This is a genomic window from Dryocola clanedunensis subsp. sulfonylureivorans (assembly GCF_016756775.1).
Taxonomy (GTDB): Bacteria; Pseudomonadota; Gammaproteobacteria; order Enterobacterales; family Enterobacteriaceae; genus Dryocola; species Dryocola clanedunensis.
This window is the reverse complement of the sequence record NZ_JAERMU010000004.1, coordinates 1-57,671: the sequence shown is the minus strand read 5'-3', so window position 1 is coordinate 57,671 and position 57,671 is coordinate 1. Positions and strand designations below refer to the sequence as shown.

Genomic DNA, 57,671 nt, shown 5'->3' with positions numbered 1-57,671 from the left:
CATCCACCTTTCTTTTCTTTGACCTTCGCCACCAGCAGGCTTTCTTGAGGTTAAGCCGCCTTTAATGGTAAGGTCTTCGCCTCAGATCTAAGTACACAAAATCCAAACGTATGGGGAATTACGCAATGCGTATCATTCTGCTCGGCGCTCCGGGCGCAGGTAAAGGGACTCAGGCACAGTTCATCATGGAGAAATACGGTATTCCGCAAATCTCCACCGGTGATATGTTACGTGCCGCGGTAAAATCTGGTTCAGAGCTGGGTAAACAAGCGAAAGACATCATGGACGCCGGCAAGCTGGTGACCGATGAGCTGGTTATCGCGCTGGTGAAAGAGCGTATTACCCAGGAAGATTGCCGCAACGGGTTCCTGCTTGACGGCTTCCCGCGCACCATTCCACAGGCTGACGCCATGAAAGAAGCGGGCATCAACGTGGACGTGGTTCTGGAGTTCGCAGTGCCTGATGAGCTGATCGTTGAGCGTATCGTTGGTCGTCGCGTACACGCGCAGTCCGGCCGCGTTTACCACGTCACCTTCAATCCACCTAAAGTGGAAGGCAAAGACGACGTGACCGGCGAAGAGCTGACCACCCGTAAAGACGATCAGGAAGAAACCGTGCGCAAGCGCCTGGTGGAATACCATCAGATGACGGCTCCGCTGATCTCTTACTACAGCAAAGAAGCGGCGGCGGGTAACACCAAATACGCGAAAATCGACGGCACCCGTAAAGTGACCGAAGTCAGCGCAGAGCTGGCTAAAATCCTCGGCTAATCTTAAGCCTGAGCACTCAATACCAGGGCCTGCCCTGGTATTTTTTTACCTCAAATTTGCCCATTCGCTGTTATCGGTTTCTCCTCCTCTCTTTTACGTTACAATTATCGGCACTGTGTTGATAAGGAGCGTTCATGAGTCAGGAAAAAATTGGCGTTTTATTGGCAAACCTCGGTACGCCTGATGCCCCAACCCCGGCGGCGGTGAAACGCTACCTGCGCCAGTTTTTGAGCGATACGCGAGTGGTCGATACCCCGCGTCTGCTGTGGTGGCCGCTGCTGCGCGGCGTGATCCTGCCCATACGCGCCCCGCGAGTAGCCAAACTTTATCAGTCCGTGTGGATGGAAGAAGGCTCCCCGCTGATGGTCTACAGCCGCCGTCAGCAGCAGGCGCTGGCCGCGCAGCTGCCGGATATTCCCGTTGCGCTGGGCATGAGCTACGGTAACCCTTCCCTGAAAAGCGCCGTCGACGAGCTTCTCTCCCATCATGTGGATCATATCGTCGTACTGCCGCTCTATCCGCAGTTCTCCTGCTCAACGGTCGCTGCCGTCTGGGACGAACTGGGCCGGATATTTGCCGGCTATCGTTCCATGCCGTCCATCTCGCTGATTCGCGACTACGCGGAAGATGAGTCCTACATCAACGCGCTGGCCGCCTCGGTAAAACGTTCGTTCGCCGAACACGGCGAGCCGGAGATCCTGCTGCTTTCCTATCACGGCATTCCGCAGCGCTACGCCAACGAAGGTGACGACTATCCCCAGCGCTGCCGGGACACCACCCGCGAGCTGCTCAGCGCGCTGGAGCTGCCGCCGGAAAAAGTGATGATGACCTTCCAGTCGCGCTTTGGCCGCGAACCCTGGCTGATGCCTTACACCGACGAAACGCTGAAAATGCTGGCCGAGAAGGGCGTTAAGCATATCCAGGTGATGTGTCCGGGCTTCTCGGCGGACTGCCTTGAAACGCTCGAAGAGATGGCGGTGCAGAACCGTGAGGTCTTTATCGAGGCGGGCGGCAGCAAGTACGAATACATCCCGGCGCTCAACGACGATCCGGCCCATATCGCCATGATGCTGAGCCTTATCGAACGCTATCGCTAATCGCGCCGCGGGCCGTGAATGTGCTACCATTCACGGCCTGATTAGCAACCCTCCTGTGACAGCCCATGAAATTTCCCGGCAAGCGTAAATCCAAACACTATTTCCCCGTCAGCCATCGCGATCCGCTGCTGCAGCAGGTCCAGCCTGAAAACGAAACCGGGACCTCCTGGATTGTCGGCATCGACCAGACGCTGGTGGATATCGAAGCCAAAGTGGACGATGAGTTTGTTCACCGCTACGGCCTGAGCTTCGGCCATTCTTTGGTGATTGCCGATGACGTCGCGGAAGCGCTGTATCAGGAGCTGGTACAAAAAAATCTGATTACCCACCAGTTTGCCGGTGGCACCATCGGGAATACCATGCACAACTATTCCGTGCTGGCGGATGACCGCTCGGTCCTGCTGGGCGTGATGTGCAGCAATATTGAAATCGGCAGCTATGCCTACCGCTATCTCTGCAATACCTCCAGCCGAACCGACCTTAACTATCTGCAAGGGGTAAACGGCGCGATTGGCCGCTGCTTTACGCTGATTAACGAGCAGGGCGAGCGGACGTTCGCCATCAGCCCCGGCCACATGAACCAGCTGCGCGCAGAGAGCATACCGGAAGAAGTGATTGCCGGAGCGTCCGCGCTGGTGCTGACCTCGTACCTCGTGCGCTGCCAGCCGGGCGAGCCCATGCCGGATGCCACCATGCAGGCGATTAGCTTCGCCAAAAAACACAACGTGCCGGTGGTGCTGACGCTGGGCACCAAATACGTGATTGCCGAAAACCCGGAGTGGTGGCAGGCGTTCCTCAAAGAGCACGTCTCGATTCTGGCCATGAACGAAGAAGAGGGGCAGGCGCTGACGGGGGAAAGCGATCCGCTGCTGGCGGCAGATAAGGCGCTGGACTGGGTGGACTTAGTGCTCTGTACCGCAGGGCCGGTCGGGCTGTATATGGCAGGGTTCACCGAAGAGTCCGCCAAACGCATTACCCAGCATCCGCTGCTGCCGGGCGCGATTGCCGAATTCAACCAGTACGAGTTCAGCCGCGCCATGCGCCATAAAGACTGCGAAAATCCGCTGCGTATTTTCTCGCACATTGCCCCCTATATGGGCGGGCCTGAGAAAATCATGAACACCAACGGCGCGGGCGACGGCGCGCTGGCGGCGCTGCTACATGACATCACCGCCAATAACTACCACCGCTCCAACGTGCCAAACTCCAGCAAGCACCAGTTCACCTGGCTGACCTATTCGTCCCTCGCCCAGGTGTGTAAATACGCCAACCGCGTAAGCTACCAGGTGCTTAACCAGCACTCGCCGCGCCTGACGCGAGGCCTGCCGGAACGTGAGGACAGCCTGGAAGAGTCGTACTGGGATCGCTGATACTCGAATGGTGGATGGCGCTGGCGCTTATCCACCCTACAAAGGCGCAGGCCGTATGAGCGTTCAAAGGTTTATTCGTAGGCCGGATAAGCGTTCAGCGCCATCCGGCAGGACAGCAGGTTATTCGTAGGCCGGATAAGCGTTCAGCGCCATCCGGCAGGACAGCAGATTATTTGTAGGCCGGATAAGTGCCAGCGCCATCCGGCAGGACAGCAGATTATTTGTAGGCCGGATAAGCGCCAGCGCCATCCGGCACCTCAGAAGGTTTATCCAGCAGCCCCATCATCGTATTAGCAATCTCCCGCTCGCCCATCACGACCTCATTTGCGCCGCGCTCGGTGATGTAATCCACCTCGTCGTCGTAATGCGCGCGGGCAATAATCTCGATGTCCGGGCATTTTGCCCTGGCGGCCGCCACAATCTCCCCGGCTTCGTAGCCGTTCGGGATGGTCAGCAGCAGCCAGCGGGCGCAGTCCAGATGCGCCAGATTCATTATCTCTTCGTTAGCGGCGTTGCCCAGCACGGCACGAATGCCGCGTTCGCGAAGTTCATCCACGCGGCTGCGGGAGGTTTCGACCACCACCAGCGGGATGCCCTGTGCTATCAGCTTCTCGCCCAGCAGGCTCCCGACACGTCCAAAACCGACCAGTAAGGCGTGATTGCAAATATCCACGGGGATCTGCTTTTCATCTTCAATGGCTTCTTCCAGCGTCTGCTCATCCAGCGTTTCAGTTTTCTCGAGATAGCGCTCGAGCACGGCAAACAGGATCGGGTTGAGCATAATCGACAGGATCGCCCCGGCCAGCACCAGATTTTGCCCGTTTTGCGGCAGCAGGTTCAGCGCCATGCCCAGGCCCGCCAGGATAAAGGCGAACTCACCGATTTGCGCAAGGCTGGTGGCGATGGTCAGGGCCGTGCGCTGGGAGTGACCAAACAGGCGCACCAGGCCGAAGGCCGCCACAGATTTACCAAAGACGATAATGGCCAGCGTGCCCAGTACGGCCAGCGGCTCCTGAATCAGGATCATCGGGTCGAACAGCATGCCGACGGAGACGAAGAACAGCACGGCGAAGGCATCGCGTAAGGGCAGGGTATCATGTGCGGCACGGTGGCTTAGCTCTGACTCATTCAGCACCATACCGGCGAAGAAAGCGCCGAGGGCAAAGGAAACGTCAAACAGTTCGACCGCGCCAAACGCGATGCCCAGCGCCAGCGCCAGCACGGAAAGCGTGAACAGCTCGCGGGAGCCGGTGGCGGCGCTGCGAGCCAGAATCCACGGTACCAGGCGGCGGCCCACAACCAGCATAATGGCGATAAACGCTACGACCTTACCAATGGTGATCCCCATATCAAGAGAGAGCGTTGCCAGCCCGACGTCGCCTTTCTCCAGCATTCCCGCCACTGCAGGCAGCAGCACCAGGGTTAGCACCATCACTAAATCTTCAACGATCAGCCAGCCGATGGCGATTTGCCCGCGCTGGCTGTCGATAAGCTGCCGCTCCTCAAGCGCCCGCAGCAGCACCACGGTGCTGGCGGTGGAGAGGCACAGCCCAAAGACGATGCCGGTCATCAGCGACCAGCCCATCAGCGACGAAAGCGCCATGCCCAGCAGCGTTGCAACGGCTATCTGTGCTATCGCGCCGGGAATGGCGATATTCTTTACCGCCATTAAATCCTTCAGGGAAAAGTGCAGCCCCACGCCAAACATCAGCAGAATAACGCCTAGCTCCGCCAGTTCAGGAGCAAGTTTGGTATCTGCCACAAAGCCCGGGGTAAACGGACCCGCTAACACCCCAGCTAACAGATAGCCCACCAGGGGGGAGATGCGCAGCTTGTTGGCGAGCATCCCCAGTAAAAAAGCGAGCACAAGGCCGCCGACAATGGTGGTGATAAGCGGTGTCGCGTGATGCATTCCGTCTCCTTTCGTTAGCATAGGGTCCAAAAATCAGGCTGAAGATCCATTGGTCACTGTAACAGTTTATGACAAATTCATTATCGGCGTGGATGAATAATTAATAAAGGTTATCTAAAAGGCGCATTTCGACAAATAAAGCGCGCTGAGCAGTATTTCAGCCACTTATGATGAGGAATGTCTTTAACGGTATGGGAAGGAGGACCGACCAAAGCAAGGCTTTGGCCGGGAAAAGCTAAGCTTTGTGGCGGTTATCAGGCAGGAATACGGTCAAAATGCCCAATAAAGGCAGGAAGGCACAGATTTTATAGACCAACTCGATGCTCGTATGGTCTGCCACCAGGCCTAATACGGCGGCGCCAAGGCCACCCATCCCAAAGGCAAAGCCAAAAAAGAGGCCGGAAACCATACCGATACGGCCCGGCATCAGTTCCTGGGCGTATACCAGGATTGCCGAGAACGCCGAGGCGAGAATAAACCCGATAATCACGGTCAGGATCCCGGTCCAGTAAAGGGATGCGTAAGGCAAAATCATAGTAAACGGCGCGACGCCGAGGATTGAACCCCAAATCACGTATTTTCTGCCGATTTTATCCCCCAGCGGCCCGCCAATCACCGTCCCTGCGGCAACGGCAAACAGAAACGCAAACAGGTGGAACTGGGCGTTCTGGATGGACAGGCCAAACTTATGCATCAGATAGAAGGTGTAGTAGCTGCTGATGCTCGCCATATAGAAATATTTCGAGAAGATCAGCATCAGCAGAATCGAGACGGCCAGAATCACCTTATTACGCGGCAGCGGGTTGACCACCGGGGCTTTTGCTTTACCTTTGGACATCAGATGCTGCGCGGCGTACCAGCGGCTGATCTGCAGCAGTACCACAATCGCCAGCAGTGCGGCCAGCACGAACCAGGCAACGTTACCTTTGCCGTAGGGCGCGATAATCAGCGCGGCCAGCAGTGGCCCCAGAGAGCTGCCGAAGTTACCGCCCACCTGGAACAGCGACTGCGCCAGGCCGTGGCGACCGCCGGAAGCCATACGCGCCACGCGTGAGGACTCGGGGTGGAAGATAGAAGAACCTGTACCCACCAGCGCGGCTGCCAGCAGCACCATCGGGAAGCTGCCCGCCAGCGCCAGCAGGATCAGGCCGCACAGCGTGAAGCACATACCAATCGGCAGCGACCACGGCATCGGGTATTTATCGGTGTAGTAGCCCACCACCGGCTGCAGCAGCGAGGAAGCAAGCTGGAAGGTAAGGGTGATCATGCCGATCTGCACGAAGCTTAGCGAGAATTCAGCCTGCAGCAGCGGATAGAGCGCCAGAATCAGCGACTGAATCATATCGTTAAGCAGATGCGAAAGGCTGATAGCCCCTAAAATACCAAAGGAAGTGCGCGCCTTTTTCGCATCTGGCGGCGTGAGCGTCTGTTCGGAGGTTGCCATAAATACCTGTGAGAATCTGATTATTATTTTTGAACGGATAGCAGGGGTATCCGTAGGTTATTGTTACCCTGCTAACATACCTGCAGGTGAGAGTTGAGGAAAGTCGCAATTAATAAAACTTATTTGTCTATCCTGCTAACATTCTGATAATGGTTCAGGTTTAAGAAAATGGAGAATTTCAATGCGTTTCGCAATTAAAGGGGTAGCCACGGCGTTACTGGTGGCATTAAGTCTGACCAGCGCATCGGCGCTGGCCTGGGAACAAGATAAGACCTACAAAATTACCATTCTGCACACCAATGACCATCACGGCCATTTCTGGCGCAACGAGTACGGCGAATACGGGCTGGCGGCGCAGAAAACGCTGGTCGACAGCGTACGCAAAGAAGTGGCGGAAGAGGGCGGCAGCGTGCTGCTGCTTTCCGGCGGCGACATCAATACCGGCGTGCCGGAATCCGACCTACAGGATGCTGAACCTGATTTTCGCGGCATGAACCTGATTGGCTACGATGCGATGGCCGTCGGCAATCATGAGTTCGATAATCCTTTATCCGTGCTGCGCCAGCAGGAGAAATGGGCGAAGTTCCCGTTCCTCTCCGCAAATATTTATCAGAAAAGCACCGGGGAGCGCCTCTTCAAACCCTGGGCCATCTTCCAGCCGCAGGGGTTAAAAATTGCCGTTATCGGTCTTACCACCGACGACACGGCAAAAATAGGTAACCCTGAATTTTTCACCGATATTGAATTCCGCAAGCCTGCCGATGAAGCGAAGCTGGTGATTCAGGATCTGCAGGCCAACGAAAAGCCGGACGTGATTATCGCGACGACCCACATGGGCCACTACGATAATGGCAACCACGGCTCCAACGCGCCGGGCGATGTGGAAATGGCCCGCAGCCTGCCAGCGGGCGCGCTGACCATGATTGTGGGCGGTCACTCACAAAATCCGGTCTGCATGGCCTCGGAGAATAAAAAAGACGCCGATTACGTGCCGGGGACGCCCTGCGCGCCGGACAAGCAGAACGGCACCTGGATTGTGCAGGCCCATGAGTGGGGTAAGTACGTAGGGCGTGCAGATTTTGAGTTCCGCAACGGCGAGATGAAGCTGGTGCGCTATCAGCTGATCCCTATCAACCTGAAGAAAAAGATCACCTACGACAACGGCGAGAGCGAGCGGGTGCTGTACACGCCGCAAATTTCTGAGAATCAGAGGATGCTTTCGCTGCTGACGCCGTTCCAGCGCAAAGGCCAGTCGCAGCTGAAAGTGAAGGTCGGCAGCGTGAACGGGCATCTGGAAGGGGATCGCAGCAAAGTTCGCTTCGTGCAGACCAACCTGGCGCACGTCATTCTTGCAGCACAAATAGCACGCACCAGCGCAGATTTTGCAGTGATGAGCGGCGGCGGCATTCGCGACTCTATCGAGGCGGGGGATATCACTTACAAAGACGTGCTGAAGGTACAGCCGTTCGGTAACACGGTGGCGTACGTGGATATGTCCGGTAAAGAAGTGACGGATTACCTGACCGAAGTTGCGAAGAAAACGCCTGATTCTGGTGCCTACCCGCAATTTGCCAGCGTCAGCTTTGTGGCTACGGCTAACGGGCTGCAGGATCTAAAAATCAAAGGCGAACCCGTTGACCCGGCCAAAACCTACCGCATGGCAACGCTGAGCTTTAACGCCACCGGCGGCGACGGCTACCCGGCCATCGACAAAAAGCCCGGCTACGTGAACACCGGCTTTGTGGATGCGGAAGTGCTGAAGCAGTACATCGAACAAAGCTCACCGCTGGATGTGAATACTTACGAACCGAAAGGCGAGGTGAGCTGGCAGTAATAAGCATCAGCGCCATCCACCGCCAGGGTTTTAATCCCGACGGGCGATATCCGCAAAGGTGGCGTCCAGCGTCGTGGCCAGATCGCTGGCGGCGATTTCGATATCCAGCCCGCGCCTGCCGCCGGAAATATAGATCGTCGCAAACTCCTTTGCGGGTGCGTCGATCACCGTAGGCAGGCGTTTTTTCTGCCCTAAGGGGCTGATCCCACCGACGAGATAGCCGGTCACTCGCTGGGCAACCATAGGATCGGCCATATCCACCTTCTTAGCGCCAAGCGCCCTGGCGACCTTTTTCAGATCCAATTGCCCGGCGACGGGAGTGACCGCGACCGCCAGCTGTTTCATATCGCCGTTAATGGCCACCAGCAGCGTTTTGTAGACCTGCTCAGCGTTAAGACCCAGCTTGCGAACCACCTCGTCACCAAAGTTCGTCTCATTGGGATCGTGGTCATAGGTGTGTACCTGAAAGGGGATTTTATTTTTCTCGAGGAGTTTTACGGCGGGCGTCATCTCATCCTTCCTGCAAAATTGTTTCAAAAACGCACATTGTAGTCATACAGGTGATATATTTTAGAGATACTATATTGCTGCTTAATAGTGATAGCGTTCAACGCCACATTGAGCGACAATTCAGACTTCGGTCGTTAAATCGGCTGAAATAACAACAATAATAAACTTATTCCTCTTTGACGGGCCAATAGCAATATTGGCCATTTTTTTACTTATTTTTCAACAGCTCAGGTAAGTTTCCTTCCCCGTATAAATGCAGTGCACCCACCGCGACCACGTAGCGGCCGGGAGGCAGCTTCTGCAGAAAATACAGCCACTGGCGGTTACGCCGGTGCATCAGAACATCGTATAGTTCGTCGCCAAAAGTATTCGGCAGGGTAATGTTTTCCTGCTGCGGAGGGGACTCGAGCCACCAGCCGATCATCATCTGCAGCAGACGCGCGTTAGTATGCCAGTGGGTCAGCGTGTCGCTCAGCAGCGGCATACCGCCGTCCGGCAGCTGCATCAGTATATCCATCTGGCTTTGCGCTCCCTCCAGCTCCACCACCGGGACAGACATGGTTTTTGCCGCCTCCAGCAGTTGAAAATCTATGCCAAAGTCCGGGCGTAGCCCCAGACGCTGGGCCTGATGGGCCTGAAGCACCAGCGCAACCTGCCAGGCGGGCTGGGTGTCTATCGCGCGAAGAGAGACTCCCATCTCGTTTGCCAGGCCGACAACCTGCTGCCAGTCAGCGGGCGACAGGCGCTCTTCAAGCGGGATTTCTTCGATATCGTGGGAGAAAGGAGAGTCGCCTTCGGTAATATCGGCTTCGACAATCAAAGCGTCCGCGGCGCGCAGTTTTTCGATCAGGCGCTCCGACAGCGGGGCCATATCGCTTGTGCCCATATGAATACTGCCAACCAGGTGGAGATGGCGCTCGCCTGGAAGCGTGATATCAAGGGCAGGCCAGGGATAGCGGGTGGTCGAAAGGCTTGAAAACAATGCGCTAATACGCGATAGCAGACCCATACATCAGATTCCCTGGCTAAAAAGTCATGCTACCGCTGCGGGGTGAAAGGTGCAAATTTACCCGGCCCGTAGGCCGGATAAGCGAAGCGTCATCCGGCAATTAATCCTTCGGCTTAAACCGCAATAACCGGTTCGCGTTGCTCACCACGGTAATGGACGAGAGCGCCATTGCCGCGCCAGCCACCACCGGGTTCAGCAGCGTGCCGGTTAGCGGGTAGAGCACCCCTGCGGCAATGGGGATGCCCAGCGTGTTATAGACGAAGGCTCCCATCAGGTTCTGCTTCATGTTGCGCAGGGTTGCTTTGGAAATCGCCAGCGCGTCGGCCACCCCAACCAGGCTGTGGCGCATCAGCGTAATGGCTGCGGTTTCGATAGCCACATCGCTGCCGCCGCCCATGGCAATGCCTACTTCTGCCTGGGCCAGGGCCGGCGCATCGTTGATGCCGTCGCCCACCATCGCTACCTGACGACCCTCCAGCTGGAGCTTTTTAATCGCTTCGGCTTTACCATCCGGCAGCACTCCGGCAATGACTTCGTCGATGCCCGCTTCTTTGGCGATGGCGTTAGCCGTGGTCTGGTTATCCCCGGTCAGCATCACCAGGCGGTAGCCGTTGCGGTGCAGGCGCTGAAGGGCGCTCACGCTGTCAGCGCGCAGAGGATCGCGAATGGCAAACAGGGCGGCAAATTTTCCATCGACGGCCAGCAGAACCGGCGTAGCGCCTTTGCTGGCCTGCGCTTCTATTTCTTCCGCCCAGGCTCCGGTATCGATCTTCTGTTCGTCAAGCAGCGCCTTGTTGCCCAGCAGCAGGCTATGGCCTTCCGCTTCGCCGCTGACGCCCAGCCCGCGCAGGGTGCGGAAGCCGTTAACCTGCGGTAACGCTGCCGATTCTGCCTTGTCCAGGATCGCACGGGCCAGCGGGTGGCTCGAACCTTGCTCCAGCGCGGCGGCCAGGCGAACGGCTTCGCTTTCGGGCATTTCGTCACCGGTCAACACCGCCACAACCTTTGGCTTGCCCTCGGTCAGCGTACCCGTCTTATCAAAGACGAGGGTATCCAGGGTGCTGGCCCGCTGAAGCGCATCGGCATCGCGCACCAGCACGCCAAATTCGGCGGCGCGGCCCACGCCGGAAATGATCGACATTGGCGTTGCCAGCCCCAGCGCACAAGGACAGGCGATAATCAGCACGGTAGTGGCGATAACCAGCGTATAAACAATCTGCGGCGCGGGGCCGACGAAGTACCAGACGGCGGCGCTGAACAGGGCAATCAGCACCACTACGGGCACAAATACGGCGGAGATTTTATCCGCCAGCTGGCCAATTTCCGGCTTGCTGCTTTGCGCCTGGCGCACCATGCGGATAATACGGGACAGCGTGGTGTGGCTGCCGGTTGCCGTGGCGCGGAACAGCACGCTGCCGTCCTGCACGACCGTCCCGGCATGAATGCTGTCACCGTCCGCTTTCTGCTGCGGAACCGGCTCGCCGGTCAGCATCGCTTCGTCAAACCAGGCTTCGCCCTGGCTGATTTCGCCGTCCACTGGCACACGGTCGCCGGTGGTCAGGCGCAGCGTCATTCCCGCCGTAACCTCAGCAAGAGGCAGAGATTTCTCGCCTTCTTCCGTCACCACCCGGGCGGTTGGCGGCGTTAAATCCAGCAGACGTTCCAGCGCCTTCGAAGAGCGCTGGCGGGCGCGCTGTTCAAGCATATGGCCGAGGTTAATCAGGCCGATGATCATCGCGCTGGCCTCGTAATAGAGATGGCGCGCCTCCATCGGGAAGTGCTGGGGCCAGATGTTGACGGTTATCGAGTAAAGCCATGCGGCCCCGGTGCCCAGCGCCACGAGGGTATCCATGGTGGCAGTACGGTTCATCAGGCTGCGCCAGGCGCTGCGGTAGAAATGCCCCCCGGCGACAATCATCACCACCAGGGTGATAACACCGATAGTCATCCAGATGGAGCGGTTTTCCTCGGTGAGCATCATGTTGTCGCCGAGCATTCCCCAGATCATCACGGGGATGCCCACCGCCAGCGCAAGAATAGCCTGCCAGCGGAAGCGCTTCGTGGCGGCATTGGCCGTTTCCTGCTGCCGTTCACGGCGCTCGGCGTCGTCTTCAATCGCTTCGGCACCGTAGCCGGCGCTCTCCACGGCCTGAATTAAGGATTCGGCAGAGGCAGTGCCCATAATCAGGGCGCTGCGCTCGGCAAGGTTTACCCGTGCCTGGCTGACGCCCGGAACTTTCTGCAAAGCAGTCTGAACGCGGGAGACGCAGCTGGCGCAGCTCATGCCGTTGATCAACAGCTGCTGGCTGTCATCATCGGCTTCTGCCGGAAGCGTAGGGGAGACCGCTGTCAGTGCTTCCGACGGGGTTGATGACTCTTCTGTCAGCGGCTCAGCCTTTGGGTGGCTTGCAACCTCAGCTTCGTATCCCGCCTGCTTCACGGTTTCAACCAGAGCTTCCGGCGTTGCGCTGCCGGTTACGCGGGCGTGGGTTTGCGTCACTTCCGCCTGCTCCACGTCGGGACGTTGCTCGAGGCTCTCCTTCACGCGTTTGACACAGTGGCCGCAGGTCAGGCCATCCAGGGTTAGATCGATAACTTGAGACATCATCAGACTCCTTATTTTTGCGAGTATGGTAAGCTTAAACCTTCCAGTCAGGGGAAGGTCAAGGGGGAATAATGAATATCAGCGACGTGGCGAAAAAGACCGGGCTGACCAGCAAGGCGATTCGTTTTTATGAGGAGAAGGGGCTGGTGACGCCGCCGTTCCGCGCCGAAAACGGCTACCGGACCTACACGCAGAAGCACATTGATGAACTGACGCTGTTACGCCAGTCCCGCCAGGTGGGATTTAATCTCGAGGAGTGCCGCGAGCTGGTGAATCTGTTTAACGATCCTGCGCGGCACAGTTCCGACGTGAAGGCCAGAACGCTGCAAAAGGTGGCGGAGATTGAAAATCATATCGGTGAACTACAGGCGATGCGCCAGCAGCTGCTGACGCTGGCGGAGGCCTGCCCCGGCGATGACGGCGCCGACTGCCCTATTATCGACAACCTGTCCGGCTGCTGCCATCGCCAGAAGGCGGATTAACGCGGCTCTACCTTAAGGGTAATACCCTCGACGGCGACCACCACCACCTCGCTGCCCGCGGGCAAATCGCTGTCCGCCATCACGGGCCAGGAGCTGTCGGCGACGCGGATATGCCCCCGGCCGTTGACCAGCGCCGTTTCCAGGTGCAGATGACGGCCAACCAGCTGGTGCCCGCGCTGGTTCAGCACTTCACCCGGCTCCTGCTGCCTGCGCATAGCGAGCCAGCGCCACCAGAGGAAGGCGGCGACCAGCGTCAGCACGGCAAAGCACACGCCCTGCCACTCCCAGCCTAGCGGCACGACCCACACCAGCAGGCCTGTCACCACCGCAGCCACGCCGCTCCACAGCAGATAACCGCTGGCACCCAGCATTTCGGCTGCCAGCAGCAGGCCGCCGAGCGTCAGCCAGAAGATATGCGCGTGGGCAAACAGCAGGGCGATCATTTTTTACGCTCGTTACCGCTTTGCGCGATAAGTTCGCTGATCCCGGCAATGGAGCCCATCAGGCTGGTGGCATCCAGCGGCATCAGCACCACTTTGCTGTTGTTCGCCGAGCCGATCTGCTGCAGCGCGTCGGTATATTTCTGCGCAACGAAGTAGTTCACCGCCTGAATATCCCCTTTAGCGATGGCCTCTGACACCATCTGGGTGGCGCGGGCTTCCGCTTCAGCGCTACGCTCACGGGCTTCGGCCTGTAAGAATGCAGACTGGCGCTCACCTTCGGCTTTCAGAATTTTTGACTGCTTCTCGCCTTCCGCCTTCACGATCTCCGCCTGGCGAATCCCTTCCGCCTCCAGAATATAAGCGCGCTTGGTTCGCTCGGCCTTCATCTGCGCGTTCATCGCATCGATAAGCTCAGTCGGCGGACGCACGTCGCGGATCTCAACGCGGGTGATCTTAATCCCCCACGGGTTGGTCGCTTCATCGACGATATGCAGCAGGCGGGTATTGATGTTGTCGCGCTGGGAGAGCATCTCATCTAACTCCATCGAACCCAGCACGGTACGGATGTTGGTCATGGTGAGGTTGATAATCGCCAGTTCGAGGTTGCTGACCTCGTAGGCTGCGCGCGGCGCGTCAACGACCTGAATAAAGCAGACGGCATCGATGGAAACGTTGGCGTTATCTTTGGAGATCACTTCCTGGGATGGGATATCTAACACCTGCTCCATCATATTGATTTTGCGGCCAATGCGGTCCATAAACGGCACCACGAGGCTCAGACCCGGCATCAGGGTCTTGGTGTAACGGCCAAAGCGCTCAACCGTCCACTGGTAGCCCTGAGGCACAATTTTTACCCCGGCGCCAACAATGATAAGCGCGACAAGGATCAGTACGGGAATGAAGATAAACATGAAAAACCTCCTGGTTGTTTTCACTTTAGTCTACCCGCAGACAGCTAAACATTCAGCGACTTCTGCCCCGTTGAGCAGAATACTTTGTGGCGAGAGGCGGGATGAGCAGAATTATGCCATTCAGGCATAGCTATTATGATTTAAGTTCATTTTCTCAATGTGAAAAGCAGGATTAAGCTAGTCTCATTCGGGCCTGCGGCCCATTATTCTTTCTGAGGTAGGAATGAGAAGCGTCACCGTCGATGGGGAACAGGAAAACAAATCCCGCTGGAACAGAATTATTGAAGAATTACTCGACCACGCCGGCGTCAGAATTAATGGTAATAGCGCCTTCGATATTCAGGTAAATAATCCCGAGTTTTATAAAAGAGTGCTACAGGAAGGTTCGCTGGGGCTGGGCGAAAGCTATATGGATGGCTGGTGGGAATGCGAGCGTCTGGATAAGCTGTTTTGTCGCATTCTGCGCAGCGGCCTCGATAAAAAAGTGCCGAAGTCAGCTGCTGATATTCTCCGCGTGGCCAGCGCCCGCTTATTTAATCTGCAATCCCGCAAACGCGCCTGGATTGTCGGTAAAGAGCATTATGACATCGGTAACGATCTGTTTGCGGCGATGCTCGACCCCTATATGCAGTACTCCTGCGGCTACTGGAAGGACGCGACCGATCTGGTCACCGCCCAGCGCAACAAGCTTAAAATGATCTGCGAAAAGCTGCAGCTGAAGCCGGGAATGAAGTTGCTGGATATCGGCTGCGGATGGGGCGGGCTGGCGCAGTATGCGGCTCAGGAATACGGCGTGTCGGTGGTCGGTGTGACTATTTCTGCCGAACAGCAAAAAATGGCGCTGGACCGCTGCAAAGGTCTGGACGTGGATATTCTTCTGCAGGACTACCGTGATTTAAACAGCCAGTTCGACCGTATTGTATCGGTGGGGATGTTTGAACACGTCGGGCCGAAAAACTACGCGACCTATTTTGACGTGGCGGCGCGAAACATTAAGCCGGACGGTTTATTCCTGCTGCATACCATCGGCTCGAACGAAACGGATTTAAACGTCGATCCGTGGATCAATAAATATATCTTCCCGAACGGCTGCCTGCCGTCGGTGCAGCATATTGCCGAAAGCAGCGAGCCGCATTTTATTATGGAAGACTGGCACAACATCGGCGCGGACTACGACAAAACGCTGATGGCCTGGTACGAAAACTTCCAGCAGAGCTGGCCGCAAATTGGGCAGAATTATGACGAGCGCTTTAAACGGATGTTTACCTATTATCTGAACGTCTGCGCCGGAGCGTTCCGGGCGCGAAATATTCAGCTGTGGCAGGTATTGTTAAGCCCGCACGGGGTGGACGGCGGAATACGGGCGTATCGATAAAAATTAAAAAGGCCGACGAAATTAACGTCGGCCTTTTTTTACGTTATCAGTAGAGCAGGGAGTACATCTGGCGGCGGTACTTAGACGCCAGCGCATCGCCGGTGCCGAGCGCGGCCAGAATTTCCATAAGCATTTTGCGCACGTTACCGTCGGCGGCACCCAGATCTTTCTTCAGGTGGGTGTACAGCAGCTCAAGTGCTTCCTCGTTACGACCAACCTGATGCAGCTGCAGCGCCAGCTGGCTTGCGAGCTGGGCGTTTTCAGGATCTTGATCCACCTGCTGCTGGAGCTGTTGGATCTCCGGGGTATCCGCCGCCTGCTTAAGCAGGTCGATCTGCGCGATCAGCCCCTGGTAACGGGTATCCTGATCCTGTAATGGAATGGTTTTCAGCACGGCTTCGGCGTCTTCGCTGCGGTTCAGGGCAATCTGCACTTCCGCCAGCAGCAGGCCAATCTCACTGTTCTGATTAGAGATCTGCCATGCATCTTTGAGTAGCGGCAGCGCTTCGGCGTGCTTGCCTTCCTGCACCAGCAGCATGGCTTCCTGAGCCTTTAGCTCTTCTTCACGCGGCAGCACTTTTTCCAGCAGGGCGCGAATCGCCTCTTCCGGCTGCGGCCCCTGGAAGCCGTCCACCGGCTGGCCGTTCTGGAACAGATAGACCGTTGGAATGCTGCGCAGCCCGAACTGGGAAGCCACCATTTGCTCGGCGTCGCAGTCTACTTTGGCAAGAACAAACTGGCCCTGATACTGGGCGGCCAGCTTGTCCAGTACCGGCGTCAGCTCTTCACAATGCTGGCTGCGGGCGGACCAGAAGTAGAACAGAACTGGCGTGGCGACGGATTGCTCCAGAGTCTGGTGCAGGTTCGCTTCGGTAATGTCGATAATGTATTCGGCTGACATGAATCAATTCCTTATAACGATTTGTTTTTACATGGGGGCGAGGAGCGGCGCTTCAACTCAACCCCGTAAAATTTTGTCCAGCGCGCGGCCCGGCAGCAGGCGACGCAGCCACGAAATAGCGTGGGCAACCAGCGTCACTGGATAACGCAATTTCGGTTTGCTGCTTTCAAAAGCATGGCGCACTTTTTCCACTACCGCTTCCGGGCCAAGGGTAAATCTGGCTGCGATACCCGGGTTTTCCACGGGTTTATCCGCAATCGTCTGGTTAACGTTCTCAGAAAATTGTGTGCGAATTGGGCCGGGTTCGATCAAACTGACTTTAATGCCGCTGTGGTGCAGCTCCATGCGCAGCGTGTCGGACCAGGCCTCCAGCGCGTATTTACTGGCGGCGTAGGCACCGCGCCCCGGCGTGGCAATCAGCCCCATCACCGAGCTGGTCATAACGATACGCCCTTCACGGTGCGGCAGCATGGCCGGCAGCAGCAGCATGGTGAGCTGATGTGCGCCAAAAAAGTTAGTGGAGAACTGCGCTTCAAGCTGCTCGCGGGAGAGCGTCGGCAGCGGCCCGTAAACGCCGTAGCCGCCGTTGTTAAACAGGCCGTACAGGCGATTGCCCGTCAGCGCGATAACCTCTGCCGCCGCGCGCGTCACGCTTTCCGGGTCGTCCAGGTCGAGCTGCACGCCGGTAAATGCTGCCTGGTTCATGCGCTCCACGTCTTCCGGCTTACGGCAGGCGGCCAGGATGCGGAAACCCTCCGCCTGCAACGCTTTAGCGCAGGCGAGGCCAATCCCGCTGGAACAACCTGTAATTAAAATAGATTTTTGCATAACTTTACCCGAGAGGTGCCCCGTACATTCATGAGTCGTGGTTAACTAAAGGAGCCAGACGGGTCGCCATCCAGTCGGCGATAAACGGCTGGGCATCACGGTTAGGGTGAATGCCGTCATCCTGCATCCACTGCGGTTTCAGATAGACCTCCTCCATAAAAAACGGCAGCAGAGGAATATCAAACTCTTTGGCAAGCTGCGGATAAATCGCGCCGAAGGCTTCATTATACCGGCGGCCGTAGTTGGCGGGCAGGCGAATTTGCATCAGCAGCGGCTGAGCGTCAGCGGCCTTCACGTCGGTGATAATCTGCCGCAGGCTTTTCTCGATGGCCTGAGGCTGAAAACCGCGCAGGCCGTCGTTACCACCAAGTTCAATTAAGACCCAGCGCGGCTGATGTTGCTTCAGCAGTGCAGGCAGGCGTGCCAGCCCCTGCGGCGCGGTGTCACCGCTGATGCTGGCGTTGACCACTTTTGTATCCTGCTGGTGCCATTTCGAATCCAGCAGCGCAGGCCATGCGGCGGTTGCCGACATGCGGTACCCGGCGCTCAGGCTGTCACCCAGAATCAACAACGTGTCCGCATAAGCGGCGCGGAAGGTCATCAAAGCCAGAAACAGGAAGGGCAAATGCCAGCGGAAAACATTGTTGAAGTTCATCATCTTAGTAAGTCCGTATGTCAGGGGGATCACCAGCTTTCCATCCTTACCGGAGTTGAGCTGGTTGTCAAACCGGCGCAGACCATCGCGCTGATTGGCGAATCCGGCTCGGGCAAGTCCACATTGCTTGCGATTCTGGCAGGTCTTGACGACGGCAGCGAGGGCGAAGTGCATCTCTGCGGCCAGCCGCTGCATAACATGGACGAAGAGGCGAGGGCGGTGCTGCGGGCCAAAAACGTCGGCTTCGTGTTCCAGTCGTTTATGTTAGTGCCGACGCTGAACGCGCTGGAGAACGTTGAGCTGCCTGCTTTGCTGCGCGGGGAAAACGACTCCGCAAGCCGCAGCCAGGCCAAAGCCCTGCTCGAACAGCTCGGCCTGGGCAAGCGCCTGGATCACCTTCCGGCGCAGCTTTCCGGCGGCGAACAGCAGCGTGTGGCGCTGGCCCGCGCGTTTAACGGCAGGCCCGGCGTGCTGTTTGCCGATGAGCCAACCGGTAACCTGGACCGCCAGACCGGCGACCGCATCGCCGATCTTCTTTTCTCTCTTAACCGTGATTTTGCCACCACGCTTATTCTTGTCACCCACGATGAACAGCTGGCGGCCCGCTGCGACCGCCGCCTGCGCCTGCGTGAAGGTCAGCTGTGGGAGGAAGCATGATAGCCCGCTGGTTCTGGCGCGAATGGCGCTCGCCCTCGCTGCTTATCGTCTGGCTGGCGCTGAGCCTTGCGGTGGCCTGCGTGCTGGCGCTGGGCAACATCAGCGACCGCATGGAACAGGGGCTTAACCAGCAAAGCCGCGACTTTATGGCGGGGGACCGGGCGCTACGCAGCGCGCGTGAGGTGCCGGAAGCGTGGCTGAGCCAGGCGAAGCAGGACGGCCTGAAAGTGGGTAAGCAACTCACTTTCGCCACCATGACCTTCGCGGGGGATACGCCGCAGCTGGCAAGCGTCAAAGCGGTGGACGGCGTTTACCCGATGTACGGCGAGCTGGAAACAAAACCGCCCGGCCTGAAACCCGAGCCGGGCAGCGTGCTGCTGGCCCCGCGCCTGATGGCCCTGCTGAACCTGAAGGTGAGCGACAATATTGACGTGGGGGATGCCACTCTGCGCATTGCCGGGGAAGTGGTGCAGGAGCCGGACTCTGGTTTTAATCCGTTCCAGATGGCCCCGCGCTTAATGATGAACCTGGCGGACGTAGCAAAAACCGGTGCGGTGCAGCCCGGCAGCCGCATCACGTGGCGCTATAAATTTGGCGGCACGCCGCAGCAAATCGAATCCTTTGAAAACTACCTTCTGCCAAAGCTGACGCCGGAGCAGCGCTGGTACGGGCTGGAGCAGGACGAGGGGGCGCTGGGCAAATCCCTTGAGCGTTCTCAACAGTTCCTGCTGCTTTCTGCTCTGCTGACCCTGCTGTTAGCCGTGGCCGCCGTGGCGGTGGCCATGAGCCACTACTGCCGCAGCCGCTACGATCTGGTCGCCATCCTGAAAACGCTGGGGGCAGGGCGCGCGGCGCTGCGCAAGCTAATCATCGGCCAGTGGCTGATGGTGCTCCTGCTTTCGGCAGTGACCGGCGGCGCGGCGGGAATGGTGTTTGAGGCGGTGCTGATCAGGCTGTTAAAGCCTGTTCTGCCAGCGGCGCTTCCGCCAGCCAGCCTGTGGCCGTGGGTCTGGGCCGTGGGGTCGATGGTGGTGATTTCACTGCTGGTCGGCCTGCGGCCTTATCGCCTGCTGCTGGCCACCCAGCCCCTGCGCGTGCTGCGTCGTGACGCGGTGGCCAGCGTCTGGCCGCTAAAGGTGTATCTGCCGATCGTTACTGTCGTCGTGGTGCTGCTGTTAGCGCTACTGATGGGCGGAAGCACCCTGCTATGGGCGGTGCTGGCGGGAACGGTCGTGCTGGCGGCGCTGTGCGGCATCGTCGGCTGGGGCGTGCTGAAAATCCTCAAAAAGCTGACGGTGAAAAACCTCGCGCTGCGCCTGGCGGTGAACCGTCTGCTGCGCCAGCCGTGGGCGACGTTAAGCCAGCTTGCCGCGTTCTCGCTGTCGTTCATGCTGCTGGCCCTGCTGCTGGTCCTGCGCGGCGACCTGCTCGACCGCTGGCAGCAGCAGATGCCGCCGGAAAGCCCGAACTACTTCCTGCTGAACATCGCCACCGATCAGGTGCAGCCGGTGAAAACCTTCCTCGCCGAGCATCAGGTGATCCCGGAAACCTTCTACCCGATTGTGCGGGTGCGCATGTCGGCGATTAACGGCAAATCTACCGAAGGCAACCCGGACGAAGCGCTGAACCGCGAGCTTAACCTGACCTGGCAAAGCCAGAAGCCGGAGCACAATCCGATTCTGGCGGGGCAGTGGCCGCCGAAAGCGGGCGAGGTTTCAATGGACGAGGGCGTGGCGAAACGCCTGAATATCAAACTGGGGGATACGGTCACCTTTATGGGCGACACCCAGGACTTCTCGGCCAGAGTCTCCAGCCTGCGCAAGGTGGACTGGGAAAGCCTGCGGCCTAACTTCTACTTTATCTTCCCGCCGGGCGCGCTGGACAACCAGCCGCAAAGCTGGCTCACCAGCTTCCGCTGGGAGGGGAAGAACACGCTGTTAACGCAGCTCAACCGCGAATTCCCGACGGTCAGCCTGCTGGATATCGGGGCTATTCTGCGCCAGGTCGGGCAGGTGCTGGAGCAGGTGAGCCGCGCGCTGGAGGTGATGGTTGTGCTGGTTACCGCCTGCGGCGTCCTGCTGCTGCTGGCCCAGGTGCAGGTGGGGATGCGCCAGCGTCATCAGGAGCTGGTGGTCTACCGCACGCTGGGCGCCGGCAAGCGCCTGCTGCGAACCACGCTGTGGTGCGAGTTTGCCGTGCTGGGATTTGTTTCCGGGCTGGTGGCGGCCATCGGTGCCGAAACGGCGCTGGGCATGCTGCAAACGAAGGTCTTCGACTTCCCGTGGGAGCCGGACTGGCGACTGTGGGCGATCCTGCCCGTTACCGGCGCGGTGCTGCTTTCCCTGTGCGGCGGCTGGCTGGGCATCCGCCTGCTGAAAGGTAAGGCGCTGTTCCGGCAGTTTGTGGCCTGAGGATTTCAGAAGGGGGGATATCCCCCCTGTTTTCGCTTAAATCATCGCTATATACGCTGGTATATTTTGCATTTCATTGAGCTGGTGCATATTTAAATTATATTTATATATTTTTGTAATAGATATTAAGAACACGGAAGGGTTAAGCGCACAAATCCGTAAAAATTTCAGACCCCGGCGAGACAAATACCCTGTAATATTTTGACGCTTATAAAAAAATTGGTTACCAGGGTTCACTAATGAAAACAAAACTGCACACACTTTCACTGCTGGTGGGGGCCGGACTGCTATTGGGCTCGGCCTCGTTCGCCGCTAACGCTGAAATTACCTTAATAAAGCAGGATCCGCAGGCAGGCGATCCCTTAAGCCGCCTGAACTTTACCGTTGGCGGCAGTATTCGTCCGCAGTTCAACATGATGTCCGGAGACGGCGACAAAGGCTCTTATAAACGCAATGGCTTCGACGGCGGGACGCGCTTCCGCTTTGCGGCAGACTATTATCTGTTTGATGATATTAGCTGGATAAGCTATTACGAACTGGGCGTTAATATTCCGGCAGTCTTTGACTGGGATAACCATTATGCGGAAGGTGCCAACGACACGACCCGACGTATGCTTTACACCGGTCTGAAAAGCAAAACCTGGGGTCAGTTAACCTTTGGTCAGCAAAACAGTATTTATTACGACGTGGTCGGGGCGAAAACGGATATCTGGGACTACGACATGATAGGCCAGGCACCGGGTAACGGCATTAACGGTGACTACGATGGCTCCTATCGTTCCCGAAAAATGCTGAAGTATAAAAATACCTTCGGTGATGCGGATGTTTACGCTTCTTACCTGTTTGACGATAGCGAATACCAGCCGGGCAACGGCCTGAGCTACAAGCGTAAAGGCGGCGGCTCGCTCGGTGTGGATTACCATCTGAGCAAAGACCTGACCTGGGGTACGGCGTGGAACTACACCCGTGCCCAGATGCGCAACCATGGCGACGACGACAGCAAAAGCTATGACCAGAACATCGTGGGTACGGCGCTGAGCTGGAAACCAGATGCATGGACGTTCAGCGTGGGCGGCGGCTGGTACCAGAACTTCATGACCACCAAAAAAGTGGACGTGAACGACTACTTCGCGGGCGACGCGTGGGGCGTGGAATACTTCGCGGGCTACACCATCCCGGTTGGCCAGTACGCGCTGAAAACCGTACAGCCTTACTTCATGGGCGACCGTATCGAATACATCAACGGGCGTAACTACCAGCGTATCGATAACGGCCTGGGCGTCAGCTTCCAGCTGGACTACGGTTTCCGCGTGGATTACGAACACGTGTTCACCTCCAGCACCGACGATCTGGGCGACATGAACCTGGTGCGTCTGCGCTACGACTTCTAATCAAATCACGGCGGGTAAAGCTCATTTACCCGCCGGAAAGCTGCAACTCCCCAATGCGTTTCATTACTCCTGCGAGCCAGCTCTAAATATGGAAAAGCGATACCGGATCTGCTCCAGGGCAAAGCGCTGTTCCGTCAGTTAGTTGTCTGAATATGCAGCAAAAATAATTCTGCTGAAGAAAGCTATTTGGCTTAAGTACATAAAAATAAATTGAAAGAGCCCCGGCGATAAATTCCCTGAGATTTTTTCAATCATCACAGGGGGCACTCGATTCGAATTGGCATGGCATTGGCGAACTTAATCAAAATTAATTTAGCTTTAGTCGTAACGTTCTGGTTAAAAAGGTGGTCTGGTTTTGATTTGTTTATTGTAACATATTGAATGTTAAGTCATTTTCAATATTTATTCATTGTTAGTCGTTGATCATCAAATCATCTATCGTAAAAATTACTAACTCACGAATATAGTATTTATTAAGTATAATTTTCATGCTTTTTATTTTTCTGTTTTCTTTTTGGTTGAATTTAGCCTCTTGTTTATTTTAGCGGCACGAAATGCGTTTTATCTAAAATGAAAATTCACAATTTTTGAATTTCAATGTATTACATATAGTTACCATGTGTTTTGTAAGGTATTGCCGGAGGTGGTTTTTTTTTGCGCTTCCAATCCCTGCTCCATTTGTGGACTATCTCTAATCAATAAGTGTGCCAACTACGCGCGCGATGGTTTTTTTAGGAATAGTACTAAGGGTATAAATGTCTTTCTCAGTTGCCGAACAACCCCTCCCGTTACGAAAAAAATTGATTGCCTGGGGCTGCATTCTTCTTCAGCTGCTGCCGCCTGTTTCAGGCCTTGCAATGGCATTTCCTGCCGCTGCCAGCCAGCATATGCTGCCCTCTGCATCGACGCCTGCCGGGAGTAAGGATCCGTTCCAGCAGCAGCTTGCCTCGGGAGCAATGGTCGTCGGGACAACGCTTTCGGATGAGGACAGGACCTCATCCGAAGCGCTGTCTGATTACGCGCGTAGCCAGGCGGGAAGCGCGGTTAACAGCACGGTGGAAGGCTGGCTCAGCCAGTTCGGCACGGTAAAATCGCAGATCAGCCTGGATAAAGATTTTTCCCTGAGTGACAGCAGTCTGGATATGCTGTTACCGCTCTATGACTCCCCGCGGAATATGCTATTCACCCAGATGGGCGCACGTCGTAAAGACGACCGTACAACGCTCAATCTTGGTATCGGGATGCGTTTTTTCCCTGACGAATCGTGGATGGTTGGCACTAACGCATTCTATGACAACGATATCACTGGCCATAACACCCGTCTTGGGTTGGGCGCAGAACTGTGGGCGGATTATCTTAAGCTATCGATGAATGGCTATCAGCGACTCTCCAGCTGGCACGCCTCACGCGATTTTGAAGATTACGACGAACGCCCGGCGAACGGGTTTGATCTGCAGGTTAATGCTTTCTTACCGGCACATCCGCAGCTGGGCGGTAAGTTAGTCTATGAACAGTACTATGGCGATGAAGTGGCGCTGTTTGGTAAGGACGATCGACAAAAAGATCCCTATGCGGTCACGGTCGGCGTGAACTATACCCCGATCCCGATGCTCTCCGTCGGCGCGGAACAGAAAATGGGCAAGTCGGGTAAAGACGACTTCAACGTTAATATGGCGCTGACTTACCAGCTCGATCAGTCCTGGGCGCGTAATGCCTCGCCTGAAGCCGTTGATGCAATGCGCAAGCTTGCCCGCAGCCGCTACGATCTGGTTGAGCGTAACAACAATATTGTCCTCGAATACCGCAAGCGGCAGGTCATCAAGATGCAGCTGGCTCCTGAGCAGGTTCAGGGGGAAAGCAAAAGCACCCAGACTTTAACCGCAACAGTCAGCAGCAAGCATGGCCTGAAAAATATCGTCTGGAGCGGCGGCAGTTTTCAACAGTCCGGCGGCATAATCAAAGAGCTGGATACGCAGCACTTTGCCCTGACGCTCCCGGCCTGGAAAGTGGCGCAGGTAGCGCAGGCTGCATCGACGAAAAAAAGTAAAACGAAAGCCAGCGACGCCAGCCGAATCCTCAATACCTACGTGTTGACCGCCGTCGCGGAAGACAGCAAAGGCAACAAGTCCAAACCTTCCCATCTCAGCGTTGAAGTCTTGCCGCCGCAGGCGCATTTCGGCAGCGATGTGACCGTCAGCGGTGATAACGCGCAGCCTGACGGTGTGACGCCTGTGAACGTGGTGTTCCACGTGATTGACGGCAGTAAACAACCGCTGGCCGGTGAGCCGGTGACCTTTGCGGTCACCCTTGCTGACAGCAGCAAAACGACGAAGCAGGGCGTTTCCGATGCGAGCGGCAGTGCATCGCTTGATGTGGTTAGTACCGTTCCGGGTGAAGCAACGGTGGTGGCAAAACTCAGCGATGGCGATAGCCGCACGGCGAAAGTTCACTTTGCTGCAGCCGATGTCGATACCGCTCACTCTTCCCTGGCGGCGACGCCTGAAAGCATTGTCGCCGACGGTCAGACAACCACGACGCTGACGCTGACCGTGCATGACAAACAGGATCGTCCGCTCACCGGGCTGACCGGCGTGGTGTTTAAAGCGACCGGTGTGGATGGCACGAATCTGAGCGCGGTAAAAGAAACTTCTGCGGGGAACTATACAGCCACAATGAGTGGCGCTAAGCCCGGTACCGCGACCGTAACAGCACAGGTTGGGGCTAAAAATCTTAACGGTCTGAGCACCACGGTTGTTTTCACCAATGATGAAAACAACGGGCAGATAAAAGCCGGCGATCTCACCGTCATCACAGATAACGTCAAAGCCGACGGCCACTCTGCGGCATACGTTCAGGCCCTGGTCACTGATGCCGACAGCAACCCGCTTGGCGACAGGACGGTGACTTTTACCGCCACCTCCGGAGCCACCATCCAGCAAAGCGCCGTCAGCAACTCATGGGGTAAGGTGAGGGTGCCACTGACCCATACCAAAGCGGGGATTGTCACCGTTACCGCTACGGTAAACGGCAACAGCCAGAGTGCAGCGGTTACTTTTATCGCGGACAATACTTCTGCTAATGGCAGGCTGAATGTGATGGCTAATAATGCCGTCGCCAACGGCACCGAGGCTAACGTTGTCGAACTGGAGACAAAAGATGCCCAGGGCAACGCGGTGACCGGAATAGCGGTGACCTTCAGCACGACCAATGGTGCAAAAGCGACCCCCGCAAGCGGCGTAACGGACAAAAACGGCAAGTTAACCACCACGTTGACCAGCACGGTTGCCGGTGACAGCAGCGTGACGGCTAAAGCGTCCAACGGTGACATGCTCAGCGAAACGATCATCTTTGAAGCTGACACCAGCACCGCGGCGATTGCGGCGGAAGATCTGACAGTGGTTACGAACAATGCCGTCGCCAACGGCAGCGCCCGTAACCAGGTACAGGTCAAAGTCACGGATGCAAAAGGCAATCCTGTCCCGGCGCAGGTGGTTAACTTCAGCGCCGCTAACGGCGCAAAAATCACCGCCAGCGCGACGACCGATGCTCACGGGTTGGCCGTTGTCGGTCTTACCAGCCAGAAAGCGGGTGACAGCCTGGTCACCGCAACGCTGAAAGGCAAAAGTCAGTCGGTGAACACGACATTTGTTGCCGATAAATCCACCGCCCAGGGCGCGCTGAACATCGGTGTTAACCATGCGGTAGCCAATGGCACCGCGACCAATAGCGTAGCGTTACTGATCAAAGATGCCAGCGGCAACCCACTGCCGGGCACCGACATTACTTTCAGCGCCACCAACGATGCGGCTGTCACTCCTGAAAGCGGCGTGACGGACAGCGACGGCAAGCTTAGCGCGACCCTGACCAGCACCGTTGCGGGAAGCAGCAAAGTCACGGCCAAATCCGCCACCGGCGAGACCCTGAGCGCTACGGTCGACTTTGTTGCCGATACCAGTACGGCAACAATTTTGAAAGACGATCTGCTGGTGAAAACAAATAATGCCGTGGCAAATAACCGCGCCCAGAATCAGATTAGCGTGAGGGTGACGGATGCGCAGGGTAACCCTGTTCCGGCACAGGTCGTCACTTTCACCGCTGACAATGAAGCGAAAATTGCCCCGAGCGCCACAACCAATAGCCAGGGGATGGCAACCGTTGGTCAGATCAGCCAGAAAGCGGGTGACAGCAATGTCATCGCTACCGTGCAGGGTCACAGCCAGAAGGTGACAACGACCTTCATTGCGGATAAAACAACCGGGCAGGGTACGCTCACGGTTAGCTCCGATAAAGGCATAGCAAACGGCACTGACGCTATCGGTATCGAACTGGTCGTTCAGGACGCAGGCGGTAACCCGATTTCCGGGACAACCATCACTTTCAGCGCCACTAACGGGGCCACTGTGTTGCCTGCCGCGGGTATAACGGACAGCGAAGGTAAGGCAAGCGCGACGCTCACCAGCCTTACTGCCGGTACGAGCAAGATCACTGCAAAATCGGACAAGGGTGAGACGCTTAGCCAAAATGTCACCTTTACGGCCGACCCGGCCACTGCCACGATCGTCGCTGGCGCACTGGAAGTCAGAAGCGATAAGGCTCTGGCCAACGGCAGCGCCCGAAATCTGGTACGGGTCAAAGTGACGGATGCAAAAGGGAACGCCGTCTCTGGCCAGAAAGTCACCTTTAGCGCCGACAATGACGCAACCATTGAGCCTGCTGCGACTACCGATGCTTCCGGCATGGTCAGCGTTGGGCTAACCAGCAAGAAAGCTGGCACAAGCCAGGTCACTGCGAGCGTCAATAACGACAGCCAGACGGTCAGCACAACGTTTGTTGCTGACAAAACTACGATGCGCGGGGCGCTGACCACGAAGGTCGATGGCTCCGTTGCCAACGGCACCACAACCAACAGCGTTCAGGCTGTGCTCAGCGATGCGAATGGCAACCCGATTGAGAATGAGCCGGTGAGCTTCTCTGCAAATAACGGTGCCAACATCACACCGAGCGCAACGACTAATGCCAGCGGTATCGCGGAAGTGACGCTGACCAATACTCGCGCCGGTATCACCACTGTTACCGGTTCGTCGAACGGTACCCTTAGAACGGTTTCGTCGAATTTCATAGCCGATACATCCACAGCACAGATTGCCGATGGCGCAATGACCATCGTGGCTAACCATGCCGCAACCGACGGCATTGCGGCAAACCGTGTACGCGTTGCGGTGACGGATGAATTTAATAATATTCTAAGTCATCAGCTTGTTGGCTTCACAGCCAGCAACGGTGCGGTGATAGCGTCAACGGCTACTACCGATACTAACGGCATCATTACTCTGCCGGTGACCAGCACCACAGCAGGCGACAGCGTGGTGCAGGCAACCCTCAATGGCAGCAGCCAGCATGTGACCGTCAGCTTCGAAGCCGACGGCAACACGGCGCATATCGCCGATGGTGCATTGGTCATGGCCAGTGACGGTGCGGTAGCCAACGGCACGGCAACCAACCGCGTACAGGCAACGGTCACCGATGCGGGCGGAAACCCTGTGGCAGACGCAACCGTCAGCTTCAGCGCCAGCAACACTGCCCTCATCGCGGCGAGTGCGACAACCGACGCCAGCGGTATAGCGACGGCGACCCTGACCAGCAAGGTGGCGGGGAAAAGCGTTATCGTTGCTACCGTTAATGGCAGCAGCCAGCAGGTCGGTGCCAGCTTTGTGGCGGACAGTGATACTGCCCAGATCAAGACCGGCAGCCTGAAGGTCATGAATGACGGCGCGGTTGCCAACGGGACATCTGCAAACCGGGTTGCGCTTATCGTAACGGACGCCAGCGGTAATACGCTGGCCGATCAAAGCGTGAGCTTTACCGCCAGCAATGGTGCGAGTATTGCGGCAACGGCGACCACCGGCACCGATGGCGCGCTGGATTTGCCGGTCACCAGCACCCTTGCCGGTGAGAGCGTTATCAAGGCGACAGTCAACGGCAGCAGCCTGACGGTGACGGTGACATTCGTCTATGACCCGAGCACCGCTCAGATCGACAAACTGACGCTGGTCAATGACCACGCTGCGGCAAACGGCAGCGCCGCAAACCAGGTCAAAGTGCGGGTAAAAGACGCCAGGGGTAACCTTGCAAAGCAGATGAATGTGTCCCTGAGCGCCAGCAACGGCGCGACGGTGGCGGCAACAGGGACTACCGATGATAACGGCGAATACCTTGCTTCCCTGACAAGCCTGGTTGCCGGAGACAGTCAGTTTACGGCCGAGGTGAATGGCTATTCTGACTCGATCACGGTGAACTTCGCGCCGGATAACGCAACGGCGCACATTGCCGACGGCGATCTGACGGTGACCAGAGACAATGCCCCGGCGGACGGCAAACAGAATAACCGTATCGCACTGAGGGTCACGGATGCCAACGGCAATGTGCTGACGGGCCAGACGGTAAGCTTCACGGCGGACAACGGCGCGAAGATTGCGCCAGACGGCGTGACTGGCACGACCGGTACGCTCTCTGTACCGGTCACCAGTACCGTTGCCGGGGAGAGCACGATAACAGCGTCCATTAACAAGCTTAGCCAGAGCGTGAAGATGACCTTCACCTATGACACTGAAACCGCCACCGTCAGCGCGCTGACCGTGGTGAGTGATGATGCGCTGGCAAACGGGACGGCCACCAATAGTGTGAAAGCCGTTATTCTGGATGCACAGGGCAATCCTGTGCCGGATATGACGGTGGCGTTCAGCGCCGATAACGGCGCAGACATCGCGGCCAGCGGCATCAGCGATGCCAGTGGCGAGGTGGTGGTGACGCTCACTAACCGGAAAGCCGGGCAAACAAGGGTCAGCGCGCAGGTCAATGGCCATAGCTTATCCACTGCCGTTAACTTTAAGGCCGACGGCAGTACGGGGCAGATTGTAGCGTCCAGCCTGGTGGTAACGAAAGATAATGCGGTAGCTGATGGCGTGCAGAATAACCGCGTCCAGCTGGCGGTCACCGATGCAAATGGTAACGCGCTGTCAGGGGAGACGGTCAATTTCACGGCGGACAATAGCGCGAAGATTGCGGAAACGGGAACGACTGAAGCTGATGGTACGCTGAGCCTGCCGGTGACCAGCATTAAAGCGGGAGACAGTAACATCACCGCTTCGATTAAGGGCAGCAAGCAGAGCGTGAAGATGACCTTCAGTCCTGATAACGCTACGGCTACGGTTAACTCTTTAGTTGTCATCAGTGATAAAAGTGTCGCAAACGGTACAGCTTCGAACAGCGTCAAGGCCATAGTGCGAGATGCAAAAGGCAACTATGTGCCGGATATGGTGGTGTATTTCAGTGCGGATAATGGCGCAAAAATTACCGCCAGCGGGACTTCCAGCGAGGACGGCTCGGTGATGGTGGCGCTGACAAACCTCCATGCGGGAATAACCAACGTGACGCTCACCGTCAATGGCGCGGGTCAGTCAATACCGACAACCTTTATTGCCGATGCCTCTACGGCGGTGATTGCCGCGGGTGATATCAATGTGCTGTCCGACAACGCGCCTGCCAACGGTGTGAATGCAAACCACATCCAGGTCATTGTCAAAGATGCGAATGACAACCTGGTGGCCGATAAAACCGTCAGCTTCTCCGCGGCGGAAGCCGGGGTGAGCGTAGCGTCAACGGCTGTCACCGATAGCGCTGGTCAGATCACTGTTCCGGTCACCTCTACGGTGGCGGGCGTAGGGACCATAAAGGCGAAGATCAACGCCAGCGAGCAGAGTAAGACGGTGACCTTTATTGCCGACAGCGCAACCGCCAGCATTGCGGCGGCGGATTTCAAAGTGACGAAGAACAATGCGCTTTCGGATGGGGTAGATGCAAACCAGGTCCAGGCACGCGTCAAGGATGCCCAGGGGAATATTGTCAGCGATGCCCTTGTCAATTTTAGCGCCAGCAATGGCGCGGTTATCGGGGATGTCGTCCCGACGAATGCTCAGGGTCTGGTCACGGCAAATATCACCACTATCCAGCCGGGTATCAGCCAGATTACGGCAACCATTAACGGCCAAAAACAGAGCGTGAATGTGTCGTTTATTGAAGTCAGAGTGCCGGTCATCACCGCGGTGAACGATGTGACTGCTGGCTCGGTCGGGCCGCTGCAAAGCGGGCAGCTGACTAACGAAGCTTCACCGGTACTGACAGGGACGGCGGACAAAAATGTGACTATCAGGCTGTATAACGACGGCAAATTAATCGGCACCTCCGCCGCCGATGCCAGCGGTGACTGGACGATCAAGCCAGCATCGCCGCTGACCGTACAGGGCAATAACGCTCTGACGGTGACGGCAGCCCTGACGCCAGAAAGCCCTGAGTCAGCGCCGACCGAGCCGTTTATCCTCAACCTCGATTCCATTGCCGTGGTCCCGGGCATCACCCGGGTCACCGATAGCGGCAATGAAGTTGCGGAAGGGGGGACTACCAATGGGGCGGACGTTGTCATCTGGGGGACGGCTGAACCGAGGGCGACGGTCAACGTTTATGCTGTGCGCCTTGCCGATCGTATCAGTACGCTTTTAGGAACCACCACGGCTACTGAAAGCGGCAGCTGGAATTTTGAAGTGGCCGATCCAAGAATATTCCAGGACTCCGGAGAATTCAGGTTCCAGGCGAAAATTACCGATACCGCAGGGAACAGTACTAAAAGCGGCGACTGCCCTCCGTTTACGGTCTATTTCCAGAACTGGCCTGCGCCAGCCGGAACGCCAGGTTATCTCGCGCAATCCAGCAGCGATGATATAACCTCAAGCCAGGTAGCGTCGCTGCTAAGCAGTACGGGGAATGCGCTGATCATCTCCCGGCCGCCAGCAAACTACGCGAACAGCATTGACTTGCCTGCACCGTCGTCTGCAAAAGGCGCTAATGTCTACATCAGTATTGACGGCAGCCCGTCAACGATTTTAAAAATAGCGGGCGATCCGAAAGTCAGGCTGAGTGCTAACACCAACACGACCTGGTACTCAAACGGTACTGAATGGCGGCAAGTCTATTAATCGTTGAGACGTCAGTTTCTGTCGCTCGGATGACGCCGAGCTACGGGAATGCCTGTCATTAATCAAAAAAAAGGTGACGTTATTTCGTCACCTTTTTTTATCTCTAATTTGTTCGGTCAGGTTCTGTCCCGCAGCCAGCCCTCAACCTGCTGGTAATCCCCGCGGAAGACGATCTGTCCGGCTTTTTTGCTTAGCTGGTAGCGGTACATCGGGTCGTAATACTCTTCCAGCAGCGGGGACAGCCAGGCCAGATGCTCGTCGCAGGATCCCGTTTTCCGCTGCGCTTCCAGCGCGGTATCAAGGTATCCCGTGAACTGGGAATAGCGCTCAAGCCCTAAACGGCGGCGGATGGCGAACAGCCCGTGGTGCAGGTATTCTCCGTACTCTTTCCACGCGGTCTCTTCATCGTTAACCGATAAAAACGCTTCGCTCATCTGCTGGAAATATTCGTATTTCAGCCTTTCCAGACGGACCTCAAACGGATCTTCTATCACTACAATCTTCGCCTGGGTCATCTGCTCCCTGAAGGCTTCGGGAATGTGGCGGGAGCCAATCATGCGCCCTTCATCCTCAATCACCAGCGGCACAGGCCCGGCGTTGCTTTTCTTGATAAGGGTAACGGCGAGGTTGTTTTCAAAGCAGGTCTGCGAAGGCTGTTCGACAATGGTGCGGCCAAACGACGAGCCGCGGTGGTGTGCCAGCCCTTCAAGATCGACCCCGGCGGGCAAAGAGCGGATCAGGATCGTTTTGCCGCAGCCGGTGTTGCCGCTTACCAGCACCATCGGCCAGCGGGAGCGCTCTTCAATGGCCTGCATGGCAAAGTGGCGCAGCGCCTTGTAGCCGCCTTCGACCAGCGGATAATCAACGCCAGCTTCTTTAAGCCACTGCTGAACCAGATGGGAGCGCATGCCGCCTCTGGCACAGCAAAGATAACCGTCCGGGTTTTGTCGGCACTGCTCCAGCCATTTTTGCAGGCGGGCTTCGCGGATTTCACCTTTCACCAGGCTGTGGCCCAGCTCGACCGCTGCCTGCTGGCCGCGCTGTTTGTAGCAGGTGCCCACGGCAACACGCTCATCATCGGACATCAGCGGTAAATTCAGCGCGGCGGGCATCGCCCCCTGGGCAAATTCAACCGGCGCGCGCACGTCGATAAGCGGAGTATCGTGGCGCAGCAGATGTTCGTAATGTTGTGTATTGAGACGGGCGTTGTGCATGCATTGACCTTAAAACGAATGGGGGTGAAACGCCGGGGATTGTGCGCCTGTGAGCATAGAAAAGAAAGAGGGGAAATGGCGACAGGGCGGTTGAACCGCCCTGTAAAAGTGTAAACCTACTTAGTCAACTTGTTCTGCGCCCAGGCAATGCCGCTGGCGTAATCCGCCGGTAGCAGCGGCACAAGCGCTTCCAGCGAGGCGCCGAGCCTGTCGGTATCGCTGTCGTTCAGGTTGAGGTGGCCCACCTTGCGACCGGCGCGCACGTCTTTGTCGTACCAGTGCAGATGCACCAGCGGCAGCTTCAGCCAGGCGTAGTTCAGATCCGTGCCGATGAGGTTAATCATCACCGACGGCGCGTTGACCACGGGCTGCGGCAGCGGCAGATCGACAATGGCGCGCAGGTGCAGCTCAAACTGGCTGATGGACGCGCCGTTCTGCGTCCAGTGGCCGCTGTTGTGCACGCGCGGGGCCAGCTCGTTGATGAGCAGCCCGGCAGGCGTAATAAAGCACTCCATCGCCATCACGCCGACATACTTCAGCTCGTGCATGATGGCGCTGAGCATGGTTTCAGCCTGGTTCTGCTGCTCCGCATTGGCGTGCGGGAAGGCCACGCTTGTACGCAGAATGCCGTCCTGATGCAGGTTGTGGGTCAGCGGATAAAACACCGTGCTGCCGTCGTGGCCGCGCGCGCCGACCAGCGAAACCTCACCGGAGAAATTAATGCCCTGCTCAACAATGCATTCGCCGTAGCAGTCGTCCGGCAGCTGATCCGTTTCAAAGTCGCGTAAACGCCACTGGCCGCGTCCGTCGTAGCCGCCCACGCGACGCTTCACAATCGCCAGCTCGCCCAGATCTTTGAATACGCCAGACCACTGGTCGCGGCTGGAGAGAAGCTGCCACGGCGCGGTTGCCAGCTCCAGCTTATCGAACAGCTGCTTTTGCGTGAGGCGGTCGGCGATTATCGGGAACACATCGCGGTTAACAAAAGCGTTATGCCGCGCCAGTTCACGGGTCAGCGCCGTCTCGGGCCAGCGTTCGATCTCTGCGGTGATCACGCTCTGGGCGAAAGGCACCGCTTCCGGCTCCGCGTCCAGACCAACCGGATAAACCGCAATACCCAGCGGCTCGCCCGCCTGGCGCAGCATTCTGCCCAGCTGGCCGTTGCCTAATACGCAGACACGTTTCATGCGTCGCTCCGTGGGTCCGGGTTTTCCAGCACTTCGTCAGTCTGAGCGCTGCGCCAGTCGGCCAGGCGCTGGTGCAGGGTCTTGTCGTGCAGCGCCAGAATCTGCGCCGCCAGCAGGGCCGCATTAGCCGCGCCCGCTTTACCAATGGCGAGGGTGCCAACCGGAATGCCGCGAGGCATCTGTACGATGGAGTAGAGACTGTCGACGCCGCTCAACGCCGCGCTTTGCACCGGTACGCCCAGCACCGGCACCAGCGTTTTCGCCGCCAGCATGCCGGGCAGATGTGCAGCCCCGCCCGCGCCCGCGATGATCACCTCAAAGCCGTTGCTTTCAGCCTGCTCGGCAAAGCTGAACAGCTTGTCCGGCGTGCGGTGCGCGGAGACGACTTCTAAATGGTGTGGAACATCCAGGGCGGTGAGGATTTCTGCGGCAAACTGCATGGTGGCCCAGTCACTTTTGGAACCCATGACAATGGCGATACGCGCCGGGGTCTGGTTGGAGGACATGCGTCTCAAAACTCCTGTGGGTGTGCAAACATCACCGAACGGCTCGTACGGTCGGTCAGAAGGGTTGAGAGAATATCATGAACACAGGGCCAGGAAAACGGTTGCGTGGTTAACAAAGCGGCGAAAAGCGGGGGTTTTGCTTAAAAATCGAAAGGGATCAGTTCGACGTCTTCGGCGGTGACTTTGATCATCGAGCCATGCGTATGCCAGGCACCCAGCACGCAGCGAAACGCGGCTTCGCCGTTTGCCTGAAGCGTGTGGATTTCGGGGCGATGGGTATGGCCGTGGATCATCCACTGCAAGCGGTGGCGGGCGAGGGCGTCAACAACGGCATGCTGGTTCACATCCATGATGGCCATGGACTTAGTGCTGTTGGCGGATTTGCTCCCCGCACGCATCCGGGCGGCAACGCGTTTACGGATAAACAGCGGCAGGGCCAGGAACAGCCATTGCAGCCAGGGCTGATGCACTTTTTTGCGAAACGCCTGATAGCCGTGGTCATCCGTACACAGCGTGTCGCCGTGCAGGATCAGCATTTTGCGGCCATACAGGTCGAGGACTTTTTCTTCAGGTAACAGCGTCATGCCGCTCTGGCGGGCGAAGCGCCTGCCGAGAAGAAAATCTCGGTTGCCATGAATGAAGTAGCAGGGTACGCCGGAATCAACCAATGCTTTGATAGCTAATGCAATTTCCTGATGAAGCGGCTCCGGATCGTCGTCGCCAATCCATGCTTCAAACAGGTCACCGAGGATGTACAGCGCCTGGGCTTCCCGCGCCGTGCCGGCCAGAAAACGCAGAAAACCGGCGGTTATCGCCGGTTCTTCTGAGCAGAGATGTAAATCTGCAATAAACAGAATCATCGTGAGCGAATTACTCGCTGACGGTGACGCTGTTTACGATAACGTCTTCTTTAGGAACGTCCTGGTGCATGCCGCTGCGGCCTGTGGAAACGCCTTTGATTTTATCAACCACGTCCATGCCTTCTGCCACTTCTGCAAATACGCAGTAGCCCCAGCCCTGCATGCTTTCGCTGCTGAAGTTCAGGAAGTCGTTATCAGCCACGTTGATAAAGAACTGAGAGCTTGCGGAGTGTGGCGCCTGGGTACGGGCCATTGCCAGCGTACCACGGGTGTTTTTCAGGCCGTTGTTCGCTTCGTTCTGAATGGTGTCTTTGGTTTCTTTCTGCTTCATGCCAGGCTCAAAACCGCCGCCCTGGATCATAAAGCCGTTGATCACACGGTGGAAAATGGTGTTGTCGTAGTAGCCTTCGCGACAGTAATCCATGAAGTTTTTAACGGTGATCGGTGCCTTATCGTCGAAGGTTTTGATGACGATATCACCGTGATTAGTGTGAAAAGTAACCATGCTGTGCATCCTATATTTAGTCAGACAGTGTTCCGGCAGACGGTGCCGCCACACAAGGTGGTTGTTATAGCATAACTCAACATGATCATCACCTTGCAAAGCGTACTGCTTACCGGTGGAATTTTGAGGTAACATATAGTCAAATTTCGACTACACACGCAGATATGGAATCCCCTGATGTTAAAAATATTTAATACCCTGAGTCGCCAGAAAGAGGAATTCAAACCCATTCATGCCGGGGAAGTCGGCATGTACGTGTGTGGTATCACCGTTTACGACCTCTGTCATATCGGCCACGGCCGCACCTTTGTGGCGTTCGACGTAGTGGCGCGCTACCTGCGTTTCCTCGGCTATAAGCTGAAGTATGTACGCAATATCACCGATATCGATGACAAAATTATCAAGCGCGCCCATGAAAACGGCGAAGATTTCGTGGCGCTGGTCGACCGCATGGTCACCGAAATGCACGCTGATTTCGACGCGCTGAACATCCTGCGTCCGGACAGCGAGCCGCGCGCTACTAAACACATTCCTGAAATCATCGAAATCGTTGAGCAGCTTATCGCCCGGAATCATGCCTATGTGGCGGCCAACGGCGACGTGATGTTCTCTGTCACCACCGATACGGATTACGGCAAGCTCTCCCGTCAGGATCTGGACCAGCTCCAGGCGGGCGCACGCGTTGAGGTTGAAGCGAACGTGAAGCGTAACCCGATGGACTTCGTGCTGTGGAAAATGTCCAAGCCGGGCGAGCCGAGCTGGCCGTCCCCGTGGGGCGATGGCCGTCCGGGCTGGCACATCGAATGTTCGGCGATGAACTGCAAAGAGCTGGGGAATCATTTCGATATTCACGGCGGCGGTTCTGACCTGATGTTCCCGCACCATGAAAACGAAATTGCCCAGTCCACCTGCGCCCACGGCGGCGAGTACGTTAACACCTGGATGCACTCCGGTATGGTGATGGTCGACCGCGAGAAAATGTCCAAATCGCTGGGCAACTTCTTCACCGTGCGTGACGTGCTGAAATACTACGACGCGGAAACCATCCGCTACTTCCTGATGTCCGGCCACTACCGCAGCCAGCTCAACTACAGCGAAGAGAACCTGAAACAGGCTCGTACTTCACTGGAGCGCCTCTATACCGCTCTGCGCGGAACGGACAGCGCGGCGCAGCCAGCCGGTGGCGAAGCGTTTGAAGCCCGTTTCCGTGAAGCAATGGACGACGACTTCAACACGCCGGAAGTCTACTCGGCGCTGTTCGATATGGCGCGTGAAGTAAACCGCCTGAAAACGGAAGATATGGCGGCGGCGAACGGCCTGGCGGCGGCGCTGCGCAAGCTCTCTGCGGTTCTTGGCCTGCTGGAGCAGGAGCCGGAAGCCTTCCTGCAAAGCGGCGCGCAGGCGGACGACGGGGAAGTGGCCGAAATCGAAGCGCTGATTAAACAGCGTAACGATGCCCGTAAATCAAAAGACTGGGCGCTGGCGGACCAGGCGCGCGACCGTCTCAACGAGATGGGTATCGTGCTGGAAGACGGTGCGCAGGGCACGACCTGGCGCAGAAAGTAAGGCAATAAAAAAACCACCTGCGTGGCAGGTGGTTTAGTCATCAATGGTGGATGGCGCTGGCGCTTATCCACCCTACAACATCAGAGCGCAGTTCCGTAGTTCCGTAGGTCGGATAAGCGCAGCGTCATCCGACACGGCCATCCTACAAAATCGGCGTACGAATCAAATAATCAAACGCGCTTAACGATGCCTTGGCCCCTTCGCCGGTCGCGATAATAATCTGCTTATACGGCACGGTCGTACAGTCACCCGCTGCAAACACGCCTTTCACGGTGGTTTCGCATTTCGCATCAATGATGATTTCACCCATGCGGTTGCGCTCGACGCTGCCTTCCAGCCAGCTGGTATTTGGCAGCAGGCCGATCTGCACGAAAATGCCGGACAGCGCGATATCGTGAACGCCGTCTGAAACGCGATCCTTATACTGCAAACCGGTCACCTTCGAACCGTCACCTTTTACTTCCAGCGTTTGCGCATTAAGGATGATGTCGACGTTGGTCAGGCTGCGGACTTTATTCTGCAACACCTGGTCGGCCTTCATCTCTGGGGCAAACTCCAGCAGCGTCACGTGTTCGACGATGCCCGCCAGATCGATGGCCGCCTCCACGCCGGAGTTACCGCCGCCGATCACCGCAACGCGCTTGCCTTTAAACAGCGGGCCGTCGCAGTGCGGGCAGTAGGTCACGCCTTTGGTGCGGTACTGATCTTCACCCGGCACGTTCATGTTGCGCCATTTTGCACCGGTGGCGATGATGATGCTGCGCGCGCTGAGGGTTGCACCGGAAGCCGTCTGGATCTGATGTAAACCGCCTTCTACCTGCGCAGGGATCAGCCTGCTGGCGCTTTGGGTGTCGATAACGTCCACATCGTAGTCGTCCACGTGCGCCTTCAGGGCGCCCGCCAGCTTCTGGCCTTCCGTTTTCGGCACGGAAATATAGTTTTCGATGTCGACCGTATCCAGCACCTGGCCGCCGAAGCGCTCGCCCATCAGCCCGGTACGAATGCCTTTACGCGCAGAGTAAACCGCCGCCGCCGCGCCCGCAGGGCCGCTGCCGACAATCAGCACGTCGTAAGCTTCGCGCTTGTTCAGCGCTTCTGCCGCGCGTTTTTCAGCGCCGGTGTCAATTTTGCCGACGATTTCAGCGAGCGTCATGCGGCCCTGGCCGAACTCTTTGCCGTTCAGGTAAACCGCAGGCACGCCCATCACGTTGCGCTCCTGGATTTCATGCTGATAAACGCCGCCGTCAATCGCCGTATGGGTGATGCGCGGGTTAAGCACGCTCATCAGGTTCAGCGCCTGCACCACGTCCGGGCAGTTGTGGCAGGAGAGCGAATAATAGGTTTCAAAATGGAAATCGCCGTCGATGTCGCGGATCTGATCAAGCAGATCCTGAGACTCTTTCGACGGGTGTCCCCCGGTCTGCAGCAGGGCAAGAACCAGAGAGGTAAATTCGTGGCCGAGCGGGGAGCCGGCGAAGCGCGGACCCTTGTCGGAGCCTGGGTTGGTAATTAAAAACGACGGTTTACGTACCGGCAGATCGTTATTAATGCTGAAGGTGACTTTGTCAGATAATTCCGCGATCTCTGCCAGCAGTTCCTTTACTTCGGATGATTTTGCGCCGTCATCCAGCGTGGCAATTAACTCAACAGGTTTGGTTAATCTCTCAAGGTAGGCCTTGAGCTGGGTTTTCATATTGTTGTCGAGCATGGGGTAATCTCCCTGGTGGCAAAAAGCGAAACCCGCAGGGTGAATAAGCGAAAGCGCCATCCACCTTCCGGTAATACGGCGGGAGCTAGCCCGCCGGGGAAAATGTGAAGCCGTTAGATTTTACCGACCAGGTCCAGGGATGGAGCCAGCGTCGCTTCGCCTTCTTTCCACTTAGCCGGGCAGACTTCGCCTGGGTGAGAAGCCACGTACTGCGCAGCTTTCACCTTACGCAGCAGGTCAGATGCGTCGCGGCCAATGCCTTCGGCGGTGACTTCGATAGCCTGAATGATGCCCTGCGGGTCAACGATAAAGGTGCCGCGATCCGCCAGGCCTTCATCTTCACGCATGTTTTCGAAGTTGCGGGTCAATGCGCCGGTCGGGTCGCCGATCATCGCGTATTTGATTTTGGCAATGGTGTCAGAGCTGCTGTGCCACGCTTTGTGGGTGAAGTGGGTGTCGGTTGAGACAGAGTAGATATCTACGCCCATCTTCTGGAACTCTTCGTAGTGGTCAGCCACGTCGCCCAGTTCGGTTGGGCAGACAAAGGTAAAGTCAGCCGGATAGAAGAAGAAGACGCTCCAGCGGCCTTCTACGTCCTGCTCGGTGACTTCGATGAACTCACCGTTTTTAAAAGCGCTGTTTTTGAATGGTTTGATTTTTGTATTAATTAAAGACATCTGTACTTCCTCCGTTTTGCGATGGGAGAAAGATACCGAAGGCGGACGATAGTCTCTAATGGGTAGGTTTTATCGAATCAATAAGTATTTCCTAACAGCGAAACCGCAGACATGAAAAAAGGCCACCCGGTTGCCAGGGTGGCCTCTTCAAGTTGCGCGTTACAATTCCACTTTAAAAAATCATAACAGCGCGGGAATTACAGCACCGAAGCGGTGAAAGGGTCAATCGCCGCGCCAATTGTAGTAACGATGACTGCAATAGATTTTTCCTATTATCCAGGAATACTCAACAATTCCGAAATGCAGCACAGTTTTATGACAGACAAATTGCAACGTTATGTGTTCAAGGCTAGATTGAGCGCTCAGAAAATCTCTGAGGCTAGCGTGGCGCCCGGTGCGTCTATTTTTATTGAGGAACAGGCGTTGTCGGAATTGCTTTCAATTACGTTGTTTGTGGCAGCCATCGCTGTGTATGCCGTAAAAGCCGGCAGAAATATCTGGTGGTTTAGCTCTATTCTGCTGATTTTAACTTTTTTCATCATTCTCAACGTGACGTTGGTCGCCAGTAACTATTTTACCGGGGACGGGATCAACGACGCCGTTCTCTATACGTTGACCAGCAGCCTGACGGGCGCGGGCATCGGCAAATATGTCTTACCTGGGCTGGGCGTTGCGTTTGGGCTGGTGGTGGTATTCGGCCTGCTGACCTGGATTTTGCGCCGCCGTAAAAACCATCCGCACCACTTTGGCTACAGCCTGCTGGCCTTGCTGCTGGCGCTGGCTTCGGTGGATGCCTCGTCAGCGTTTCGTCAGGTCGTGGAGTTAGTGAAATCGCAGAGCCGCACGGGCGATTCAGACTTTGCCACTTACTATAAAGTCCCTCACGGCTCAATCAACAATCCTAAGCTGAACCTGGTCTATATCTACGGGGAAAGTCTTGAGCGTACCTATTTCCAGCCGGAGCTCTATCCCGATCTTGCCCCGGAGTTAACCAGCCTGAAAGATTCGGGGCTGGATTTCAGCCATACCATGCAGCTGCCGGGCACGGACTACACCATCGCCGGGATGGTCGCTTCCCAGTGTGGCATCCCGCTGTTTGCGCCGTTTGAAGGCAACTCATCGGCGTCTATGTCGAGCTTCTTCCCGAAGAACGTCTGCCTGGGGGATATCCTCAAAGCCTCGGGATACGAAAACTACTTTATGCAGGGTGCGGATCTGCGCTTCGCGGGTAAGGATGTGTTTTTACAGTCCCACGGCTTCGACTATATGTACGGCGCCCAGGAGCTGAAAAGCATGGTGGCGGACCCGAGCTATAAAAATAACTGGGGCTACTATGACGATACCGTGCTGGATGAAGTTTTTGAGAAATACATCGAGCTTTCAAAGTCGAACAAGCGTTTCTCGCTGTTTACGCTGACGGTAGATACTCACCACCCGGACGGCTTTATCTCTAAAACCTGTAAACGCCGGAGCTATGAGTTCGACGGCAAGGTTAACCAGTCCTTCAGCGCGGTGGCCTGTAGCCAGGAGCATATTGCGGCGCTGATCGAAAAAATTAAGGCCTCGCCGTACTTTAAAAACACGGTGATTGTGGTTTCCTCCGACCACCTGGCGATGAACAACACGGCTTACAAGTATCTCAATAAGCACGAGCGGGATAACCTGTTCTTCGTGATCCGTGGCGATAAGCCGCAGCAGAAGCTGATCCCGGTAAAACGCAGCACCATGGATAACGGCGCGACGGTGCTGGATATTCTGGGCGGCGATAACTATCTCGGCCTCGGGCGCAGCAGCCTCTCCGGGGAGTCGCTCTCTTCGGTGTTCCTGAATATCAAACAGAAAGTCCTCGGCTGGAAGCCGGATATTATTGATTTATGGAACTTCCCAAAAACCATCAGTGAATACTCCATCGATCAGAAGAAAAATACCTTCAGCTACTCTGACGCGCACTTCAAGATGCCGCTATTACTGCGGGTATCCGATGACAAAATCGAGCCGCTGCCGGAAAGCGAATACTCCGCGCCGTTGCGTTACCAGCTGGCGGATTTCTCGGTAAAGGATAAATTTATCTGGGTCGACCGCTGTTTCAAAATGGCGCGCCTTTGGGAACCCAAGCTGGCGCTCTCTACCGGTCTTTGTGTCGCACAGGGGCAGCTAGGCGGCAAACCAACGGTTCACTTTGTTGAGGGGCAGCTGGATAAACAGCCGGTGAAGTTTGTGGATGAGCAGCTTGATAAAGATCGCTTTAATCAGAGCGTGGCGATGCTGAAAGTGGATGAGAATGCTATTCGCTACCAGGCAGACAGCTTTATCTTTAGCGTGCCGGGCGCCCCGGATAACGTTAAGCAGTTCAGCGGGATCTCACGGCCAGAAGCCTGGGGGCGCTGGTCGAACGCCAACCTGGCGCCGGAGGTTAAAATCGAATACGCCGAACCGCTGCCGGAGAAGTTCGATCTGGTGATCACCGCCAAAGCCTTCGGCCCGAACGTGGGCAAGCCGGTGCCGGTAAAAGTGGGTAACCAGCAGCAAACGCTGACGCTCGGCGCGGAGCTGAGCACTACCACGCTGCACTTTGATAACCCGGAACGCAGCGCCACGCTGGAAATCGTCCCGCCGGAGCCGCAGCTCTCTAACGAGGGCAATATTCTCGGCCATGAGCCGCGTAAGCTGGGGATCGGCATGGAGGATATTAAAATAGTGCCCACGGCTTAATATTTGCATGGGGGCATATTGCCCCCATTAATTCTATTTTACACAATAAGTTAGCGATCCAGTCAGTGAATTAAAGATGTAAAAATAAAAGGTCGTCAAAATTTTTTGATTAGTTAAATGAATCATATTTTCTGAAAAAAAAGATTAATATGGTGATTGTTTTTTTTTGAAAGAAATTGTTCGCGTTTTTGCTCCCTTCTGAATTGTATGCCTGGTGAGTTGCATTATTATCCCATAATAATGTTGATGAAATAGCTATTCCCTGACTGCTTATCCTGTTTTTCCATCTCTTGTGAACCTGGTTGTAGGGGGCGGGAAGTGATGCTACGTTTTTAATTGTTCAGACCACTTGCGGAATGATTATTTGTGGTTTTCGTTTCTTCTTTATCAATGCTTTTAATTATATCTGTGGGTGTCGGACATAGCGGTTTTTTTTAGAATTATTGGTGTTTTATAATAGCTTTTCTGAAAGTACTGGATGTTCATGGCTGAATATCATGTTGATAGCTTTATATTACTTAACAAAAAGGAATTATCCGTTATGAAAAATATGAAGAAAACGATCTGTACCCTGGGATTGATAGCCGTTACAGCTACAGCGTATGCCGCTGATAGCGTGGATGTAAAAGTCATTGGTACCATTTCTCCGGCAGCCTGTGCGCCAACGCTTGGCGGCGGTGGTACGGTTGATTATGGCACGATTAAAGCGAACGCTCTGGCGGCAGATGACTACACTACGCTGGCTGTTAAAACGGTCTCACTGTCAATTACCTGTGACGCACCGGCGAAAGTAGGTATTCATGTACTCAATGGCCGTCCCGGAACAACCGCGGGTGCAGCTGAAGGTGGGCCAATGTCTTCGGCTCTGGCACCTGTCGCTCTTTTAGATATCCCTGCTGGTCAGTATCCTGTCGTCGGGCTTGGTGCTGATGGAACATCCGATATTGGGGGCTATGGAATAGGTATTGTTGAAAGCTCATTGAAGGTTGATGGCAACGCTGTCGATTTGATTCTGACAGACATGAGCGATCGTTCTCGTTATACGATGGAAGATGTTGATTATCCATTATATGATCCGAACAATGACTCCTTGTTTACCTGGGCAGCGCCGGGTACGCTGACCCCGGTTGCCTTCACAACCATGGCTGGCACACTTAATGTGCAGGCCTATCTGAACAAAGCTTCTGAACTTGATCTGACAAAAGAAGTCCAGCTTGATGGCCTGACTACGATCGAAATCGTCTATCTTTAAAATGACAAGAAGCGGCTTTCGTGCCGCTTCAGACTGATGACAAACCTGAAGCGGATGCATTTCGCAATGGTCTCACCGAACAATAACAAGGAAAATCAATTCATTGATTTTCGCGTGCTTCCCACAAAGAAGGAAAAAACAAGATTTTTCCTTCTTTGTCAGCAATCTCAGGCAGCTTTAGCGCCGCTGTTTTTTACCTGAATAAAGACCAGCGCCTATACAGGAGTTTGTATTTGTAGAGTGAATAACTGAACCGTTTTTATTCTAAACATTACAAAAATTCCCCCTCCCGTATTCAATTGGCTATTTACTGTATGTTAATAATTTAGTTAGTATATCTAAAATAAATCACGATCCAGTATGAAAATAGTTAAAAATGCTTTTTTTGTGGATAAAGAAGTTGGATGTATTGATTGTTTTTTTTACCCGGTTTCAGATGTGTTATTTTACAGCATTAGCATGTTTTGTTAGTTTTTTGCTTTTTTTTGAATGGTTATATTGATTTTATGGTTGCGGTATAGTGGTTTCTTCTGTTTTTTCTTGCTGTAAACCTGATGACAGAGGGGCAGCTAAACCTGTTATCCTGTTTCTCATTCAGGCTCTGTCTCATTCAGATTTAATCGTCATTATTTTGTAAAAAACTCCCTTCTGAAAACAGAGTTTGTCTACATCATCCTTTTATCATTATCGATAAATGTGAATGTAAGAAAGTCCTGATGTTCATAGCTGAATATTTTGAGATGAATCTTTATTATTTAACAAAATGGAATTGTCTGTTATGAAAAACATGAAAAAAACGCTCTGCGCTCTGGCAATGATGGCGGCAACTGCTTCAGCTTTTGCCGCAGATAGTGTGGATGTAAAAGTCATCGGTACCATTTCTCCGGCAGCCTGTGCGCCAACGCTTGGCGGCGGCGGTACGGTTGATTATGGCACTATTCCAGCAAATACCCTGGCGGCTGATGACTATACTGTACTTTCATTGAAGTCGATGAATCTTACCATTACCTGTGATGCGCCTGCGAAGTTGGCTATCCACGCCGTCAATGGACGCCCTGGTACATCCGCCGGGGTTACTGAAACCGGACCAATGAATTCAGGTTATGCACCTGTTGATCTGTTCTCTAATCATCTTACTCCAATCGTTGGTCTGGGCACTGATGGTTCAGCAAACGACATTGGCGGTTATGGCATTCAGTTTACGGACGGCTCTGTAACGGCCGATGGCAATGCGGTTGACGTTCTTTATAAAAGTACTGCCGAGGGGGATAACACCTTCAACTCAGGTAATGCGGAGTTTTACAGCGATAAATACGATCGTCTGATTAGTTGGGGTGCAACTGGAACAACGACTCCGGTTTCATTTACTACGCTGTCAGGAACAATGGAAATTCAGGCCTATCTGAACAAAGCATCAGAGCTCGATCTGACAAAAGAAGTTCAGCTTGATGGTCTGACTACGATTGAACTCGTGTATCTGTAAGATGAAAAGAAGCGGCTTTAGTGCCGCTTCTTCATTTCTATGCCAGGCAGATAGCTCAGCGCGATCCGCCGCTAAAGCTTACATAATCTCTCCGCCGCCGCATCCAGCGTCGTCTCCTGCTTCGCAAAACAAAGCCGAATCAATTTATGCGGGAAGGTGTCGGCGCAGAACACCGACAGCGGGATTGCCGCCACGCCCACCTCTTTCGTCAGCCACTGACAGAAACTCACGTCGTCCAGATCGGATATCGCGCTGTAGTCCGCCAGCAGGAAGTAGGTTCCTTCGCACGGCAGGATCTCAAAGCGGCTGCTTGCCAGCGCCTGAATAAACCGGTCGCGCCGCGTGCGGTAAAAATCTGGCAGTTCCCGGTAGTGCTCCGGCTGGGCGCGCAGCATATCGGCAATGGCGAGCTGTGCGGGGGTATTCACGGCGAAGGTCAGATACTGATGCACCTTGCGGATTTCCGCGCTCAGCGCCGCCGGGGCTACGCTGTAACCTATCTTCCAGCCCGTCATGTGGAACGTCTTGCCAAAGGATGAGACGGCTACCGCCCGCTCGCGCAGCTGCGGATGGGCAAGCACGCTGGCGTGCCCCTCGTCGGCAAAACAGATGTGCTCATAAACTTCATCGCTCAGCACATAGATTTCATGTTGTGCAATGGCCTGCCAGAGCGCGGCAAAATCGCTTTTCTGCCAGACTGTCGCGGAAGGATTGTGGGGCGTATTGAGGATCACCAGGCGGGTACGCGGGCTAAGCAGGGCGGTAAACGCCTGCCAGTCAACGCGAAACTGCGGCGGTTGCAGGGCAATTCGTTTCACCACGCCGCCGGACAGCGCTACCGCCGGGGCATAGCTGTCATAGCTTGGGTCAAAGCAGATCACCTCATCGCCGGGGCGGACGAGGGCGGTAATTGCTGCATACAGCGCCTCCGTCGCTCCGGCGGTGACGGTAATATCCGTGTTTGCGTCAGGGCGGTAGCCATAAAGCTCGACGGTTTTATCCGCAACAGCCTCCCGCAGCGCTTGTACTCCCGTCATCGGGGCGTACTGGTTGGCACCGTTCGCAACGTGCCAGGCGAGGCGCTCCTGCAACAGCGCTGGGCCATCGAAGTCAGGAAAGCCCTGGGAGAGGTTTATCGCCTGGTGCTGAGCGGCCAGCGCGCTCATTTGCGTGAAAATGGTGGTACCAAGAGCGGGGAGTTTGCTCTCGGGAATCAAAGCCTTCTGAGTCATTTAAGCGACCTTAACGTGATGCAGGTAATGCCTGGGACTATAGCATGACGTTAAGATTTGGCAATCAAGACGCTTAGACGGCTAAACTATAAGGTTATAGCGCGGCTTATCCTCCCTGAGAGAGGGCAGAAACCCTTATGCCTCCGGGCAGTGATAAACGTTGCCGGTCAGCGTCACGTTGGTCTGCTCGCTGCTGCCCGAACCGTCGTACATGCCGCCCGTCTGCCCTGCGCGCTGGGTGATAATGGACACCACGTTGCCGCCCATATTTGCGGCCTGGTTTTTCAGGTCGTTGCGCGCGCCCGTTTCCAGATTGCTGTTCGACGTCCAGCCGCCGGTAAAGAAGTTGCCCTGGCTGCCGGTAATATCGCCGAGGAACTTACATTCTTTGCCCGGCTCGTTATTCGTGACGCGGACGCGCTGCGCCTGCGGGTTTAAATTATGGGCACTGCAGCCGGCCAGCAGAATTGCCAGCGTAATCAGGGTGAGCTTTTTCATCGTCTTTCCGGATAATATAATTCAGGTTAAATAAATAATGACCGCGCATAAGAATAACGAGGTGTGGGATTTACCCTACGAGAGAAGTCTTAAAATAAGATTATTAAGCGAACAAAAAAAGAGTTTCCCGATTGGCGTTGATGCTACGTTTAGAAAGGGCGTTTAATCGTATATTTATTTCGCATATTTAATGAAAGAATTAAAGCCGGGTTGTTATTTATTGGTGAATAAATTAATTCGCAGAATAATTATTATGGCGCGCTGTATTAGCAGCGCGCCATTAAATATTAAAGAACGCCCTGGCCAAGCATTGCATCGGCGACTTTGACGAAACCGGCAATATTTGCTCCGCGCACGTAGTGCGTATGCCTGCCTTCGCCGCCGTAGTTTACGCAGGCTTCATGAATATCCAGCATGATGTGGTGCAGGCGGATATCCACTTTCTCTGCTTTCCAGCCGTAGCGCGCGGCGTTCTGCGCCATCTCCAGGCCCGACGTCGCCACGCCACCGGCGTTTGCTGCTTTACCCGGCGCGAACAGCACCCCGGCCTCCAGGAACAGGTCTGTCGCTTCGATGGTCGTTGGCATATTGGCCCCTTCCGCTACCGCCTTCACGCCGTTGGCAATCAGCACGCGGGCGGCTTCTGCATCCAGCTCATTCTGGGTGGCGCACGGCAGGGCGATATCTACCGGTACGCTCCACGGCCGCTGGCCTTCCAGATACGTCAGGCCAAATTCACGCGCATAGTCCGCTACGCGGCCGTCGCGGCTGGCTTTGATTTCGCACAGGCGGGCAATTTTTTCCGGGGTGAAGCCCGCTTCGTCCACTACGGTACCGTTTGAATCCGAAGCGGTAATCACCCGCGCGCCAAGCGACATCGCCTTTTCAATAGCGTACTGCGCGACGTTACCGGAGCCGGACACCGCCACGCGCATGCCTTCAAAGCCCAGCCCGTGGCGCTGCAGCATCGCATCTGTGAAGTAGATCAGGCCGTAGCCGGTGGCTTCCGGACGGATCAGGCTGCCGCCAAACGACAGCCCCTTGCCGGTAAACACGCAGGCGGTATTGTTGGAGAGCTTTTTCATCATGCCCGCCATAAAGCCCACTTCGCGGCCGCCCACGCCAATATCCCCTGCCGGAACGTCGGTGTCCGGCCCCAGGTGACGATACAGCTCGGTCATCAGCGCCTGACAGAAGCGCATGATTTCGCCTTCGCTTTTCCCCTTCGGATTAAAGTCGCTGCCGCCTTTGCCGCCGCCCATCGGCAGGGTGGTGAGGGCATTTTTGAAGGTCTGCTCAAAGCCCAGGAACTTGAGGATGGAGAGGTTAACCGACGGGTGGAAGCGCATGCCGCCCTTAAATGGCCCGATGGCCGAGCTGAACTGCACGCGCCAGGCGCGGTTAACCTGCACCTGATTGCTGTCGTCCACCCAGGCAACGCGAAACTGGATCACGCGCTCCGGTTCGACAAGGCGCTCCAGCAGGGCTGAACGTCGATACTGTGGATTTTGTTCCAGGAAGGGCCATAACGTCGTCATCACTTCACGTACGGCCTGGGAGAATTCGGGTTGATGCGGGTCGCGCTGCTGGACGGAAGATAAAAACTGTTCGAGGGAAACCGTGTTCGCCATAGGGGAACTCCTTGTCGTCAGAGGTTGTTATATTGTGTTTGTTGGTTGTTTTTTGACTATAACATTCACTTATGACGTGGCGGCAAGCGATTTATTTTTATTCTCTTTAAAGGCTTATTAGCGTGGTTAATTGCTTTCCGTCACTATTCCAGCTCACGCTGAAGGTGTCCCCTTCGCGGAATGGCCCAAGCGGAGAAACAAGCCTCAGTGCGAGCTGCCGCCCGGTAATCTTAACTACTTCTGCGGCGGTGAAATTAAAATAGCGGCCGACGTGGCGGTACAGCGCCTTAAATAAACTCTCTTTAGCGGAAAACGATAATGTCAGCGCCGTGGGGAAGGGGAGGCCGCAAACATGCAGCAATTCCCGCTCGGCGGGATTAACCACGCCTTCGGCTATATTCTGTGCGTCATAAGCATTCATTATGATCTCGGTATCAATGCCCACGCCGCAAAGTTCCCCCTGGCGATCCTGCATCACCGTTGCCAGCGCAACGTTGCCCGTGTGGGTGATGCTGCCGGTAAGCCCTGGTGGCCAGCACGGCGCACGATGCAGCCCGATGCCGGGCACATAATTTTGTACCCCATAGAAACGCAGCGCCTCCCGAGCGGCGATTCTTCCCGCCAGATGCTCCGCCCGGCGCTTAGTGACGGCCCCGGAAAGCTGCTCGCGGTGTGGTAAGCAAAGCAGATCGTCAGGCTGAAAAGTTGAGGCGTCGAAATCCACGCGGTAGACGCGCTGCGAGGTAGTGGGAAAGTCGAAATAGGTTAGCTGACAGATCATGTTGGTCGCTTATAACGGTGGAAGACACCGGCGCTTTTCCACCCTGCGGAAAAGCGCCAGCGTTACGCAATCAGAAGTGCGTGTTCAGGCTCACATAGTAAGTCCGGCCGGATTCGTTATAGGTTTCGGCACCCGCGCCGTACATATAACCCGTGTTGCCGCCGGTAGTCTGGGCATTACCCGCACGCCAGTGACGCTTATCGAACAGGTTGTCGATGCCCGTCGTTACGCTGACGTTTTTGGTGGCGTCCCAGGTGCCGCTCAGGCCGACGATGCTGTACGGGCTAACCTCGTTGGTTTCGGAACCGGTCGCCGGCTGGCCCTTGTAGTTGTACTTCTTCGGCTGCTGCTTGCCGTACCAGGTGAAGGTCGACTGCACGGAGATATCCTGACGGATCTGCCAGCTCAGCGTGGAGTTCAGCGTGTACTCAGGAATGACGGACAGGCGCTCGCCGGTCTCCTTGTTTTTACTTTGCAGCATGTAGGTCAGGTTGTTCGACCAGCTGACGGCGTCGCTTACCGGGACGTTCAGCGTGCCCTCCAGCCCTTCAACAACGGCTTTCGGGATGTTGTCCCACTTATAGATATCCGTTCTGGTTGCGCCGGAGGAGGTCTGGCCTACCGGCGAGTAGCCCGCTTCGATCTTGTCTTTGTAGTCGTTGCGGAACCAGGTCACCCCGGCCAGCCAGCCTTCATGCTTGAACTCAAGGCCGATCTCTTTGTTGACGCTGGTCTCCGCCTTCAGGTCTTCGTTACCCATCATGTAGCAGCCGACGCCCGTACCGCTGGCGTAGCAGCCCTGGCCCTTGCTGTAGAGAATGTAGTTTGGGTTGGTCTGGTACAGGCTCGGCGCTTTATAGGCGCGGGCGATGCCCATTTTCAGGGTGAAGTCGTCGCCAAGGCCCTGGGAGAGGTTCAGGGACGGGCTCCAGTTGTCGCCGACGATGCTGTGATGATCGAAGCGCAGGCCCGGCGTCAGCATGGTGCTGTCGGTCAGCTCCATGTTGTCTTCCGCAAACAGAGAGAAAATCTCCGCCTGGGTGTACGGGCTGCGGCCGGTGCTGTCGTAACCCGGAATGGACCCGCCCATAAAGGTCTGGCCGTTAGAGGTCTGATCCTTCATGCGCTGCTGGTTCCACTCGGTGCCCAGCGTCAGGTTCTGGTTCACCACGAAATCTATTGGGATATTCACTTCGCTGTGCAGCAGCACGTCGCTCAGGTCGATATCCTTAAACTTGTCGCTGGCGAAAATCCCTTCGGTGCCACCCGCCAGCCCTTCCTGCATGCGCGAGTTGCGGGTGTGCTCGTACTGCACCCAGTTGGTGGTGGTCAGGCCGTTATCCCAGCCGCCGTTCCAGGTCAGGGAGTAGGTCTGGCGGTAGAGGCGGTTGGTCTCGTTACCGTAGTTGTCTTTGACTATTTGGTTGGTATTGGTGTTCTGGGTGTCGCCGGAATAGAGGTTGCCCTGGCGGCTGTAGCCCGCCTCCAGCTCGAGGGACTGCATCGGCGCGAAGTCCCAGCGCACCACGCCGTTAATGTCTTTGTTAATCACGCCTTCACGACCGGCGGGCAGCGTATCGGCATAAATTCCCGTGCGTTCGGACTGGTGGCCCTGGTTGATGTCCCAGGCGTCGGCCTGAGTTTTATCCAGGTTACCGTACAGGCGGAAGCTGAAATCCCCGCCCAGCGGGCCGTTGAGGCTGAAGTTGGTGCGCTTGGTGGAGCCTTCGTCTTTGTGTTCAGGGGCGTTGAGATAGGTGTTCCAGGTGCCGTGCCACTCGTCACCACCTTTTTTGGTGATGATATTCACCACGCCGCCCGCCGCGCCGTTGCCATAGCGGGCCGCTGCCGGGCCACGGATCACTTCGATGCGCTCGACCATTTCCGGCGGTACCCAGCTGGCATCGCCACGGGTATCACGTTCGCCGCGCCAGCCCAGACGCACGGAGTTACGGCTGGTCACCGGCTTACCGTCGATCAGAATCAGTGTGTTTTCCGGGCCCATGCCGCGAATATCAATCTGGCGACCGTTGCCGCGCTGGCCGCTGGTGGAGTTACCGGTGAGGTTCACCCCCGGCATGGTGCGGACAAGCTCAGAAATGTCGCGTGCGGGCGGGCGCTTTTTCAGTTCGTCAGCGGTGATGGTCGACACGCCAGGGGCCTGCAGGTTTTGCTGGGCGGCGGTCACCACGACGGTGTCTTCCTGGACGGGCGTTTGGGCAGTTTCTTTATCGTCGGCTGTGTTTTCTTCAGCAAGCGCGGGGAGCGCGGCGCTGTAAATTCCCATGTTGATGAGCATCGCAAGGGAATACTGGATCTTCTTATTCATTATGGCGGCCTGCTTTTCCGCTGAGCTCCGCGTTTTCCTTGCCCAGAGGGCCGGAGTGCAGCATGGATGTCCGTGAGTGAAACCGATACCGCGTGCTAATGCTGAAACAAAAAAGCAGCATTATCCCTGCAATTCGGCAACTTATTGTTTTAGCTCAGAAGCCGTAGCTCACAGAGCGCGAATACGCTATTGCAAATGCAAATAATTATCAATAGTATTATCAGAATATTTCAGGGTTATGATTAATATTCCATTGATAACATGGGGTTATGAATTGGTGTCGAGAATAGAGCCGGGAAGTGAGGCGTGGTGGCAGGAAAAATCGCGGGAGAGGGGACCAACCGTGACCAGCGGGGAGCCGGGAAGCTGCTCGGTTACCTTCTGGTGGCGCGATCCCGCCGGAGACGAAAATGCCTCTGACATTAAACGCGTGTGGATTTACATCACCGGCGTAACGGATCACCACCAGCGCTCGCAGCCGCAGTCCCTGACGCGCCTGCCCGGCACAGACGTCTGGCAGTGGCAAACGCAGCTCGGCTCGCAGTGGCGCGGCACCTACTGCCTTATACCCTCAGCCAGCGAAGAAGATTTCCCGGCGGCGGCCTTCGAGGGCTTTCGGGCCGACCGTACCGCGCTGCGCGAAGGCTGGCGCAAACTGCTGCCGCTGGCGATTGCCGACCCGCTGAACCCGGACAGCTGGAAGGGCGGGCGTGGGCACCCGGTATCCGCTCTCCACCTGCCGGATTCGCCGGTGCAGGCCGGCTGGGACAACCCGGCGAAGGAGTGGCAAACTCCGCAGTGCATCACCTGGCATAGTAAACGGCTGGGCAATCAGCGTCGCGTCTGGGTATTCACAACGGGCGAAAACAAGCCGGATGAGCGCCCACTGGCCATTCTCCTTGATGGTCAATTCTGGGCGGAAAGCCTGCCGGTCTGGCCCGCGCTACAGGCGCAAACTAACGCGGGTGAACTGCCCGAAGCGGTGTATGTACTGATTGACGTCATCGACACCCAGCACCGCAGTAAAGAGCTGCCCTGCAACCCTGATTTCTGGCTTGCCGTGCAGGAAGAGCTTCTGCCGCAGCTGCGGGAAAAGACCTGCTGGCGCCAGGATCCGCAAACCACCGTCGTGGCGGGGCAGAGTTTCGGCGGGCTGTCGGCCATGTACGCCGGGCTGCACTGGCCCGAGACCTTTGGCTGCGTCCTCAGCCAGTCCGGCTCGTACTGGTGGCCGAAGCGCGATCCGCAGGCGCAGGACGGGCTGCTCATCAGGCAGCTGGCAGACGGCACGATAAAACCTGAGCCGCTGCGCATTTATCTTGAGGCGGGCTTCCGCGAGCCGCTTATTTATCAGGTCAATCAGAACCTGTATCCCTTACTACAACAAACACAGCAGGCTGTTTTCTGGCGTCAGGTTGACGGCGGACACGATGCGCTTTGCTGGCGCGGCGGCCTGATTGACGGGCTTAGCTGGCTCTGGCAGAGCGCTTAAAGACAGGAGTAAGGCATGGAGTACAGTAACCCTTTCGACGCCCCGCAGGGGCGGTTTTTTATCCTTCAGAACGCCGCCCGTCAGTACAGCCTCTGGCCGGAAGCTTGCGCGCTGCCTGCGGGATGGCAGATGGTGTGCGAGGCGGCGGGGCAGGAAGAGTGCTCCCGCTGGCTTAAAGAAAACTGGCGTGACCTGCAGCCCGTCTCTTTTGCTGATGCGGGAGGCAGGAAGTGAGTGAAATTCTGATGAACCCAGTAGAACAGCAGGCTGAAATGCTGCCGCTTGTCGCCGCCCAGCCGGGCATCTGGATGGCGGATCAGCTCTCGCCGCAGCCTAACGCCTGGAGCGTGGCGCACTATGTCGAGCTGGAAGGCGATCTAAACGAAGCGCTGCTGTGCAAAGCCGTGGTGGCGGGAATGGCGGAAGCGGATACGCTGCGCATGCGCTTTGCTGAGCAAGACGGCGAGGCCCGCCAGTGGATCGATCCCGAGGCGACCTTTACGCCGCCGCTTTGCCGCGATCTGCGTCAGGAAGCCGATCCGCAGGCAGCCGCGCTGGCTATTATGCGTGACGATCTGGATCGGGATTTACGCCTCGCCAGCGGTAGGCCGTTATATTTCCATGCGCTGCTGCGCCTGAGCGAAACGCGCTGGTTCTGGTATCAGCGTTTCCATCACCTGGTGGTCGATGGCTTCAGCTTCACCGCAATTACCCGCCGCATCGCCAACATTTACACCGCTTACTGCCGGGGCGAGCAGCCCGAGCCGAACCCGTTCACCCCGTTCAGCGATGTTGTTGAGGAGTATCAGCGCTACCAGCAATCGGGCACCCGGCAGCGTGACGCGGCGTTCTGGGGCGAAAAAGCCCGCCAGCTGCCGCCTCCTGCCACACTCTCTACCCAGCCGCTGACCGGGCAGGGGTCGACCACGCACCTGATCCGCCAGAAGCTTGATTTTAACCGGACGGAGTTTCACGGGCTGGTCAACGGCGCCGGTTTAACCCCTGCCGACATGGCGCTCGCGCTGGTCGCGCTCTGGCTGGGCCGCCTGAGCGGGCGCATGGACTACTCCGCAGGCTTTATTTTTATGCGCCGCATTGGTTCCGCCGCCCTGTGCGCCACCGGCCCGGTGCTTAACGTGCTGCCGTTTGGCGTGCGTATTATCCCGACTGCAACTTTGCCAGAGCTGGCGCAGGAGATTGCCAGAGAGCTGAAAACCCTGCGCCGCCATCAGCGCTACGACGCGGAACAGATCCAGCGGGATCTGGGCCAGGTCTCCAGCGGCGAGCCGCTTTACGGCCCGGTGCTGAACCTGAAGATGTTCGACTACCGCCTGGATTTCAACGGCACCGAAGGCGTGACGCACCAGCTGGCCTCCGGCCCGGTGCGCGACCTGGAAATTGCGCTCTACATCGGCGAACAGGGGGAGTTTACCCTTGAGCTGCTGGCGAATGCCGAGCGCTACGAGGCCCGGACGCTGGAGCAGCATCTGGCGCGCCTGCCGCTGCTTTTGCGCCAGTTTGCGGCTAACCCCTTGCTACGCTGTTCGGATGCGCAGCTGCTGCACAGTTCAGAAACGCAGCTGCTGGAAAGCGTTAACGCCACGCAGACGGCGGTTCCGGCCACCACGCTCGGCGCTTTGATTGCGGAGCAGGCGCAGCGCACGCCGGACGCCCCGGCGCTGGCCGACGCGCAGCATCAGTTTACCTATCGCGAAATGCGCGGCCAGGTGCTGGCGCTGGCGGGGGAATTAATCGCCCAGGGCGTGAAGCCGGGGGATGTGGTTGCCGTCGCGCTGCCCCGATCGGTCTTTTTGTCGCTCTCTTTACAGGCGATTGTTGAGGCCGGGGCGGCCTGGCTGCCGCTGGATACCGGCTACCCCGACGACCGCCTGCAAATGATGCTCGAAGACGCCGCGCCGCGCCTGCTTATCACCTCCGCAGATCAGCTGGCCCGGTTTAGCGCTCCCGAAGGGCTGAACACTTTCTGCTACGAAAGGTTGCTTCCGGCTGCGGATCGGCCTCTGCCGCTGAACGTATCCCGACCGGAACACACCGCCTACGTGATTTTCACCTCCGGTTCAACCGGCCGCCCGAAAGGCGTCATGGTCGGGCAGCAGGCTATCGTCAACCGCCTGCTGTGGATGCAGAACCACTATCCGCTCAGCGGTGAAGACGTGGTGCTGCAAAAAACGCCGTGCAGCTTCGATGTTTCGGTCTGGGAGTTTTTCTGGCCCTATATTGTCGGCGCGCGGCTCGTTATGGCACCGCCGGAAGCGCATCGCGATCCGCAGGCGCTACAGCAGCTGTTTAGCCGCTATCGTGTCACAACAACGCATTTTGTACCGTCGATGCTGGCAGCCTTCGTTTCTGCGCTGGACGGCGACGCAGCGATTGCCAGCTGCGCCACGCTGCGGCGCGTGTTCTGCAGTGGTGAAGCGCTGCCTGCGGATCTGTGCCGGGAATGGGAGCAGCTCACCCACGCGCCTTTGCACAACCTCTATGGTCCGACGGAAGCCGCCGTGGACGTGAGCTGGTATCCGGCTTATGGCGAAGATCTTGCCCGCGTGACCGGCAGCAGCGTGCCGATTGGCTGGCCCGTGTGGAATACCGGGCTGCGGATCCTCGATGCGGCAATGCGGCCCGTGCCACCGGGCATCGCCGGCGATCTTTACCTTACCGGGATCCAGCTGGCCCAGGGCTATCTTGGCCGCCCGGATCTCACCGCCAGCCGCTTTATCGCCGATCCTTTCGAGCCCGGCGAGCGTATGTACCGCACGGGTGACGTGGCCCGCTGGCTGGACAACGGCGCGGTGGAGTATCTGGGGCGCAGCGACGATCAGCTCAAAATTCGCGGCCAGCGCATTGAGCTGGGAGATATCGACCGGGCAACGCAGGCGCTGGAAGACGTGGCGCAGGCCGTCACGCACGCCTGCGTACTCAATCAGGCGGCGGCCAGCGGCGGTGATGCCCGTCAGCTGGTTGGCTATCTGGTTTCCGCTTCCGGGGGGCCGCTGCCGCTTGAGAAGCTGAGAGAACAGCTTTCGGCCACGCTTCCGGCGCATATGGTGCCGGTTGCGCTTGTGCAGCTTGATGATTTCCCGCTCAGCGCCAACAGCAAGCTGGACCGCAGGGCGCTGCCGCTGCCTGAGCTGGCAAAACGCGCTGCGGGGCGTGCGCCTGAAACGGCTCTGGAAAAAACTGTCGCCGAAGCCTTTGCCGGGCTGCTTGGCGCTGACGTTCACTCCGTCGACGATGACTTCTTTGCGCTGGGCGGCCATTCGCTGCTGGCGATGCGCCTGGCGGCGGAGCTGCGTCGTACCCTCGGCAGGCCGCTGACGGTGGGGCAAATCATGGTTGCTTCCACGGTGCGCCAGCTCGCCGAAACGCTTGCCGAAGAACATAGCGAAGAGCAGGCGAGCCGCGCCGGGTTTGAGGCCGTGCTGCCGCTGCGCAAATCCAGCGGGCCGACGCTCTACTGCTTCCATCCGGCGTCGGGCTTTGCCTGGCAGTTCAGCGTGCTGCAACGCTATCTGGATCCGCGCTGGTCGGTGACCGGCATTCAGTCTCCGCGCCCGACGGGCCCAATGCAGCAGGCGCAAAACCTGGCAGAGGTTTGCGAAGCGCATCTGCAAACCCTCAGAGAGCTACAGCCCCACGGGCCGTATTACCTGCTGGGCTATTCGCTGGGCGGCACGCTCGCGCAGGGGATTGCCGCAAGGCTTGCGGAGGCGGGAGAGGAAGTGGCATTCCTGGGCCTGCTGGATACCTGGCCGCCGGAAACGCAAAGCTGGGCCGAGAAAGGGGCGAATGAACTCGATCCGGCCGTGCTGGACGAGATAAACCGCGAACGGGAAGCTTTTGTCGCCGCCCAGCAGGGGCAGGCGTCAGACGCGCTGTTCGAGGCTATCGAAGGCAACTACGGCGATGCCGTCCGGCTGTTAACCACGGCGCAGAGCGTGCCGTTTAGCGGTAGGGCAACGCTGTTTGTTGCCGAACGAACGTTGCCGGAAGGGATGGATCCGCAGAAAACCTGGTCGCCGTGGATTGCCGAACTGGATATCCACCGCCTGGACTGCGCGCACGTGGATATCATTTCCCCGGACGCGTTTGTCGAGATAGGGCCGGTATTGCAGCAGGTGCTTTCTTTATAGGGATCTGCGGCGGATGACGCAGGCTTATCCGCCCTTGTATCTTGGACCGGTAGCTGGTTAGCTACCGGTTACACGAAACGGAGGAAGCTTGTATCCGCCCTGAAGACGCCGATCTTTCTTCGTAGCTTAAGCCCTCCGTTTCACCTTTCACGTCACTCAAAATCCGAACGGTAACCAGAAGCTCTGACTTCGTATGTACAAGGCTGGAATGACGTGTTGGCTCAGGTGAAAGGAGACAAAATATGTTCACTCT

39 protein-coding genes are annotated in these 57,671 nt (G+C 56.6%); 17 read left to right on the top strand and 22 right to left on the bottom strand.

The window, feature by feature from the left end; genetic code table 11:
* Positions 1 to 125: 125 nt before the first annotated feature.
* The 3 genes from adk (at position 126) to HYQ67_RS05080 (ending at position 3,237) form a co-directional block, all read left to right on the top strand.
* Positions 126 to 770 carry an adenylate kinase gene (gene adk, locus HYQ67_RS05090; RefSeq protein WP_202302026.1) on the top strand — a complete coding sequence of 215 codons (645 nt, stop codon included), beginning with the start codon at positions 126 to 128 and terminating at the stop codon, positions 768 to 770.
* A gap of 134 nt (positions 771 to 904) precedes the next feature.
* Positions 905 to 1,867 (top strand): ferrochelatase, encoded by a 963-nt coding sequence (hemH, locus tag HYQ67_RS05085; protein ID WP_202302024.1) that lies wholly within the window; start codon positions 905 to 907, stop codon positions 1,865 to 1,867.
* A gap of 65 nt (positions 1,868 to 1,932) precedes the next feature.
* Positions 1,933 to 3,237 (top strand): inosine/guanosine kinase, encoded by a 1,305-nt coding sequence (locus HYQ67_RS05080; RefSeq protein WP_202302022.1) that lies wholly within the window; start codon positions 1,933 to 1,935, stop codon positions 3,235 to 3,237.
* 217 nt (positions 3,238 to 3,454) lie between these two features.
* Here HYQ67_RS05080 and ybaL read toward each other — a convergent pair whose 3' ends face one another.
* Together ybaL and HYQ67_RS05070 are read right to left on the bottom strand one after the other, a co-directional pair.
* Positions 3,455 to 5,149 carry a YbaL family putative K(+) efflux transporter gene (gene ybaL, locus HYQ67_RS05075; protein WP_202302020.1) on the bottom strand — a complete coding sequence of 565 codons (1,695 nt, stop codon included), beginning with the start codon at positions 5,147 to 5,149 and terminating at the stop codon, positions 3,455 to 3,457.
* Positions 5,150 to 5,384: 235 nt separating this feature from the next.
* Entirely contained in the window at positions 5,385 to 6,593 is a 1,209-nt protein-coding gene (locus tag HYQ67_RS05070) for an MFS transporter (protein WP_202302018.1), read from the bottom strand.
* Between the two features lie 181 nt (positions 6,594 to 6,774).
* Here HYQ67_RS05070 and ushA point away from each other — a divergent pair, with 181 nt between their 5' ends.
* Entirely contained in the window at positions 6,775 to 8,427 is a 1,653-nt protein-coding gene (ushA, locus tag HYQ67_RS05065) for a bifunctional UDP-sugar hydrolase/5'-nucleotidase UshA (protein ID WP_202302016.1), read from the top strand.
* A 30-nt stretch (positions 8,428 to 8,457) separates the two neighbouring features.
* Here the strand turns inward: ushA and ybaK are convergent, their stop codons facing one another.
* From ybaK to copA, 3 genes are all read right to left on the bottom strand, one after another.
* Complete coding sequence (gene ybaK, locus HYQ67_RS05060; protein WP_202302014.1) at positions 8,458 to 8,937, bottom strand: Cys-tRNA(Pro)/Cys-tRNA(Cys) deacylase YbaK; 480 nt, start codon at positions 8,935 to 8,937, stop codon at positions 8,458 to 8,460.
* A 208-nt stretch (positions 8,938 to 9,145) separates the two neighbouring features.
* Positions 9,146 to 9,946 carry a TraB/GumN family protein gene (locus HYQ67_RS05055; RefSeq protein ID WP_202302012.1) on the bottom strand — a complete coding sequence of 267 codons (801 nt, stop codon included), beginning with the start codon at positions 9,944 to 9,946 and terminating at the stop codon, positions 9,146 to 9,148.
* A gap of 100 nt (positions 9,947 to 10,046) precedes the next feature.
* Entirely contained in the window at positions 10,047 to 12,551 is a 2,505-nt protein-coding gene (copA, locus tag HYQ67_RS05050; RefSeq protein ID WP_202302411.1) for a copper-exporting P-type ATPase CopA, read from the bottom strand.
* Between the two features lie 71 nt (positions 12,552 to 12,622).
* Between copA and cueR the strand changes: the two genes are divergently transcribed.
* On the top strand, positions 12,623 to 13,033 hold the full coding sequence (gene cueR, locus HYQ67_RS05045) for a Cu(I)-responsive transcriptional regulator (protein ID WP_202302010.1): 411 nt from the start codon (positions 12,623 to 12,625) through the stop codon (positions 13,031 to 13,033).
* On the opposite strand, the gene HYQ67_RS05040 is transcribed toward cueR, so the two are convergent.
* Together HYQ67_RS05040 and HYQ67_RS05035 are read right to left on the bottom strand one after the other, a co-directional pair.
* Complete coding sequence (locus HYQ67_RS05040) at positions 13,030 to 13,476, bottom strand: NfeD family protein (RefSeq protein ID WP_202302008.1); 447 nt, start codon at positions 13,474 to 13,476, stop codon at positions 13,030 to 13,032. The two genes, cueR and HYQ67_RS05040, sit on opposite strands and share 4 nt — an antisense overlap.
* Entirely contained in the window at positions 13,473 to 14,387 is a 915-nt protein-coding gene (locus HYQ67_RS05035) for an SPFH domain-containing protein (protein WP_202302006.1), read from the bottom strand. The genes HYQ67_RS05040 and HYQ67_RS05035 overlap by 4 nt, the downstream gene beginning before the upstream one ends.
* Positions 14,388 to 14,610: 223 nt before the next feature.
* Between HYQ67_RS05035 and cfa the strand changes: the two genes are divergently transcribed.
* The gene (gene cfa, locus HYQ67_RS05030) at positions 14,611 to 15,762 is read left to right on the top strand and encodes a cyclopropane fatty acyl phospholipid synthase (protein ID WP_202302004.1); all 1,152 of its coding nucleotides are present in this window, start codon (positions 14,611 to 14,613) and stop codon (positions 15,760 to 15,762) included.
* A 46-nt stretch (positions 15,763 to 15,808) separates the two neighbouring features.
* Here the strand turns inward: cfa and HYQ67_RS05025 are convergent, their stop codons facing one another.
* The 3 genes from HYQ67_RS05025 to tesA are packed head-to-tail and all read right to left on the bottom strand — an operon-like array spanning position 15,809 to position 18,149.
* A complete protein-coding gene (locus HYQ67_RS05025) occupies positions 15,809 to 16,663 on the bottom strand; it encodes a co-chaperone YbbN (protein ID WP_202302002.1) in 855 nt (284 codons plus the stop codon).
* Between the two features lie 57 nt (positions 16,664 to 16,720).
* Positions 16,721 to 17,491, bottom strand: coding sequence for an SDR family oxidoreductase (locus HYQ67_RS05020; protein ID WP_202302000.1), 771 nt, complete (start codon positions 17,489 to 17,491; stop codon positions 16,721 to 16,723).
* Positions 17,492 to 17,519: 28 nt separating this feature from the next.
* On the bottom strand, positions 17,520 to 18,149 hold the full coding sequence (tesA, locus tag HYQ67_RS05015; protein WP_202301998.1) for a multifunctional acyl-CoA thioesterase I/protease I/lysophospholipase L1: 630 nt from the start codon (positions 18,147 to 18,149) through the stop codon (positions 17,520 to 17,522).
* Here tesA and ybbA point away from each other — a divergent pair.
* The 4 genes from ybbA (at position 18,117) to HYQ67_RS04995 (ending at position 31,634) form a co-directional block, all read left to right on the top strand.
* Positions 18,117 to 18,803, top strand: coding sequence for a putative ABC transporter ATP-binding protein YbbA (gene ybbA, locus HYQ67_RS05010; RefSeq protein ID WP_202301996.1), 687 nt, complete (start codon positions 18,117 to 18,119; stop codon positions 18,801 to 18,803). The two genes, tesA and ybbA, sit on opposite strands and share 33 nt — an antisense overlap.
* Positions 18,800 to 21,214 carry a putative ABC transporter permease subunit YbbP gene (ybbP, locus tag HYQ67_RS05005; protein ID WP_202301994.1) on the top strand — a complete coding sequence of 805 codons (2,415 nt, stop codon included), beginning with the start codon at positions 18,800 to 18,802 and terminating at the stop codon, positions 21,212 to 21,214. Before ybbA ends, ybbP begins: the two co-directional genes overlap by 4 nt.
* Before the next feature lie 239 nt (positions 21,215 to 21,453).
* Positions 21,454 to 22,605, top strand: coding sequence for a porin (locus HYQ67_RS05000; protein ID WP_202301992.1), 1,152 nt, complete (start codon positions 21,454 to 21,456; stop codon positions 22,603 to 22,605).
* Positions 22,606 to 23,360: 755 nt separating this feature from the next.
* Complete coding sequence (locus HYQ67_RS04995; protein WP_202301990.1) at positions 23,361 to 31,634, top strand: Ig-like domain-containing protein; 8,274 nt, start codon at positions 23,361 to 23,363, stop codon at positions 31,632 to 31,634.
* A 116-nt stretch (positions 31,635 to 31,750) separates the two neighbouring features.
* On the opposite strand, the gene mnmH is transcribed toward HYQ67_RS04995, so the two are convergent.
* The 5 genes from mnmH to ppiB all read right to left on the bottom strand — a co-directional run bounded on the left by mnmH (position 31,751) and on the right by ppiB (position 35,906).
* Positions 31,751 to 32,848, bottom strand: a complete 1,098-nt coding sequence (gene mnmH / locus HYQ67_RS04990; protein ID WP_202301988.1) for a tRNA 2-selenouridine(34) synthase MnmH — start codon at positions 32,846 to 32,848, stop codon at positions 31,751 to 31,753.
* 116 nt (positions 32,849 to 32,964) lie between these two features.
* Positions 32,965 to 34,035 carry a 5-(carboxyamino)imidazole ribonucleotide synthase gene (gene purK / locus HYQ67_RS04985; protein ID WP_202301986.1) on the bottom strand — a complete coding sequence of 357 codons (1,071 nt, stop codon included), beginning with the start codon at positions 34,033 to 34,035 and terminating at the stop codon, positions 32,965 to 32,967.
* Positions 34,032 to 34,541 carry a 5-(carboxyamino)imidazole ribonucleotide mutase gene (gene purE / locus HYQ67_RS04980; RefSeq protein ID WP_202301984.1) on the bottom strand — a complete coding sequence of 170 codons (510 nt, stop codon included), beginning with the start codon at positions 34,539 to 34,541 and terminating at the stop codon, positions 34,032 to 34,034. The genes purK and purE overlap by 4 nt, the downstream gene beginning before the upstream one ends.
* A 140-nt stretch (positions 34,542 to 34,681) precedes the next feature.
* On the bottom strand, positions 34,682 to 35,401 hold the full coding sequence (lpxH, locus tag HYQ67_RS04975) for a UDP-2,3-diacylglucosamine diphosphatase (protein ID WP_202301982.1): 720 nt from the start codon (positions 35,399 to 35,401) through the stop codon (positions 34,682 to 34,684).
* A gap of 10 nt (positions 35,402 to 35,411) precedes the next feature.
* Complete coding sequence (gene ppiB, locus HYQ67_RS04970; RefSeq protein ID WP_202301980.1) at positions 35,412 to 35,906, bottom strand: peptidylprolyl isomerase B; 495 nt, start codon at positions 35,904 to 35,906, stop codon at positions 35,412 to 35,414.
* Positions 35,907 to 36,083: 177 nt separating this feature from the next.
* Here ppiB and cysS point away from each other — a divergent pair, with 177 nt between their 5' ends.
* The gene (gene cysS / locus HYQ67_RS04965) at positions 36,084 to 37,472 is read left to right on the top strand and encodes a cysteine--tRNA ligase (RefSeq protein WP_202301978.1); all 1,389 of its coding nucleotides are present in this window, start codon (positions 36,084 to 36,086) and stop codon (positions 37,470 to 37,472) included.
* Positions 37,473 to 37,614: 142 nt separating this feature from the next.
* Here the strand turns inward: cysS and ahpF are convergent, their stop codons facing one another.
* Together ahpF and ahpC are read right to left on the bottom strand one after the other, a co-directional pair.
* Positions 37,615 to 39,180: an alkyl hydroperoxide reductase subunit F gene (gene ahpF, locus HYQ67_RS04960; protein ID WP_202302409.1), complete on the bottom strand. Its 1,566-nt coding sequence runs from the start codon at positions 39,178 to 39,180 to the stop codon at positions 37,615 to 37,617.
* Positions 39,181 to 39,293: 113 nt separating this feature from the next.
* Complete coding sequence (gene ahpC, locus HYQ67_RS04955) at positions 39,294 to 39,857, bottom strand: alkyl hydroperoxide reductase subunit C (RefSeq protein WP_202301977.1); 564 nt, start codon at positions 39,855 to 39,857, stop codon at positions 39,294 to 39,296.
* 423 nt (positions 39,858 to 40,280) lie between these two features.
* Between ahpC and opgB the strand changes: the two genes are divergently transcribed.
* The 3 genes from opgB (at position 40,281) to HYQ67_RS04940 (ending at position 45,304) form a co-directional block, all read left to right on the top strand.
* Positions 40,281 to 42,569, top strand: a complete 2,289-nt coding sequence (opgB, locus tag HYQ67_RS04950) for a phosphatidylglycerol--membrane-oligosaccharide glycerophosphotransferase (protein WP_202301976.1) — start codon at positions 40,281 to 40,283, stop codon at positions 42,567 to 42,569.
* A 484-nt stretch (positions 42,570 to 43,053) separates the two neighbouring features.
* Entirely contained in the window at positions 43,054 to 43,821 is a 768-nt protein-coding gene (locus HYQ67_RS04945; protein WP_237391100.1) for a DUF1120 domain-containing protein, read from the top strand.
* Positions 43,822 to 44,599: 778 nt separating this feature from the next.
* Positions 44,600 to 45,304, top strand: coding sequence for a DUF1120 domain-containing protein (locus tag HYQ67_RS04940; RefSeq protein WP_237391099.1), 705 nt, complete (start codon positions 44,600 to 44,602; stop codon positions 45,302 to 45,304).
* Between the two features lie 71 nt (positions 45,305 to 45,375).
* Here the strand turns inward: HYQ67_RS04940 and HYQ67_RS04935 are convergent, their stop codons facing one another.
* The 5 genes from HYQ67_RS04935 to HYQ67_RS04915 form a co-directional block, all read right to left on the bottom strand.
* On the bottom strand, positions 45,376 to 46,536 hold the full coding sequence (locus HYQ67_RS04935) for a pyridoxal phosphate-dependent aminotransferase (RefSeq protein ID WP_202301974.1): 1,161 nt from the start codon (positions 46,534 to 46,536) through the stop codon (positions 45,376 to 45,378).
* Positions 46,537 to 46,671: 135 nt separating this feature from the next.
* On the bottom strand, positions 46,672 to 47,034 hold the full coding sequence (locus HYQ67_RS04930; protein WP_202301972.1) for a DUF4156 domain-containing protein: 363 nt from the start codon (positions 47,032 to 47,034) through the stop codon (positions 46,672 to 46,674).
* 287 nt (positions 47,035 to 47,321) lie between these two features.
* A complete protein-coding gene (gene gdhA / locus HYQ67_RS04925) occupies positions 47,322 to 48,665 on the bottom strand; it encodes an NADP-specific glutamate dehydrogenase (protein ID WP_202301970.1) in 1,344 nt (447 codons plus the stop codon).
* 106 nt (positions 48,666 to 48,771) lie between these two features.
* Entirely contained in the window at positions 48,772 to 49,446 is a 675-nt protein-coding gene (entD, locus tag HYQ67_RS04920; protein ID WP_202301968.1) for an enterobactin synthase subunit EntD, read from the bottom strand.
* Positions 49,447 to 49,516: 70 nt separating this feature from the next.
* A complete protein-coding gene (locus HYQ67_RS04915) occupies positions 49,517 to 51,775 on the bottom strand; it encodes a TonB-dependent siderophore receptor (protein ID WP_202301966.1) in 2,259 nt (752 codons plus the stop codon).
* Between the two features lie 277 nt (positions 51,776 to 52,052).
* On the opposite strand from HYQ67_RS04915, the gene fes reads away from it, so the two are divergent.
* The 3 genes from fes to HYQ67_RS04900 are packed head-to-tail and all read left to right on the top strand — an operon-like array spanning position 52,053 to position 57,418.
* Positions 52,053 to 53,267, top strand: a complete 1,215-nt coding sequence (gene fes / locus HYQ67_RS04910) for an enterochelin esterase (protein WP_431355427.1) — start codon at positions 52,053 to 52,055, stop codon at positions 53,265 to 53,267.
* Positions 53,268 to 53,282: 15 nt separating this feature from the next.
* Complete coding sequence (locus HYQ67_RS04905; protein WP_202301962.1) at positions 53,283 to 53,501, top strand: MbtH family protein; 219 nt, start codon at positions 53,283 to 53,285, stop codon at positions 53,499 to 53,501.
* An 11-nt stretch (positions 53,502 to 53,512) separates the two neighbouring features.
* Positions 53,513 to 57,418, top strand: coding sequence for an enterobactin synthase subunit F (locus HYQ67_RS04900; protein ID WP_202302404.1), 3,906 nt, complete (start codon positions 53,513 to 53,515; stop codon positions 57,416 to 57,418).
* Positions 57,419 to 57,671 lie beyond the last annotated feature (253 nt).

Coding starts and splice junctions, on each gene's coding strand:
- gdhA (WP_202301970.1), bottom strand. CDS start 48,665: ATGGCGAACACGGTTTCCCTCGAACAGTTTTTATCTTCCGTCCAGCAG.
- purK (WP_202301986.1), bottom strand. CDS start 34,035: ATGAAACGTGTCTGCGTATTAGGCAACGGCCAGCTGGGCAGAATGCTG.
- cueR (WP_202302010.1), top strand. CDS start 12,623: ATGAATATCAGCGACGTGGCGAAAAAGACCGGGCTGACCAGCAAGGCG.
- HYQ67_RS04935 (WP_202301974.1), bottom strand. CDS start 46,536: ATGACTCAGAAGGCTTTGATTCCCGAGAGCAAACTCCCCGCTCTTGGT.
- HYQ67_RS04945 (WP_237391100.1), top strand. CDS start 43,054: ATGGCTGAATATCATGTTGATAGCTTTATATTACTTAACAAAAAGGAA.
- HYQ67_RS05035 (WP_202302006.1), bottom strand. CDS start 14,387: ATGTTTATCTTCATTCCCGTACTGATCCTTGTCGCGCTTATCATTGTT.
- ppiB (WP_202301980.1), bottom strand. CDS start 35,906: ATGGTTACTTTTCACACTAATCACGGTGATATCGTCATCAAAACCTTC.
- cfa (WP_202302004.1), top strand. CDS start 14,611: ATGAGAAGCGTCACCGTCGATGGGGAACAGGAAAACAAATCCCGCTGG.
- HYQ67_RS04900 (WP_202302404.1), top strand. CDS start 53,513: ATGAACCCAGTAGAACAGCAGGCTGAAATGCTGCCGCTTGTCGCCGCC.
- ybaK (WP_202302014.1), bottom strand. CDS start 8,937: ATGACGCCCGCCGTAAAACTCCTCGAGAAAAATAAAATCCCCTTTCAG.
- HYQ67_RS05000 (WP_202301992.1), top strand. CDS start 21,454: ATGAAAACAAAACTGCACACACTTTCACTGCTGGTGGGGGCCGGACTG.
- mnmH (WP_202301988.1), bottom strand. CDS start 32,848: ATGCACAACGCCCGTCTCAATACACAACATTACGAACATCTGCTGCGC.
- ybbP (WP_202301994.1), top strand. CDS start 18,800: ATGATAGCCCGCTGGTTCTGGCGCGAATGGCGCTCGCCCTCGCTGCTT.
- ybaL (WP_202302020.1), bottom strand. CDS start 5,149: ATGCATCACGCGACACCGCTTATCACCACCATTGTCGGCGGCCTTGTG.
- HYQ67_RS05070 (WP_202302018.1), bottom strand. CDS start 6,593: ATGGCAACCTCCGAACAGACGCTCACGCCGCCAGATGCGAAAAAGGCG.
- HYQ67_RS05025 (WP_202302002.1), bottom strand. CDS start 16,663: ATGTCAGCCGAATACATTATCGACATTACCGAAGCGAACCTGCACCAG.
- lpxH (WP_202301982.1), bottom strand. CDS start 35,401: ATGATTCTGTTTATTGCAGATTTACATCTCTGCTCAGAAGAACCGGCG.
- ahpF (WP_202302409.1), bottom strand. CDS start 39,180: ATGCTCGACAACAATATGAAAACCCAGCTCAAGGCCTACCTTGAGAGA.
- ybbA (WP_202301996.1), top strand. CDS start 18,117: ATGCCAGCGGAAAACATTGTTGAAGTTCATCATCTTAGTAAGTCCGTA.
- HYQ67_RS04930 (WP_202301972.1), bottom strand. CDS start 47,034: ATGAAAAAGCTCACCCTGATTACGCTGGCAATTCTGCTGGCCGGCTGC.
- HYQ67_RS04940 (WP_237391099.1), top strand. CDS start 44,600: ATGAAAAACATGAAAAAAACGCTCTGCGCTCTGGCAATGATGGCGGCA.
- cysS (WP_202301978.1), top strand. CDS start 36,084: ATGTTAAAAATATTTAATACCCTGAGTCGCCAGAAAGAGGAATTCAAA.
- ushA (WP_202302016.1), top strand. CDS start 6,775: ATGCGTTTCGCAATTAAAGGGGTAGCCACGGCGTTACTGGTGGCATTA.
- adk (WP_202302026.1), top strand. CDS start 126: ATGCGTATCATTCTGCTCGGCGCTCCGGGCGCAGGTAAAGGGACTCAG.
- HYQ67_RS04915 (WP_202301966.1), bottom strand. CDS start 51,775: ATGAATAAGAAGATCCAGTATTCCCTTGCGATGCTCATCAACATGGGA.
- HYQ67_RS05020 (WP_202302000.1), bottom strand. CDS start 17,491: ATGCAAAAATCTATTTTAATTACAGGTTGTTCCAGCGGGATTGGCCTC.
- HYQ67_RS05040 (WP_202302008.1), bottom strand. CDS start 13,476: ATGATCGCCCTGCTGTTTGCCCACGCGCATATCTTCTGGCTGACGCTC.
- tesA (WP_202301998.1), bottom strand. CDS start 18,149: ATGATGAACTTCAACAATGTTTTCCGCTGGCATTTGCCCTTCCTGTTT.
- hemH (WP_202302024.1), top strand. CDS start 905: ATGAGTCAGGAAAAAATTGGCGTTTTATTGGCAAACCTCGGTACGCCT.
- HYQ67_RS05055 (WP_202302012.1), bottom strand. CDS start 9,946: ATGGGTCTGCTATCGCGTATTAGCGCATTGTTTTCAAGCCTTTCGACC.
- HYQ67_RS05080 (WP_202302022.1), top strand. CDS start 1,933: ATGAAATTTCCCGGCAAGCGTAAATCCAAACACTATTTCCCCGTCAGC.
- HYQ67_RS04995 (WP_202301990.1), top strand. CDS start 23,361: ATGTCTTTCTCAGTTGCCGAACAACCCCTCCCGTTACGAAAAAAATTG.
- copA (WP_202302411.1), bottom strand. CDS start 12,551: ATGTCTCAAGTTATCGATCTAACCCTGGATGGCCTGACCTGCGGCCAC.
- purE (WP_202301984.1), bottom strand. CDS start 34,541: ATGTCCTCCAACCAGACCCCGGCGCGTATCGCCATTGTCATGGGTTCC.
- entD (WP_202301968.1), bottom strand. CDS start 49,446: ATGATCTGTCAGCTAACCTATTTCGACTTTCCCACTACCTCGCAGCGC.
- HYQ67_RS04905 (WP_202301962.1), top strand. CDS start 53,283: ATGGAGTACAGTAACCCTTTCGACGCCCCGCAGGGGCGGTTTTTTATC.
- ahpC (WP_202301977.1), bottom strand. CDS start 39,857: ATGTCTTTAATTAATACAAAAATCAAACCATTCAAAAACAGCGCTTTT.